The following is a 57,671-nucleotide window of genomic DNA, read 5'->3' as shown; positions in this document are numbered from 1 at the left end:
GGCTGTAATAGTAATGTCGCTTGATATGGTAAAAATCGGTCGTCTCTTTAATGCCTTCGATCTGGTAAAGCTCTTTTAAGTAGCCCTGAATATGGACGTAGTCTGAAATTCGCTGCTTGTTACACTTGAAGTGGCCAACATACACTGCATCGAATCTAACTAGAGTGGTAAACAACCTCCAATCCGCTTCTGTAATCTCGTTACCCGCTAAGTAACGATGTTCACTAAGATGAGCGTCTACTTTATCTAAGGCACCAAATAGAGAATCATACGCTTCTTCGTATGCTTCTTGCGTCGTCGCAAAACCCGTTCGATAAACACCGTTATTGATATTCGGATAGATATAGTCATTCCATTCATCAATCTTCTTGGCCAACTCCCACGGGTAGTAATCATCCGTGTTACCTGTTAACTCATTAAATTCGGAGTTAAACATGCGGATAATTTCAGAGGACTCGTTACTCACGATGGTGTTGGTTTTCTTGTCCCATAATACTGGAACCGTCACTCGACCTGAGTAATCAGGTTTGGCTTGAGTATAGATTTGGTGCATACGAGTGTGACCAAACAGAGGCTCAGGTAAACCCATTTGCCACCCTTCACTCATCATGTCTGGGCAGACTACCGTCACGTCAATATGATTGGCCAGACCTTTAAGCTCACGGAAGATCAAAGTTCGGTGCGCCCAAGGGCAAGCTAATGATACGTATAAATGATAACGGCCGCTTTCTGGCTGGAATTGTGCGCCCGACTTGTTCTCTACCCAGCTTCGAAAGCCAGCATCTTCACGAAAAAATTTGCCGCCACTTTCCTTAGTGTCGTACCAAACATCATGCCAAACACCTTCAACTAACTTACCCATATCCAAACCTCTGTCATCCAAACTTTTACTTAGTATAAAAAAAGCCCACTTTTTCAAAACTAGAAGAAGTTGGCTTAGTTGTTCGAATTATTTGATGAAGCTTGTTCGGCGTGAAAGTTTAGGTACAAAAAAAGCGCAACTCATAAAAAAGTTGCGCTTAAGCCTGTCACAGGCTGAACCGGTTTAAATAGGTTCTAGACTTGTACGTGCAAGCAAGATACTGCGTGTACGTCATTGCCTTGAATTGTGGGTTTCGTTTGAGCACAAGCCTCAGTTGCTTCAGGGCAACGAGTACGGAACACACAACCTGATGGTGGATTAATTGGCGATGGTAGATCACCCTCCAGCATCTGAATGGTTTTACTGCGCTCTAAGCGAGGGTCTGGAATAGGAACGGCTGACATCAATGCTTTGGTATATGGGTGCTTAGGATCCGAGAACAAGGCATCTGATTCGCCTAGTTCAACTGCATTACCTAAGTACATCACCAATACACGGTCAGAGATGTGTTTCACAACCGACAAATCGTGCGCGATGAATACCAAAGACAAACCTAACTCTTTCTGTAGTTCCATAAGAAGGTTTACTACTTGAGCTTGGATAGATACATCCAGAGCAGAAACCGGCTCATCACAGATGATCATCTTAGGCTTCAAGATAAGTGCACGTGCGATACCGATACGTTGACACTGACCACCAGAGAATTCATGTGGGTAACGGTTGATTACGTTTGGTAGTAAACCAACCTTTGCCATCATCTCTTTAACTCTGTCTTTCACTTCCTGTTTAGAAAGCTCAGGATAGAAAGTTTGTAGAGGCTCAGCAATGATGTCTCCAACTGACATACGCGGGTTAAGCGATGCAAGTGGGTCTTGGAAGATCATCTGAATCTCTTTACGAGTCTCACGACGCTTCACTTCCTGCATCTTAGTCAGGTCTTGACCTAACCACATAACCTCGCCTTCAGTTGCCTCAACTAAACCAATAATTGCGCGCGCAAATGTTGATTTACCACAGCCAGACTCACCTACTACACCCAGAGTCTCACCTTCGTAAAGGTGAACATCCACACCATCAACCGCTTTAAGGTTTGATGGTTTCGCCCAAGGCCAAGCTGACTTAGCCGCAATGCTAAAGTGAACTTTAAGGTTTTTAATATCTAATAGTAATTCTTTACTCATTTTGTCCAAGTCTCCCAATCAGAAAAACAAGCACGCTGACGATCTTTCGCAAATGGCTGCAAAATTGGTGCTTCTTGCTTACAACGGTCCATTACACGGTGACAACGGTCTTGATAAGGACAACCGGTTGGTAGGCGAAGTAAGTTAGGTGGGTTACCTGGAATCGTCGGTAGAATTTCACCTTCGGTATCCAAACGAGGAATTGCTTTAAGCAGGCCTTCCGCATAAGGGTGGCTAGGCTCATAGAAGATTTCGTCTACTGTGCCGTATTCCATGGTACGGCCAGCGTACATCACTAGAACTTTGTCACAAGAACCGGCAACTACACCCAAGTCATGGGTGATCATGATGATTGCTGTATTGAACTCATCTTTAAGCTCGTTCAGCAATTCCATGATTTGTGCTTGAATAGTTACATCCAACGCTGTTGTTGGTTCATCAGCGATAAGTAGTTTCGGGCGACATAGCAGAGCCATTGCAATCATCACACGTTGACGCATACCGCCAGAAAACTCGTGTGGATACATGGTAATACGTTTACGCGCTTCAGGGATTTTAACCGCTTCAAGCATGCGTACGGATTCTTCAAATGCTTCTGAACGACCCATACCTTTATGTAGCATGAGAACTTCCATCAACTGATCACACACTTTCATGTAAGGGTTCAGTGATGTCATTGGATCTTGGAAGATCATCGCGATCTGTTCAGCACGAACTTTGTTCAGTTCTTTCTCAGGTAGATTGAGAATTTCATTGCCTTCAAACTTTGCACTGCCTGAGATGATGCCGTTCTTAGCCAGCAGTCCCATCAGTGCAAATACCGTTTGAGATTTACCCGAACCTGACTCACCAACAATGCCCAGCGTTTCACCTTGGTTAAGTGAGAAGTTCAGGTCGTTTACTGCGGTTACGATACCATCTTGCGTGGTAAATTCGACGCGCAGATCTTTGACATCTAATAAGCTCATTATTGCTTCCTTAATCTTTTATAGCTTTTTTTGCTATTTAATTATCTGTCTTTTGGATCAAGCGCATCGCGCAGACCATCACCTACGTAGTTAAAGCAGAACAGCGTAACTACCATGAATGCGGCTGGGAATGCCAGTTGCCAAATAGCAACTTCCATTGTTTGCGAGCCTTCTTGTAGCAGCGCGCCCCAACTTGTCATAGGTTCTTGAACACCAAGACCAAGGAAAGATAAGAATGATTCTGTAAGGATCATGCTTGGAATAAGTAGCGTTGAGTAAACCGCAACAATACCCAATACGTTCGGTACGATATGACGTGTAATGATTTTCCATTTGCTGACACCACATACGTGAGCAGCTTCAATGAACTCTTTACTACGTAAACTCAACGTTTGACCACGAACAATACGCGCCATGTCGAGCCAAGCAATAGCACCGATAGCAACAAAGATAAGTACGATATTACGACCAAAGAACGTCACCAGTACGATCACTAGGAACATGAATGGTACTGCGTATAGGATCTCTAGGATACGCATCATCACTCGGTCAGTGCGACCGCCAATGAAGCCTGAAGCCGCACCGTAAAGCGTACCAATCAGTACCGCTACGAATGCGCCCATCACACCAACCATAAGAGAAATACGGCCACCAATCATCGTACGAACGTATAGGTCACGGCCTAAACTGTCAGTACCAAACCAGTGATCAGCATTTGGGCCTACGTGCATTGCGTACCAGTCAGTATCATCGTAAGCATGTTCTGCCAACATAGGTAAGAAGATTACCGATAACACCATGACAATTAGAATGAACAGGCTGATCATTGCCGCTTTGTTACGCATAAAACGAATACGCGCATCCTGCCACAAACTACGACCTTCAATTTCCAAACTCTCAGAGAATTTTTCGATCGCTTCTAAGTTTTCTTTTTTCTTCAACATAACCATGCGTCCCTGCTAGTAGCGAATTTTCGGGTCTATAAGCGCTAGTAAAATATCAACGATTGCGTTGAATAAGATGAATAGGAAACCAATCAAAATGGTTACTCCCATTACTAACGAATAGTCACGGTTAAACGCGGCGTTAACAAACAGCTTGCCGATACCCGGTAGGCCGAAGATAGTTTCAACGACAACAGAACCGGTAATGATACCTACGAAAGCAGGTCCCATATAAGAAACGACAGGAAGCATTGCTGGTTTAAGAGCATGTTTAAGAACGATATAACGGTAACTTAGACCTTTAGCACGAGCTGTACGGATAAAGTTACTGTTTAGGGTTTCAATCATGCTACCGCGAGTAATACGAGCAAAGGTTGCTACGTATAGAAGAGACATCGCGATAACGGGTAGGACGATGTACATATAAGTACCACCGTGCCAACCACCTGCAGGAAATATATGCCAGTGCAGTGAGAATAGGTAAATAAGCGCTGGTGCCAACACGAAGGATGGCATCACCACCCCGAGCATCGCGGTCGACATTATGGTGTAGTCGATCCAGGTATTGTGCTTCAAGGCGGCAATGGTTCCGACCGTTACCCCCATAATCAAGGTAAAGATAAAGGCAACAAAACCTACCTTCGCAGAAACTGGAAGCGCAACCGCGATCAACTCATTTACTGTGTAATCTTGATATTTGAAAGACGGACCAAAGTCTCCCTGAAGGATGTTGGTCAGGTACGTGGTGTACTGTTCAAATACAGGTTTGTCTAAGCCATATTTAGCTTCGATGTTAGCCATAACTTCTGGCGGTAATGGACGCTCGCTTGAAAACGGGTTACCCGGTGCGAAACGCATGAGAAAGAAAGATATAGTGATCAACACCAACATAGTTGGAATCGCTTCAAATATCCTTTTCATAATGAATTTAAGCATAAACTCACTCTTTCAGTCTGTGACAATTAAAATTAGAAAGACGCTACATGCGCGCTCTGCGCATGTAGTGTCGGTATCGTTATAGTTATATTAACTTTTTAGAATCGAAGCGTTTATTATTCAGCTTTGATGTATAAGTCTTTCGAGAAGATCTTATCTTCCGCGTTGTTTGTTGGGAAACCACCAACATGCGGATTAAGTAGACGTGATTTCACGTATTGGTAGATAGGAGCGATAGGCATATCGTTCGCCATTAGCGCTTCAGCTTCAAGGTAAAGTGCTTCACGCTCTTCTTCTGAAGTAGAGTTAAGTGCTTTATCAATGATTTGGTCGTAAGCAGCGCTGTCGTAGTGAACACCACCAGTCGTGTTGTTACTCTTCATTAGCGTTAGGAATGACGACGCTTCATTGTAGTCACCACACCAACCAGCACGTGCTACTTCAAAGTCACCAGAATCTTTAGAAGATAGGTAAGTTTTCCACTCTTGGTTTTCAAGCGTTACTTTAAGACCCAGTGTTTTCTTCCACATAGAGCCTAGCGCTACAGCAATCTTCTTGTGGTTTTCTGAAGTGTTGTAAAGCAGGTTGAAGCTTAGTGGGTTATCTCGGCCGTAACCCGCTTCTTCAAGAAGACGTGCCGCTTCAGCGTTACGTTCTTTCTGAGTCATTTTACCGTACGCAGGAAGCTCAGGATTGAATCCTGCTGTAATCTCAGGAGTCAAGAAGTACGCTGGTTTTTGACCTTGTGCAAGGATCGCGTCACTTACGATATTACGGTCAATTGCGTAAGAAATTGCTTTACGTACACGAACATCATCAAATGGTGCTTTCTTTGTGTTAAAGATGTAGTAGTAGGTACATAGGTTACCCGCTACAGATACATCTTCCGCATACTCTTTCTTAAGACGCTTGAAGTGCTCAGTTGGAAGTTCGTTTGTAAAGTCGATTTCACCAGATAGGAAACGGTTCATTTCCGCAACTTGGTTTTCGATTGGTAGGAACGTTACTTTATTAAGAACAGTCTTATCGTTGTTCCAGTATTGCTCGTTACGCTTTAGTACTAGGCGTTCGTTAACAACCCATTGATCAACAGAAAACGCACCGTTACCTACAAAGTTACCCGGCTTAGTCCACTGGTCACCAAATTTTTCAACAGTCGCCTGATGTACAGGCTTCATTGTTGTGTGGCCCATCATCATTACGAAATATGGTACCGCTGTATCTAGTTCAACAACAAGAGTGTTTGCATCTACAGCTTTAACACCTAGCTCACTCTTGTCTTTCTTACCCGCTACGATGTCTTTCGCGTTCACCATCTTGGTATATTCCATGTACCAAGCATATGGAGAAGCAGTGGCAGGATCGACTGCACGTTGCCAGCTGTAAACGAAATCTTCAGCTGTTACAGGATCGCCGTTAGACCATTTTGCGTCTTTACGCAGGTGGAAAGTGAATGTTTTGTTGTCTGTCGTTTCCCAGCTTTCGGCTACACCTGGGATTGTATTACCTTCGCCATCTTGGTTCACTAGACCTTCTAGAAGATCACGAATTACGTGAGATTCTGGTACACCTTGAGATTTGTGTGGGTCGATAGTCGCAACTTCAGTACCGTTACCGCGAACAAGCTCCTGAACTTTTGCAAGCTCGGTGCCTGCTGGAACTTCAGCAGCGATAGAAAGGGTAGAAGTGGCAGCCACTGCCAAACCAGCACCTAGAAGAAGGGCCTGAGTGATTTTATTCTTGTACATTCAATAAACTCCAAGTTTTTTGTATTGCATCCATGACTTCTTTGCTCAGCTCACTGAACGGCAGTGATTTAGATTTATTTAGCTCAAAGTTTAAGCATAAAAATCTAAAACCTTACAAAGATTGAGGCACACACTATCAACCATTGAAGTAATTTGCCATAAACAAGTCGCAAAAAATCGGATAATTCTCCGAATCATTCAAGGTATCAGTGTAAATCTCTAATAAAAACCTAATGAATAGTGAGTTATATATAGGGATTTATTAAAAAACAGCCTTTAGTGTTGATGTATCTGAATTGATACTTTTTTTTAGCATCTTATGCTAGAACACTGCCGGCAAATTAACATTAATGCCACATAAAATCTAATTGCACATCACATATCCCCTAAATAGACTGCACTATTTGTGAGGATTATCACTTTATACAAAACAGCATAATGCGCTGCACCAAAACAGATGTAGATGTGCACCAAGACAGACAAAATTATGTATCGAATTTATATGCAACCTGAGCGCTTAACCATTTATTAAAAAGCCTTCTATTTATAAATAGCTTTGTAGCATGCACAAAAAAGCCGACGTTCAACGTCGGCTTTCTTATTATTTGCGTCCCAACCTGTCATGTATTTTCACGTTAAGGAAGAAACACGATCTGGGATGGATTACTTTTCCCAACGATCCGCAGCTTTAGTATCTGAATCGCGAGAATCAACCCAGCGGGTTGTTTCTGTGGTACGTTCTTTTTTCCAAAACGGCGCTTTGGTTTTCAGGAAGTCCATAACAAACTCACAGGCTTCAAAAGCAGCACCACGGTGTGCACTTGACACACCAACGTAGACAATCTGGTCACCAATATCTAGGTCACCCACGCGGTGAATAACTCGCATCTTCTCAATCGGCCAGCGCGCTTCAGCTTGATCGCAGATCTCGCTCAGCGACTTCTCTGTCATGCCTGGATAATGCTCAAGAGACAAACCAATCACGTTGTCACCAAGGTTCATGTCGCGAACTTTACCAACAAACGTCACTACCGCTCCAGCGGCTGTACCTTGAGCCAAATAATCGTATTCGCCACCCACAGAAAAATCTTCAGCAGTCACTAATACTCTTGGATCAATAACTCGAGAGTCATTCATGGTTAACCTCCAGTAACTGGTGGGAAGAAAGCCACTTCGTCGCCGTCTTTCACTTCAGTCGTCAAAGGTACAATTGATTGGTTGAGTGCTGCCAGCAGCTTGCCCTCTTCCAATGCGATATCCCATTTGCCTTCTTGTGTTACAAGGTGGCTGCGAATCGCTTCAATAGTATTGTATTGCGCATCGATCTCTAGGCTATCAACACCGACAAGTTCACGAGTTTGTGCAAAGAACAGTACCGTAATCATGATTCCACCTTGAAGTGACCTGACTTACCACCGGTCTTCTCTAACAAGCGTACATTCTCGATAACAATGTCTTTCTGAACAGCTTTACACATATCGTAAATAGTTAGTGCAGCAACAGAAGCAGCCGTTAGCGCTTCCATTTCTACGCCGGTCTTACCAGCAAGCTTACATACAGATTCGATTCGAACCTTACTTTCAGACTCGATAGCCTCAAGCTGAACTTCAACCTTAGTCAGTAGCAAAGGGTGACACAGTGGAATCAAGTCCCACGTCTTCTTCGCTGCTTGGATACCAGCAATACGTGCCGTTGCGAAAACATCACCTTTATGGTGGCTGCCAGAAACAATCAGCTCTAGCGTTTCTGCTGACATTTGAACGAAAGCTTCTGCTCTCGCTTCACGTACTGTCTCTGCTTTAGCCGATACATCGACCATGTTTGCTTCGCCAGACGCGTTAATGTGTGTAAATTGGCTCATGCTCAAATCACCTTATACAGAAAGATGTGGCATGAAGTTACAAGGACGGTGACTTGCATCTATCTGCTGCTTGATGATCTTAGTCCAACCTGTACGGCATGCACCTGTAGAACCAGGCATAGCAAAGATAACCGTATGGTTAGCAAAACCCGCAATCGCACGAGATTGAATCGTAGAAGTACCAATTTCTTCGTAAGACACTTGACGGAATAGTTCGCCAAAGCCTTCGACTTCTTTATCGAATAGTGGCTTAAGTGCTTCAGGCGTGCTGTCACGAGATGTAAAACCCGTACCGCCAGTGATCATGATAGCTTGAACGCTTTCATCCGCGATCCACTTAGAGACAATCGCACGGATCTTGTACATGTCATCGATAACGATTTGCTTATCAACCACATTGTGGCCAGCTTCTTTAGCATGCTCCGCTAGGTAACCACCTGACGTATCGTTTTCTTCTGTACGAGTATCTGACACCGTTAATACTGCAATGTTTGCTGCTTGAAATTTGCTTTCTGCGTGACCCATTTGTTCACCTATTTAAAATTTTTCAATGATTAGACTTATTCGCCCAGCTTAAAGAAGCTGAGCGATAAAATGCTTTAGAGTATATAGCGAGTTAACCGCCGATTGACGCCAAGTTTGGAGTCATGCCGCTGTTGCCATCGTGTAAGAAGTGGCTAACGGACTTGGTTTGAAGCTGAGCCTGAATTCGATCAATGAGCTCTTGCTCTTGTTGATCTTCTTGAATTAGATCTCTCAGTTCAACACCATGGTCGCCAAACAGACATAAGTGAAGTTTACCGGTCGCAGAAACACGCAGTCGGTTACAACTCTCACAAAAGTCTTTCTCGTAAGGCATGATCAAACCAATTTCACCCTTGTAGTCTGGGTGGACAAACACTTGCGCTGGGCCATCGTTAACTGCTTTGACTTTTAATAGCCAACCATTAGCAATAAGCTGGTTACGAATCGCAACGCCAGACACATGGTGTTTATCGAACAACTCGTCCATCTCGCCAGTTTTCATTAGCTCGATAAAACGTAATTGAATAGGTTTGTCTTTGATCCAATTAAGGAAGGCTGGTAATTCCTGACTGTTGAGGTCTTTCATCAATACGACGTTGACTTTGACTTGTTCAAAGCCAACCTCAAACGCTTTATCAATGCCTCGCATAACCTCAGTAAACTTGTTCTCACCAGTGATCTGATGAAACATGCGCGAATCTAAGCTATCCACGCTCACGTTTATATGGGTTAAACCAGCATCACGCCATTGCCCTACTTGTTTCTCCATGCGGTAGCCGTTAGTTGTCGTGGCTACTTTTTCGATGCCTGGAGTAGAAGCAACGGTGTGTATGATTTCAGGAAAGTCTTTACGCAGGCTCGGCTCTCCGCCTGTAATGCGGATCTTTGAGGTACCACAATCTGCAAACGCTTTTACAATACGTTTGATCTCGGGAACACTTAAAAAAGACGAGTTTTTTTGCCCTGACGGTTTATAACCATCTGGCAAGCAGTAAGTACATTTAAAGTTACAGACGTCTGTAACCGACAAGCGCAAATAATAAAATTTGCGATGGAATCTATCTTCGAATTGTTGCGCCACGGAACACCTTTCCAAACACGGGAGGCATAATCATTTCCAATTAAGCCCTTGTGACAACATGTCACTGGCTCTTGATGCGTATCGGTACAGCAAATACCACTGTGCGACTTAGCATGCGAGAGCTCGGAGTTATGGCAACTGCACGTTATATTCACACGCGCAGTAGCTGAGTAATAAAATACTTAATATTTGTACGTGAATCTAGCTCTGATGACAAAAAACGGGTCACATCGGCAAAAAAAACGTATCAAACCCTCAAAATAACTCTTGTTGAGTATCTGATGAGAAGCATTTAACCTAAATTATAGTTGGTAATAATCTAACAAGAACAAAAAATGAATATTTACTCTTCAAAGAAAGTCGTAGCAATCGGTGGGGGCCATGGCTTAGGTCGCATGCTAGCTGCATTAAAAGACTTTGGTAACAACGCAACTGGCATTGTTGCGACCACAGATAACGGTGGCTCAACCGGAAGAATTCGAGACTGCCAAGGTGGTATTGCTTGGGGAGATACTCGTAACTGTATCAACCAATTAATCACAGAACCTTCAATTAGCTCGATGATGTTCGAATACCGCTTTCGCGGTCAAGGTGAACTCGATGGTCACAACTTAGGGAACCTAATGCTAACGGCGCTAGATAACCTTTCCGTTCGCCCATTGGAAGCAATTAACCTAATTCGAAATATGCTCAAGGTCGATGTCAATATCGTCCCGATGACCGAACACCCTTCAGACCTCACGGCCCTCTCAATGGATGGTCGTTGGGTAACCGGTGAAACCAACGTAGATGATATGACAGAAAAGCTGCGCATGATGGACTTATCACCGGAAGTACCCGCCACCAAAGAAGCCGTTCTAGCCGTTGAGCAAGCGGATTGTATTGTCCTGGGTCCAGGAAGCTTCCTAACCAGTGTTATGCCTCCGCTGCTACTTCCTGAAATAGGAAAAGCCATCGCTGACAACACCAAAGCTAAAGTAATTTTTGTTGAAAACCTGTCGCCGGAACACGGCCCAGCAGGAAAGATGACGCTTCAAGAACAATTAGAATGGTGTGAGCGCACCTGTAAAGCGAGAAAAATCGATGTCGTGCTGGGTAATGCGCCCCACCCTGAACTTGAAGGACTATGGAACTGTGTAACCACTGATCTTGCATCTCCTAATCGAGATTGGCGACATGACCGTTTAAAGCTCCAGCAAGCGATTAGATCCCAACTGGTCTAGTGCCAAATTTCTGATATAAAAAAGGAGCATCATGCTCCTTTTTTAATACCTGTCTCTGGTATATGTCGTCATCAACCGTTTTAGATGTCTGTCATCAACTGCTGATATTCTTGATACGTTGTTAACAAAAGTGCCTGCATACCTTGAAAGTCTACGTCTGTCACTGGCAAGGCTTGTTTTACTTTTGCGTCCAAGCTAATCGCGAAGCTACACAATGAGTCTGCGCCAAAACTCGCTGCACTACTTTTGAGTGCGTGGCTAATATCAGCCAAGTACTTGGAAGTATCATTAGCTTTATTGAGCTCTAGATGCTCATAGTAACCTTTCAATTCACCTAAAAATATATCCAATAAAACTGGAACATTCTCTTGCCCTATTTCACCGGCAAGCTCATCAACTTTTTGCTGATTTAATACTTTCATCATTGTTCTTTTCTTATTGTTTGGTGATTACTGCTTCGCATTCCACGTTTGCAATTTACGATATATCGTCGATGGACTGACATCCAAAAAACCGGCCGCACGGGGAATGTTACCATCACACGCTTTTATGGCCTGTTCGATAGCCGTTTTCTCAGTGATCCACAATGGGAAAATATCTTTCACGGTAATATCTTCGTTCTGCTTCTCTTTCAATCGCAGACTGTTTTCAATCGGCTGATTCAAAGGGGGTGGAAGCATGTTCAGAGTAATCTCTTTACCATTATTCAGTACCACCACATTTCGCAATACGTTTTGTAACTGACGAACGTTACCCGGCCACTCGTATTGATTGAAGCGATCAAGCACCTCTTGAGCAAAACGAACAAACGCTTTGCCCTCTTCAACTGACATGTAACCCAATAGCGAGTATGCAATCTCGATGACATCCTCGCCACGCTCACGCAATGGCGGTAAATGCAAAGGAATCACATATAAACGGTAGTACAAATCTTCTCTAAAGCGACCTTCTTGAACTTCTTTCCAAGGGTCACGGTTGGTTGCACAAACAAAACGCACATCCACACTCTTCATCTTCGAAGAGCCTACTTTTTGAAAAGTACCGGTTTGAATAAAGCGAAGAAGCTTGGTTTGCAGCTCAAGATCCATCTCGCACAACTCATCGAGAAACAGAGTTCCGCCGTCAGCCAATTCAGCAGCACCTTGGCGATCGGTGGCAGCGCCAGTAAAGGCGCCTTTAACGTGGCCAAACAGTTCACTTTCGATCAAATCTTTAGGAATAGCCGCACAGTTGATCGCGATGAATGGCTTATCGCCACGTTTACTCGCAGCATGGATAGCTTCTGCACACACCTCTTTACCGGTTCCACTTTCACCCGTGATGAAAATACTGGCTTTACTCGATGCAGCAGAGTCGATAGTTCGGTAAACCTGCTGCATGGTTTGGCTACTACCAATGAACCCTTGGTAGTTTTGATTTCCAGGATGTTCAGAGCTGTTCTTCAGCTTGGTCGCTTTGCGTATCGCGTTATTCACCGTAATACGGAGTCGATCGGCTTCACACGGTTTGATCAGGAAATCTTGAGAGCCATGACGCATTGCTTCTACGGCGGTGTCAATAGAGCCGTGAGCGGTCATGAAAATAACTGGAACTTCAGGGTATTTTTGTTTTACGGCAAATAGCACGTCCATACCCGTCATATCGGGTAAACGTAGATCTAATAAAATGAGATCTGGGATTCGATGATTCAAACTCTCAATTGCATCACGACCAGTGCCGACAATGTTGATATCAATTTCGAGCGGTGTAAGATACGAGCGATATAAAGCCGCTACCGAAGCCGTATCCTCTACCATCAACAAATACTTTGATTTGTTATCTAGCGTTTTTGATTGCATATCCTAGCCATTTATAATTTGCATTTCTTATTATAGTCGCATTCCGCTTTGCATTATGCAAATTGGCCACAATATTTGTATTGTATTCCTATACCAGCTTCAAATAATCAATGAATTAGCTACATGGCACGAACGATGCAGTGTTCTATTTGACCTTCGGGTCACCTAGCCAACTGACGTTGTTAGTGGACTCAGTGTTCACAAACGTAAGCCAGTAGAAAATTTACTACTGGCTGTTTTTTTGCCTAAATTTTCCCTCAAGTACGTTCCGTATCAGCTATTCGTAATAAACTGCTTTCTCAACTGTTCTATCTCATCACGTTTTTGCGCTGCCAACTCAAACTCCAAATTTTGAGCATGCTGATACATAGCACCTTCTAATTTACTGATCTCTTTATCAAGCTGCTGTGGAGTAAGCACTGTGTAATTTTCAGAATGCTCAGCAACTTTAGACAGTGGTACTTGCTTAGATTGTCGCTGTTGTTTTGACTTAGTTAGGTCGCCCAGCTCCATAATATCTTTGATACTACGTTTAAGCGCTTGAGGCGTAATACCCTGTTCTTCATTGTAAATCTGTTGTTTCTCTCTACGACGATCCGTTTCATCAATCGCTTTTCTCATCGACTTAGTAATTGAGTCTCCGTACAAAATCGCTCGACCTTCTAAGTTACGTGCCGCACGACCAATAGTTTGAATAAGAGAACGTTCAGAACGTAAGAAGCCCTCTTTGTCTGCATCAAGAATCGCCACCAGCGATACTTCAGGCATATCCAAACCCTCACGAAGTAAGTTAATGCCCACTAACACGTCAAACTCACCTAAACGTAGGTCCCGAATGATTTCTACACGTTCGACAGTATCGATATCTGAGTGCAAGTAACGCACTTTAACACCATGTTCACTTAGGTATTCGGTTAAGTCTTCCGCCATTCTTTTAGTCAATGTTGTAACCAACACTCGCTCTTCTTTGACTGAGCGAATTCTAATCTCAGACAATAAGTCATCAACCTGAGTCGCCACTGGCCTTACTTCAATAATAGGATCGAGCAAGCCAGTCGGACGCACTACTTGGTCAGCGATTTCGCCATCTGATTTTTCGATCTCATAATTTCCAGGCGTTGCTGACACAAAAATGGTTTGTGGAGAGATAGACTCAAACTCTTCAAACTTCATCGGTCGGTTATCCAACGCAGAAGGCAGCCTAAAGCCAAACTCCACTAAGGTTTCCTTACGAGAACGGTCACCTTTATACATAGCGCCGATTTGCGGCACAGTAACGTGCGATTCATCGATGATCAGAAGACCATCATTAGGTAAGTAGTCAAATAACGTAGGAGGCGCCTCTCCTTCCGCACGGCCACTCAAATATCGTGAATAGTTTTCAATACCCGAACAGAAACCAAGCTCAGTCATCATCTCGATATCAAACTGAGTTCTCTGAGAGATACGCTGTTCTTCTAACAGTTTGTTGTTGTCTTTTAGGTATTGAGCTCTATCCCGTAGTTCATCCTTAATTTTCTCAATCGCTTCAATGATTTTCTCTCTTGGCGTGACATAGTGAGTTTTTGGATAAACAGTAAATCGAGGTAAGTCTCTTTGCTTAATCGCGCCGGTAAGTGGGTCAAAGATGCTAATGCAATCCACTTCATCATCGAACATTTCAATTCGAACCGCATCTTGGTCAGATTCAGCGGGAAAGATATCAATCACCTCACCACGAACACGGAACTGCCCACGCTCAAACGCGACATCGTTTCTCGAATATTGCAGTTCAGCCAAACGGCGCAAAATATCTCGCTGGTCCATAACCTCACCACGACTCAAATGAAGCATCATTTTTAAATAGGACTTAGGATCACCAAGACCGTAGATAGCCGATACAGACGCAACAATAATGGCATCTTTTCTTTCTAACAAAGCTTTGGTGGCTGAAAGTCTCATTTGCTCAATATGAGCATTTATCGACGCATCTTTCTCGATGAAGGTATCCGTGGTTGGAACGTAGGCTTCCGGTTGGTAATAATCGTAGTAAGAAACAAAGTACTCAACGGAGTTATTCGGAAAGAAAGATTTCATCTCGCCATAAAGTTGAGCTGCCAACGTTTTGTTAGGGGCTAACAAAATTGCAGGTCTTTGAGACTGAGAAATGACGTTGGCTAACGTAAAGGTTTTACCAGAGCCCGTAACCCCCAATAGAGTTTGATGTGCTAAACCAGAATCCAATCCATCTAGTAATTTGGTTATCGCAGTCGGCTGATCTCCGGATGGGCTATAGTCCGATACCAAGTCAAAGAGTTTACTCATAGGTCGCCATTTCCATACTGTTTTTATAATCAGGTCATTGTCACTCTAGGAGGAGTGTTGTTGCAACTATTATCTAGAGAAATGCATCTTAAGATTAGAGATCAGTTATAGCTTTTAGTTTTAGAACTTGGTATTATCCGTGCCCCTGCAAAGTTTCCTCAGCTAAATTACTCAAATTTTAATCCACTACTTTTCCCCAAAAAATCTAAAAATACCGCTTGTTCTACTGTTCCCTTTATAATCTAAAAAAGTTATACAACCGTGATATTTTGATACAAATCCTTTAAATACATAATCTTAGTCGTATTTTTTGCATTTTCAGATTTATGCCAATTATTGTTGTTAAAGTTTCGCACACATACTTATCCACAATTTTGGTGGATAACTAAAGCAAAGCTAAATCCGGTAAGGCGTTCAAGAAAGTAAAGTTTTTTATCTTACTTTTTTCTTCTATTTTTTATTGACAGAAAATCGGACTATTATTAGAATTCGCGTCGCTAACAAGCAATTCCCCTTTAGTTCAGTTGGTAGAACGGCGGACTGTTAATCCGTATGTCGCAAGTTCAAGTCTTGCAAGGGGAGCCAAATTTAAAGAAGCCGCATCACTCGATGCGGCTTTTTGCGTTTTAGTGCTTTGGGAGCGTATTCGACTCGCCTCTTTCCTTCTCTTTTTGATAGTTCTGAGCACAAAATCCACAAATATGACCCTATTCGCAGGAAGCAGATCGAGTTCAATTCAAGAATGATCTTATGAAAGATCCAGAGCAACTCCCCCTATAAACTAGTCTCACGAAGTAAAAATTGGCCGTCTATACTTACCGTAACTTTAATAATCAAACGATTACCTGATGATTTTTTCACCAAGCACCTAAATCCCTAGTGATCCTTGGTTGTTATTAGGTGAGCAAAGCAGGATAATATCGGGATCGGAATCTCAAGAATTAATCCATTATGACCGAATACCTTTTGTTGTTGGTTGGCACAGTGCTGGTCAATAACTTTGTGCTAGTGAAGTTTTTAGGGCTATGTCCGTTTATGGGAGTCTCCAAGAAACTGGAGACCGCCATTGGCATGGGCCTCGCGACGACTTTCGTTCTGACGTTAGCGTCGGTATCAGCATACCTAGTAGAAACCTACATCCTTACCCCTCTGGGTATTGAATACCTGCGTACCATGAGTTTCATCTTGGTTATCGCGGTGGTCGTTCAATTTACGGAAATGGTTGTTCACAAAACAAGTCCTACTCTATATCGCCTATTGGGTATATTCCTGCCTCTTATCACCACCAACTGCGCGGTGTTAGGTGTGGCACTGTTGAACATTAATGAGAACCACAACTTCATTCAGTCGATCATCTATGGTTTTGGCGCAGCGGTTGGTTTCTCTCTCGTGTTGATCTTATTTGCTGCAATGCGTGAGCGTATTACGGTAGCTGATGTACCAATGCCATTTAAAGGCGCATCAATCGCAATGATTACAGCTGGCCTAATGTCTCTGGCATTTATGGGCTTTACTGGATTGGTGAAGTAGGCATGAGTACCATCTTAATTGCGATCATTGCACTCGCTGTTTTAGCGGCCGTTTTTGGTGCTATTTTGGGCTTTGCCTCTATCCGCTTTAAGGTAGAAGCCGATCCTATCGTTGATCAAATCGACACAATATTACCGCAAACTCAATGTGGCCAGTGTGGCTACCCAGGCTGTCGCCCATACGCAGAAGCGATTGCCAATGGAGACAAAATCAACAAATGTCCTCCTGGCGGCCAAGCAACCATTGAGAAACTAGCAGACTTGATGGGCGTAGAAGTTGAAGACTCCGCTCATGACTTAGATAACAAAGTAAAAACCGTTGCCTTCATTCATGAAGATATGTGTATTGGCTGTACCAAGTGTATTCAAGCCTGCCCTGTTGACGCCATTGTTGGTGGCACTAAAGCGCTACACACAGTAATCAAAGATGAATGTACAGGTTGTGACCTATGTGTTGCACCTTGTCCAACAGACTGTATCGAAATGATTCCAGTGGCAACAACGACTGAAAATTGGAAATGGCAGATGAACATCATTCCTGTTACTGATATCACTAACCAAGCGACTGATGCGACCGCGTCAGAGCCTAAAGCATAGGGTTAGTATGATCTCTTTAATTGAACAAATTCGCACGGGCTCTATTTGGAACTTTCCGGGCGGCGTGCACCCTGCTGAAAACAAGAAACAGTCGAATGCTACTGATATCGTTCATGCAAGGCTCCCTGAAGAAATAGTTCTTCCTGTGAAACAACACATCGGTAAGCCCGGTAACCTACTGGTTGCTATTGGTGACACAGTACTAAAAGGTCAGCAACTCACGGCTTTAGATACTGGTTTCACTTTGCCGGTACACGCACCAACATCGGGTGTAATTACCGAGATCGAGCCAAGAACCACCGCTCACCCTTCAGGCTTGAGCGAAGTTTGCGTGGTTATTAAACCTGATGGACTAGACACTTGGGTTGAAAAACACCCTGTTGAAGACTTTTCATCAAAAACATCTGATGAACTGCTTGATGTGATTCGCCAAGCTGGTATCTCAGGCATGGGCGGCGCAGGCTTCCCCACAGCTAAAAAGCTTCAATCAGGCTTAGGCCGTACCGACATTTTGATTGTCAACGCCGCTGAGTGTGAACCTTACATCACCTCTGATGACAAGTTGCTTCAAGAGCATGCCGACGAAGTATTAAAAGGCATCGAAGTAGTTGAACACATCCTTCAACCAAAGCTAACCGTGATCGGCATTGAAGACAACAAACCTGATGCGATAAAAGCACTTGAGATTGCAGCGAAAGACAAAGACATCGTCATTCGCGTTATCCCAACCAAATACCCTTCTGGTGGTGAGAAGCAGCTTATCAAGATCCTCACCAACAAAGAGGTTCCTGCTGGCGGCATTCCCGCGGATATTGGTGTTTTAGTTCAGAACGTCGGCTCTCTTTATTCTATTAAGCGAGCGGTAATTGACGGCGAACCGGTGGTTAACCGCGTTGTGACTTTAACCGGTAAAACCTTTAAGCAACCTCGTAACGTTTGGGCGCTACTAGGCACACCAGTACATGAATTGCTTGAAGAGTTTGGCTACAAAGCCGATAAAAAACTGCCACGTTTGATTTTGGGCGGCCCTATGATGGGCTTCACCTTGCCACATGCCAATGTGCCAATTACCAAAACATCGAACTGTATTTTAGCGCCAACACGCCGTGAGATTTCACCAAGCACTTACGAGATGGAATGTATTCGATGCAGTGCATGTGCCGAAGCTTGCCCCGCATCACTACTTCCTCAACAACTGCAATGGCATGCAAAAGCCAACGAGTTGGATAAGTGTGAAGAGCTAAATATTAAAGACTGTATTGAATGTGGTGCTTGTGCTTTTGTCTGCCCAAGTGAAATCCCGTTAGTTCAGTACTATCGCCAAGCAAAAGCAGAAATCAAAACAAGAAAAGATGAAGCGACAGCCGCAGAACGCGCCAAGATTCGTTTCGAAGAGAAAAACGCTCGTATGGAGCGTGATAAAGCCGAGCGTGAAAATCGCTTCAAAAAAGCCGCTGATAATCGTCGTAAAGACATGAAGTCCGCTGACGGTGACGATGCAATTGCTGCTGCTATCGCACGTGTTAAAGCGCAAAAATCAGCAGCAGACCAAACACCAAATGCAGAACCAGCCGTGAAACCTGCGGTTGCTGCTGCGATTGCCAAAGCAAAAGCGAAACAAGCTGCGGCTCAGAAAGCGAACGACGCCGGACCTGATAACTCTGAAATGTCTAAGTTACGAGAAGAGCGTAAGAGACAAGCTAGAGAGCGTAAGGCGCAACAGGCTGCAACTGATACTCCAGCAGAGAACTCTGGCGACGCTAAGAAAGATGCTGTCGCAGCAGCCATTGCTCGTGCTAAAGCCAAGAAAGCACAGCAAGCGGAATCAGCTTCTGACACTCCAGCTGAAAGTTCTGGCGAGACTAAGAAAGACGCCGTCGCTGCAGCTATAGCTCGCGCTAAAGCGAAAAAAGCACAGCAAGCAGAATCAGCTTCTGACACTCCAGCTGAAAGTTCTGGCGATACTAAGAAAGATGCCGTCGCTGCAGCTATCGCTCGCGCTAAAGCGAAAAAAGCACAGCAAGCGGAATCGGCTTCTGAGGCTCCAGTTGAAAGCTCTGGCGACGCTAAGAAAGATGCCGTCGCTGCAGCCATCGCTCGCGCTAAAGCAAAGAAAGCTCAACAAGCAGAATCGGTTGCTGAAGCTCCAGTTGAAAGCTCTGGCGACGCTAAGAAAGATGCCGTCGCTGCAGCCATAGCTCGTGCTAAAGCAAAGAAAGCACAGCAAGCTGAACTGGCTTCTGAAGCTCCAATTGAAAGCTCTGGCGACGCTAAGAAAGATGCCGTCGCTGCCGCCATTGCTCGTGCTAAAGCAAAGAAAGCTCAACAAGCGGAGTCGGTTGCTGAAGCTCCAGTTGAAAGCTCTGGCGACGCTAAGAAAGATGCTGTCGCTGCTGCGATTGCTCGTGCTAAAGCGAAGAAAGCTCAACAAGCTAAGCAGGCCGAGACTAAAGAAACCGCTTCTGAACCTGAGATTGAACCTTTAGTTGAAATAAAGGCTGAGACTCAACAAGAGTCCGTCGACCCGAAAAAAGCTGCCGTTGCCGCTGCAATAGCTCGCGCTAAAGCAAAGAAAGCACAGCAAGCGAAACAGGACGATACAACTGAAACACCAGAACCAGTACTTGAAGCTGAAGATCAACAAGAGCCCATCGATCCTAAAAAAGCTGCCGTTACCGCTGCAATAGCTCGCGCTAAAGCAAAGAAAGCACAACAAGCTAAGCAAGACGAGTCAGCTGAAACGCCTGAATCTGTAGTTGAAGTAAAGGCTGAAACTCGACAAGACCCCGTCGATCCTAAGAAAGCAGCGGTTGCTGCCGCGATTGCTCGTGCTAAAGCAAGAAAGGCGCAGCAAGAGCAAGACAAAAAGAATAATGAGGAGAAAGAGTAGTGGCCTTCTTTATCGCCAGCTCACCGCACGCGCACAATCGTAGAAGCACCCCAGATCTCATGAAATGGGTCGCTATTTGTGCATTGCCTGGTCTACTAGCTCAAGCCTACTTCTTTGGATGGGGTACGCTCATCCAGTTAGTATTTGCTATTGCACTTGCTGTTACTTTTGAAGCGGCAGTGATGCTGCTAAGAAAACGCCCGCCAGTAATGGCATTGCGCGATTACAGTGCTGTTGTGACCGCTTGGCTACTCAGCGTCGCGATTCCCCCACACTCTCCATGGTGGATTATCGTTATAGGTATGTTCTTCGCTATCATCATCGCAAAACACCTTTATGGTGGCCTTGGGCAAAACCCATTTAATCCTGCGATGGTGGCTTACGTTGTTTTGCTGATCTCATTTCCAGTTCAGATGACCAGCTGGAATGCACCTACTAGCTTAACGGCTGAAGCGACTAGCTTTGTTGACTCATTCTTGATGATCTTTACTGGTTTCAATAATGAAGGTTTGTCTCTACAACAAGCTCGCCTTGGTATTGATGGCACCACCATGGCAACCCCACTTGATGCATTCAAAACGGCATTAACGGCGGGCAACACCGCTTCTGAAGCACTGTCTCAACCTCAATTTAGTTGGTTAGCTGGTGTAGGCTGGGAATGGGTTAACCTAGCTTATCTAGTTGGTGGTTTGGTACTGATCAAACAACGTGTTATTCAATGGCATATCCCAGTAGCATTTCTGGGCAGTTTGACCCTATTTAGCTTAGTGTTCTTAATATTCACACCGGGTGAAACTGCTTCGCCAATCATTCATCTATTATCTGGCGCAACCATGCTTGGTGCATTCTTCATTGCAACCGATCCGGTTTCAGCCTCGACGACAGTGAAAGGTCGCTTGGTATTTGGTGCTCTGATCGGTGGCCTAGTATTTATCATCCGCAGTTGGGGTGGCTTCCCTGATGGTGTGGCATTTGCTGTATTATTAGCCAATATGTGTGTTCCACTGATTGACTACTACACCAAACCTCGTACATACGGTCACTAAGGAGCGGATACCATGCTAAATGCAATTAAGAAAAACGGCCTTGTACTCGCTATTTTTGCGTGCGCTTCGACAGGTTTGGTAGCGGTAACTCACTACCTGACCAAAGATCAGATCAAGCAGCAAGAACAGGCTCAGTTACTGTCTGTACTTAACCAAGTGATCCCGCATGATCTGCACGACAATGAGCTGTTTTCAGCCTGTACTCTGGTTCAAGCAGAAGAACTGGGGACTGAGCAAGCGATGCCAGCTTATATTGCTACACTCAACGGTGAACCTAGCGCGATTGCGATTGAAGCCATCGCACCTGATGGCTACAACGGTGCAATCAAAGTGATTGTAGGAATGGAAATTGACGGTACTATTTTGGGCACTCGTGTTCTTTCTCACCGCGAAACACCAGGGCTTGGCGATAAGATTGACCTTCGAGTTACGGATTGGATACTCTCATTTTCGGGTAAACAAGTAACCGAGTCGAATCTTGATCGTTGGAAAGTTCGTAAAGATGGTGGTGACTTCGACCAGTTTACCGGTGCAACCATTACGCCAAGAGCCGTCGTTAAATCAGTAAAACAAGCGGTTCAGTACGTTAACCAAAACAACCAAGCATTGCTTGCTCAACCTCTAAATTGTGGTGGTGAATAATGAGTGACCATAAAACACTAATTAAAAATGGCATGTGGGCCAACAACCCCGCCCTAGTGCAACTTCTTGGCTTATGTCCGCTGTTGGCTGTCTCTTCGACTGTGACTAACGCTCTTGGATTAGGTATCGCTACCTTGCTTGTGTTAGTCGGTTCGAACGTTTGTGTCTCTTTGGTGCGTAACCATGTACCAAAAGAAGTTCGAATCCCAGTATTCGTGATGATCATCGCTTCACTGGTAACCTGTGTTCAACTTCTGATGAATGCCTACGCGTACGGACTTTACCTATCTTTGGGTATCTTCATACCACTGATCGTAACCAACTGTATCATCATTGGCCGAGCGGAAGCCTTCGCTTCAAAAAATGCAGTGTTACCTGCTGCTCAAGATGGTTTCTGGATGGGCCTTGGCATGACATCAGTGCTGGTTGTATTAGGTGCGATGCGTGAGGTTATTGGTAACGGAACCTTGTTTGATGGTGCAGACCTGCTACTTGGTGACTGGGCTTCAGTGTTACGAATCCAGATATTCCAATTTGATAACAGCTTCTTGTTAGCTCTACTTCCACCAGGTGCCTTTATTGGTGTGGGTTTCTTGATTGCTTTGAAAAACATCATCGACAACCAAGTAAAATCTAGACAACCAAAGCAAGAAAAACCAGCCATTGAACGCGCTCGCGTTACCAATGCCTGATAAGTTACTGTAACTTAAAACCCTGCTGAGTAGCTCAACCGCTTAGCAGATATAGATTGACCAAGTACACATAATAATGACGCTCATAAGAGCGCGTAACCGATGATAAAGCCTGAGTTTTACCGAACTTGTTATATAGAAACTAGTTAATTCAAGTTAACGATACTCAAGCCCTAACTATTTGAAAGTAATGTCGCTATGAATAATGTAAAACGAGTAGAAATACTTGAGCGTTTAAGAGAAAACAACCCAAAGCCCGAGACTGAGCTTAACTGGAATAGCCCTTTCGAGTTGCTGATTGCCGTGCTCTTATCTGCACAAGCAACCGATGTCAGCGTCAACAAAGCCACTGATAAGCTTTACCCAGTCGCCAACACTCCACAGTCTATCTTCGACCTAGGCGTTGACGGCTTAAAAGAGTACATCAAGACTATCGGCCTGTTTAATTCGAAAGCTGAGAACACGATTAAAACGTGTCGTATGTTACTTGACCTACACAATGGTGAAGTTCCGGAAGATCGCGCGGCATTAGAAGCCCTTCCCGGTGTTGGACGAAAAACAGCAAACGTAGTATTGAACACAGCCTTTGGTTGGCCAACCATTGCCGTTGATACTCACATCTACCGTGTATCAAACCGCACTAAGTTAGCGATGGGTAAAACGGTCGACGATGTAGAACAAAAGCTATTAAAAGTCATCCCAAAAGAATTCAAACTAGACGTCCACCATTGGCTTATTCTTCATGGGCGTTACACCTGTGTGGCGCGTAAACCGCGTTGTGGCAGCTGTATCATTGAAGATTTGTGCGAGTTCAAGGAAAAAACAGACGTCTAAGCTCATAAACTCTAAACCTTAAGCTCTAAGCTCTAAGCTCTAAGCTCTAAGCTCTAAGCTAAGAAGCTAAGAAGCTAAGAAGCAAAAAATTTAAGAACTAAAAGCTAAACATCGCCGCGGTTTTTAAGCGGTATAAGACAAGAATTACAAAAACGTACACATAGTTAATGCTAGGAGCAAATCATGTCAAACGGTCGTCTTTTACACACCATGCTACGAGTTGGTGATCTAGATAAATCTATTGAGTTCTACACCAACGTAATGGGCATGCAACTGTTACGTAAGAACGAAAATAAAGAGTACGAATACACACTGGCTTTCGTTGGCTTTGGTGACGAATCTCAAGGTGCAGTTATTGAACTGACTTACAACTGGGGCACAACAGAATACGATCTTGGCTCAGCTTTTGGTCACGTGGCTATCGGCGTCGACGATATCTACACAACGTGTGACGCGATTAAAGCCGCTGGCGGTAACGTGACTCGTGAAGCTGGCCCAGTAAAAGGCGGTTCAACTCATATCGCATTCGTAAAAGACCCTGACGGCTACATGATTGAACTTATTCAGAACAAGCAAGCAAGTGCAGGACTAGAAGGTTAATTGCTAACCACTACAATTCTAGGCTTTTAAAGCAAAAGCCAAACCAATTAACAAAAGAAGCGAGCACTATGCTCGCTTCTTTTTTATGTTTCCACGCATGAACAATACTCCTCACCAATTATTATTAACAATCTCACCAATGAAACTTTACATGATAATGATTATCATTTAAATTAACCACCTATTGATTAGTGAGGTAATATAATGATTAGCGAATGGGAAAAACACACGTTACTTGCCGATACTGCATTGCAGCTCGACGATCCTGTACGAAGTATTCTTCACTATCAGCAAGCACTAAACTTAAGCGAAGAAATTACTGAACGCACCGATATTCAGGCCGATGAACGCTTACTGATTTCGGTTATCTCTTGCCACAATCTCGCACAGTTTTGGCGTTGGGCGGGCGATACTGACTATGAACTTAAGTACCTTCAGCTTGCTTCAGAAAAAGTACTGACACTGATTCCGCAGTGCCCGAATACACAATGCTCCAGCTTTATAGATTCTATTGGTTGTTGCAAGAAGGCCCTTATCGATTTCATGAAACGCCATCCAAACCCTAAAATTGCCTCTATGGTGGAAAAAATCGATACCGCGACTAACTGTGAAATGATTGCGCGTTTCCGCCTGAATTAATGGTTGTCTTGAATAACCACATCAGACCAAAATCGACATATTATCCAAAAAAAATGCCCGTCACGTAGATGGGCATTTTTATCTTTACCTTTATCTAGACAAGCTATTCAGCTCAAACCTGCGTGCGACCTAAAGAGATCACAACACGTCGGTTTTTGTCTTTACCAATTGGCGAGTTGTTGTCGGCAATTGGGCGACGCTTACCATAGCCTTGCACTTGAATGCGGTCTTCCGGCAAACCCAATGACTTAAAGTATTCTCTTAACGATTCCGCTCTTCGTTCTGACAGGTTCTGACTAATGCCTTTGCTGTCGGCAGAGTCGGTATACGTTGCCACTAACACAAGATCGATATCTTGGTTGTAGCGAACATAATCAGCAATCTGGCTTAGCCTGTTACGCGACGACTTGTTCAACTGATCGCTGTTACGATCGTAGTGCAAAATAGTAAAAGAGATATCTTCAAAGCTGTAAGGCAACAAATTGGCGATACAGTCACTAAACACATTGTACTTCTCTTGGAATAGCACCGACGACAACGACACTGCAATGCGCTGATCTCGGCTCTGCCACTCTTGGTAACTGAATGTCGGGTAGCGCCCTTTCTCCAGTTCGCTCAAGATCCCCCAAGCTGTTTGACCACCTACATAGCCGTCAAATTGTTGGAAGAATTTGATGGTTGTCATACGATCAGCACTTTCGCCCGGGCGCCAGGGTGGCGGCATAGAGATCAAGCTTACATTACGTGTCGCCCCCATTGGGCGACGCATTTTGAGCTCAAAGTCCAAAATGATTTTTTTGCTCGCACGAGATGAGAACTCAGCATCACCGAAATTTGGGATCGGATGAACTAAACGACATTCGAGTGGTGTATTGGCCACCATCTCCCATGTCGACTGTTGAGGAGATGCTCCGTAACGCTTTTCTTGTGCCAATACCGATGACGACATAAGTAGCGAAAATAGCATTGAACCTGTTATGAGTTGTTTCTTCATAAAGTGGAGTATCTCTTAAGCAATTCGTTTAACAATGCAGCCAATTGCCGCATATTTCTATCGAGTTTAAATATGCAAATATCAAGCCGCAATAGGATAGCTAATTTACTAATTATTGCCGTTCCCTAGTTTTTATCACTGCTATTATCTGCAATAATGCAGCCCTAATCACACTTATTTGGGCTAACATGACTGTAGAAAACGAAGCTCTGACCCTAAAAAAACGCTTTCGCGGCTATTTTCCAGTGGTCATCGACGTGGAAACCGCAGGGTTTAACGCAGAAACCGATGCATTATTAGAGATCTGTGCCATTACATTAAAAATGGATGAGAACGGAGATCTGCACCCTGCATCAACGCTTCATTTTCACATTGAACCTTTTGAAGGCGCAAATATAGAGCAGGCAGCATTAGACTTTAACGGAATTAAAGACCCATTTAGCCCATTACGTGGTGCTGTGTCGGAACAAGAAGCCCTTAAAGAAATCTACAAGCTAGTGAGAAAAGAACAAAAAGCTTCAGATTGCAGTCGTGCAATCATGGTCGCTCACAATGCTACATTCGATTTAAACTTCGTAAATGCAGCAAGTGAGCGTTGTAAGCTTAAACGCGTCCCTTTCCATCCATTTGCAACTTTTGACACTGCAGCTCTTAGTGGTCTTGCCTACGGTCAAACCGTTTTGGCTAAAGCTTGCCGCACTGCAGGGATGGAATTTGACAACAAAGAAGCACACTCTGCTTTGTATGATACGCAAAAAACCACAGAGTTATTTTGCGGCATAGTAAACAAATGGAAAGCCCTTGGTGGTTGGCCTCTTGTTGACGAAGAATAAAAATAGAGTCGGTAAACGTTCGCTCGTATTGCCTTCATAAAAAACACAACATCTCGAGAATAATATGAATCCTGTTGTAATTTCAGTTTGCATCATGCTTGTTTTAGCATTGATGCGCGTAAACGTTGTCGTGGCTCTCACGTTCAGTGCAATTATCGGTGGCGTAGCCTCTGGTATGAGTGTGAACGACGCAGTAGCGGCTTTCGAAAGTGGATTAGGTGGCGGTGCAACTATCGCTCTTAGTTATGCAATGCTTGGTACTTTTGCTGTTGCTATCTCTCGATCTGGTATTACAGATCTGCTTGCTCAAAGCGTTATTAAGCGTATTCATGGCAAAGAGAACAGTGCGGCATCAAATGGTCTTAAATACGGCATCCTAGCGTCTTTGATCTTAGTGACCATGTCTTCACAAAACGTGATTCCTGTACATATCGCCTTCATCCCAATCTTAATCCCACCTCTACTTGGCGTATTCGCAAAAATGAACTTAGACCGCCGTCTAGTTGCGTGTGTACTGACTTTTGGTTTGATTACCCCTTACATGGTATTACCGATCGGTTTTGGCGGTATCTTCTTAAACAACATCCTGCTTAAAAATCTTCATGACAACGGTCTTGAAAATGTTGTAGCAAGCCAAGTACCAATGGCGATGTTATTACCTGCAGCAGGTATGATCTTCGGCCTTCTTACGGCGGTGTTCTTTACTTATCGTAAACCGCGCCAATACAAAGAAACGTCACATACTGTTGTTTCTACAGAACTCAAAGAAATCAACAAGAAGCACATCCTAGTGGCTGGTGTTGGTATTGTTGCAGCACTTACGGTTCAACTATCGACGGGCTCGATGATCATCGGCGCACTCGCTGGCTTCATGGTATTTACCTTCGGTGGTGTGATTGCTTGGAAAGAGACACACGATGTCTTCACTAAGGGCGTTCACATGATGGCAATGATCGGCTTCATCATGATTGCAGCAGCAGGTTTTGCAGCAGTAATGAAGCAAACGGGTGGCGTTGAGTCTCTAGTTGAAGCACTTTCAACAAGCATCGGCGACAATAAACCTCTAGCGGCTCTGCTTATGCTAATCGTTGGTCTGTTGGTAACAATGGGTATTGGTTCTTCGTTCTCGACGATTCCAATCCTTGCGACTATCTACGTTCCACTAGCCGCAGCGTTTGGTTTCTCACCAATGGCGACTATCGCACTAGTTGGTACAGCAGCAGCGTTAGGTGACGCGGGTTCTCCGGCTTCTGACTCAACATTAGGTCCAACATCGGGTCTTAATGCTGATGGTCAACACGAGCACGTATGGGAAACCGTAGTACCAACGTTCTTGCACTACAACATTCCACTGATTGTATTCGGTTGGATTGCTGCAATGACGCTGTAGTCAAAGACTTAAAGAATCTGTTCGCTAGTAAGTGCTAGCTTTCAATTGGATAGATATTCAATTAAAAAATTAGCACTTACAAAAAAGGCCGTTATCTCTCGGTTACTACTAAGAATTAGTTGATGACTAAGTACTTAGAGTAAGACACGGAGATAACGGCCTTTTCGATCGTATTAAGGCGGCAATTAACCTTGCGTTAAGCTCGCCTCTAAGACATTTCGAACTGAGTGTAATGTCGCTTCAGTCGACTGGTAATCGAGCTCGACTTCAGTGAAGATGCCATTGACCTCAAGCATTAAAGTCGGGTAAGAGTGCACACCAATTGCTTCTTTAAAGCCTAACTGGTCATCTAATTCACTTTCCAATAATTTGCTAGAAAGGTCATTTTCAAATTGTTGTACGTTCATACCTAACTCTTCAGCTAACTGCAAATGAGTCTCTTGGCTATGTGGCAACATCGCACGAAGGTAATATGCATGTTGAATCGCTTCAAGCATCGCTTCATAGTGATCTTGAAAACCAGCGGCTATCACAGCGCGACATGCAGGATAAGTACTGCGAACAGGCTGACACTCGGTCCAAAATTCATGGTTGAACTCAGTACCTAGCTTTGCTTCGATCTGCTTCCAGATAGCTTGAAGCTTACCTTTCATTTCTTCAGACATCGGCTCGTCTGAATCTGGAGCTAAACCACCAACAACATAGTTAAACTCAATACTTGCTGGTAATTGTTGTTTTAACAACTCTAGCGTTGGCTTGTATCCCCAACACCAGCTGCACATTGGGTCATGTACATAATGAAGTTTTACGTTCATTGTTCATTCCTTATCGAGTCAATTGTTCAAACAAAAAAGGAGCCTAATTAAGGCCCCTCATTTTATCTATTCAAGCGTAAAAGCTAGAACTTATTCAGCGTCATCGCCAGCAACTTTAGCCGCTGCTTCTTTAACGATTGGCTGAAGTTCGCCTTTTTGGAACATCTCAAGAATGATGTCACAACCACCGATTAGCTCACCGTCAACCCAAAGTTGTGGGAACGTTGGCCATTGTGCGTAAGCTGGAAGCTCTGCACGGATGTCAGGGTTTTGTAGGATATCTACGTAAGCAAATTTTTCGCCACACGCCATTAGTGCTTGAGATGCTTGAGAAGAAAAACCACAGCTTGGCAGCTTAGGAGAACCTTTCATGTAAAGTAGAATGGTGTTTTCTTCAATTTGCTGTTTGATTTTATCGATAGTTTCCATTGCTTCCTCGTTAATGGATTACGGCTTTTATTGCCTTTATTCTACCCCAAACCAAAAGAATAAAAACCATATAAAAAAAGCGGTTTACGAGCTAAGCTAACAATTCACACAAAAGTGATGAAATAAGCTTTTAATAAAGTAAAAACTTGCTAAACTATATCGCAAGTCAGCAAATTGACCGTGGTTGGCCGCATAGCGAACCATGAATAATAATATCACTGGAAGCAATCGAAAGAGTTAACTCTTTCATATCAATGGAGAATTGAGCAATGGCATTTGAACTACCGGCTCTTCCTTACGCGAAAGACGCGCTGGAACCACACATCTCAGCTGAAACGCTAGATTTCCACCACGGTAAGCACCACAACACTTACGTTGTTAAGCTAAACGGTCTTATCCCAGGTACTGAGTTTGAAGGCAAAACACTAGAAGAAATCGTTAAGACTTCTACTGGTGGTGTTTTCAATAACGCTGCTCAAATCTGGAACCACACGTTCTACTGGCACTGTCTTGCTCCTAAAGCAGGCGGCGAACCAACGGGCGCTGTTGCAGAAGCTATCAACGCTGCATTCGGTTCTTTCGAAGAGTTCAAAGCGAAATTCACTGATTCAGCAATCAACAACTTCGGTTCTTCTTGGACTTGGTTAGTGAAGAAAGCTGACGGTTCTCTAGACATCGTTAACACTTCTAACGCTGCTACTCCTCTAACAGAAGAAGGTGTTACTCCACTTCTAACTGTTGACCTATGGGAACACGCTTACTACATCGATTTCCGCAATGTTCGCCCTGACTACATGGCTGCATTCTGGAACTTAGTAAACTGGTCTTTCGTAGAAGAGAACCTAGCTAAGTAATCATTTACTTATGCTGCGCTATTTATAGCGAGTGACTTATTGAAAGCTCATGCCTCGGCGTGAGCTTTTTTGTATCTACCATATTTAGTCTTTAGTCTTTAGTCTTTAGTCTTTAGTCTTTAGTCTTGCAACATTGAAAATCAAGCCGGTTAATAAAGCGTGCTTTTCAACCGATATCACCGTTTTTCCCTAGTCTAAAAAAATCCCCATATCAGCGCCGCGTAAATTCTCTACTTGCCTGTAATTAAACACTAAAGTTTGCCGACTCCATGCCGTTAAAGGTGTATCAAATGAGAGGCGACATGCAAATACACACTTTAGACAAAGCAGGAATCATCAACGAACTTAAGTTCGGCATCGGGATCAGCCAAGCGGTTGAGCAAGGTCGCCGTGCAGATTTCGCGTTGCTGTTATCTATGTTTTCTAATGATGTTCGCGATTGTACTCCTATAGACACTATCGAAGTCACTGAAACGACTGAAGATCGTCTACGCGAGCAATTCGGTGTAGCTGAACCTCAACCTCTACGTTCAGATCAATCCTCTTACGAGATTTCTGCGCAGCAGTCGAATTACTTTCATCAAGCCAGTCTTGCTAGCGCAAAGCTAAGCCATTACTTAAAACCAGAAGCACTGGCTTTTATGCCTGAAGATACGGCCGATTTCCCTGAAGAAGTTTATCAAAACCTATCTGGTCACGACCGACGTAAACTGGCAAATAAACATTTACCTGATTTGCCTCATGCCACCCTCTATAACGAGCTCTCTACAGCCCAACGTCAGTATCAGATTCAAGCTCAAGTATAGTCGTCACCTGTCTTCTCTCACATTTGCTACCCTCTCTCACTTATATGGCCAGAATCATTGATCTGAATTATATGAACCACCAGCCTTAGGCATGCTTGAAATACGAGTTGTCGATTACTACTTGAAGTTACTACAAAATGTGAGCTGCCACTAAGTTCATAAAAACTTATTAATTGGCACGCCTTAGTTTGAACCAATTCACACCGACTGTATAAAATTTAACCCATCCTTAAGCGACATTGACTCTTTTCTTAGGTGCATGGATGGAAATTAAAAGCTCAATCATATTGGTGACATCAGCAGGCTCGCGCTTGGGAGGAACGATTGCGAACCACTTTGTTAACCTTGGAGCTACCGTTGTCCTTTGTGATAAAGACTCTACTGCACTTCAAGAAACTTATACCCAATGTTCTCGATTCTCTGATTCCGTCTACCGTTACACGCTCGAAGGTAATCATAATCAAGCCATATTAGCGGTCTTCGATTTTATCCAGCACACCTTCAACACTACGCCGGATGTATTGGTGAATAACTGGATCAGCGCTCCAATGCCTAGTCTGATTGGCGACCAACCCGTCAGCAGTTTTATTGATGACCTCTCTTCTAAGGCCTCTACCCTTTTCGCTTTCGGCCAGATAAGTGCTGAGCGATTAAGAGAAGAAGATAAAGAAGGAGTGATCGTCAATGTGATCTCTCACGAAGACTTTAATGATGTGTCAGGTTTGGAGAGTGCCAACTCAATGATTACCGGTTTTACCCATAGTTGGGCTAAGGAACTCACTCCATTCGGGATACGAGTTGGTGGAGTTGTTCCTGCCGTTCATAATGCAGACGGTAAACTCAACCGATGTCACTGGGCTCAACTACAAGACGAACTGACCAGAACAACCGAATACATCATTTCTAATGATTACTTTAGTGGGCGGGTCGTGGCGGCTGAAGTATAGATCCTTTTTACTTTATTACTTTTTAATTCCTTAGCTTGTTAGACCTAGCCTAACCGCAAAAACAAAAAAAGCCCCAGTCTCTCGACTGGGGCTTTGTTCTTTTCCCGATTAGATAAGGTTCGTGCTAGCGAAAACTTATCTCAAAAACTGAATCTTACTTATGCTTCAGATTTTTCTTTTTTAGCTTTTGGTGCTTTTACTTCAGCAGGCTTTTGGTCCGCTTTCTTAAGGATAACTGTAGTACCTTCGAAAGTTTCGCCTTCAACGTAAGGAGTACCGAAGTAAGAAGTTGTTAGTACTTCTTTAAGCTCAGTGATTAGAGGGTAACGTGGGTTAGCACCTGTACACTGGTCATCGAACGCTTCAACAGCTAACTCGTCTAGTTTCGCGATGAAATCAGATTCGTTAACACCCGCAGCTTGGATAGACAGTGGGATGTCTAGGTCAAGTTTAAGCTCTTCTAACCAAGTCAGTAGACGTTCAATCTTCTGAGCAGTACGGTCACCAGCTTGGCTTAGGCCTAGGTGGTCAGCAACTTCAGCGTAACGACGACGTGCTTGTGGACGGTCGTACTGAGAGAATGCAGTTTGCTTAGTTGGGTTGTCGTTCGCGTTGTAACGTACAGTGTTAGAAATCAACAATGCGTTCGCAAGGCCGTGTGGTAGGTGGAACTCAGCACCAAGTTTGTGAGCCATTGAGTGACACACACCTAGGAATGCGTTCGCAAATGCTACACCAGCGATAGTTGCTGCGTTGTGTACTTTTTCACGAGCGATTGGGTCAGCTGCACCATTTTTGTAGCTTGATGGCAGGTATTCTTTAAGCATCTTAAGAGCTTGAAGCGCTTGACCGTCTGAGTACTCGTTCGCAAGAACCGATACGTAAGCTTCAAGAGCGTGAGTTACTGCATCGTAACCACCGAACGCTGTTAGAGACTTAGGCATGTTCATTACTAAGTTCGCATCAACGATAGCCATGTTTGGCGTGATTTCGTAATCAGCTAGTGGGTACTTAGCACCAGTCTTGTCGTCTGTAACAACAGCGAATGGAGTAACTTCTGAACCAGTACCTGAAGTTGTAGTGATACATACAAGCTCAGCTTTTTGACCCATTTTAGGGAACTTGTAGATACGTTTACGGATGTCCATAAAGCGCATTGCTAGTTCTTCGAAGTGAGTTTCTGGGTGCTCGTACATAACCCACATGATCTTAGCAGCATCCATTGGAGAACCGCCACCTAGAGCAAGGATTACGTCAGGTTGGAAGCTCTTCATTGCTTCAGCGCCTTTCTCAACAACAGATAGTGTTGGATCCGCTTCTACGTCGAAGAAAGTTTGAACTTCGATGCCTTGTGCTTTAAGCAGGCTAACTACGTCATCTGCGTAACCGTTGTTGAATAGGAAACGGTCAGTTACTAGGAATGCGCGTTTCTTACCTTCTAGGTCGCCAAGAGCGATTGGAAGGCTACCACGACGGAAGTAGATAGACTTAGGTAGTTTGTGCCACAACATATTTTCAGCTCGCTTCGCTACAGTTTTCTTGTTGATAAGGTGCTTAGGACCTACGTTCTCAGAGATAGAGTTACCACCCCAAGAGCCACAACCAAGAGTTAGAGACGGTGCAACGTTGAAGTTGTACAGGTCACCGATACCACCGTGAGTAGTAGGGATGTTGATTAGGATACGTGCAGTTTTCATCTTGTCACCGAAGTAACGGATGCGGTCTGCATTAATATCTTGGTTAGTGTAAAGACCAGACGTGTGACCGATACCACCAATTTCAACCATTGTTACTGCTTGAGCAACTGCGTTCTCGAAAGAAGACGCGCGGAACATACCTAGAGTTGGAGACAGTTTCTCATGAGCGAATTCGTCGTCGTAAGATACTTCGCCAAGGCCTTCACCAACAAGAATCTTAGTATCAGCAGGAACTTTAACACCCGCCATTTCAGCGATTGCAGTTGCAGGTTGACCAACGATTTTCGCGTTTAGGTTGCCATCGATAAGAAGCACTTTACGAACTTTATCAGCGTCAGATTTGCTTAGTACGTGACCTTTGTGAGATGCGAAACGCTCTTTCACTTCGTCGTATACTTCATCCATTACGATTACAGCTTGCTCAGAGGCACATACTACGCCGTTATCGAATGTTTTAGACATAAGGATAGATGCTACAGCACGTTTAACGTCTGCTGTGTCATCGATAACTACAGGAACGTTACCAGCACCAACGCCGATAGCAGGCTTACCTGAAGAGTATGCTGCTTTAACCATGCCTGGACCACCAGTAGCAAGGATAAGCGCGATACCATCGTGCTTCATAAGCGCGTTAGAAAGCTCTACAGATGGTTGGTCGATCCAACCGATGATGTCTTTTGGAGCGCCCGCTTTTACTGCTGCTTCTAGAACGAGTTTCGCTGCATCGTTTGTAGAATTCTTTGCACGTGGGTGTGGCGAGAAGATGATGCCGTTACGTGTTTTAAGAGAGATTAGAGATTTGAAGATTGCTGTTGAAGTTGGGTTCGTTGTTGGAACGATACCACAGATGATACCTACAGGCTCAGCGATAGTCATTGTGCCTAGGTTGTCATCTTCTTCTAAGATGCCACATGTTTTTTCGTCTTTGTATTTGTTGTAGATAAATTCAGATGCAAAGTGGTTTTTGATAACCTTATCTTCAACAATACCCATTCCAGATTCAGCAACTGCTTGTTGTGCAAGTGGAATACGAGCATGGTTAGCTGCAAGAGAAGCTGCACGGAAGATTGCGTCTACTTTCTCTTGAGAGAATGTAGAGAATTCTTCTTGTGCTGCTTTAACACGTGCTACTAGAGCATCAAGTTCAGCTAAGTTAGTTACAGGCATGGTGGATCTCCTAAAATAATAAATATTAAAAACTTTTTATTAAATGCGCTGCTTGTTTCTAACCTAAATTAACAGCGTTCTTAGTAAATCGCTTTCAGGACTGAGTATATTATTTCACGGTGTGAAAAAAATTGACCCAGATCAGTTACCCAAAAAGAATTAACCAAAAAGTAGTAATGCAATCACAAAATTAACCTTAACATCATGATTTACATAGATTAAAATCACATTTTTCGATAGCGCAAAAAACAAACAAATAGACAAACTTTTTCTACAAAGCGTCACAACTTGTAAAAAAGTTTCATTTTTAGTCCGTTAAATTACATGTATACGGCTGTATTCGTGCTACTGAGAGTATATCCATAGTGTTGCACGGGCTAGATTCTGACATAATTTTTATTAATTTCGTGCGATGGTTAACACTTACTAAATAAGAAATTACAAAATGAAACACTAACAACTAGCTTGCAACAAGGCTTTTTAGAAAGTGAGGTTCAATTAGTTTTTCTAAAAAAAAGCCCCTATTTCACGTTAGTTTTTTTCATTCGTGCAATTTGGAATTGTCACTTACATTACGCATTCTGACTATTAACAGATCAGCACCTCACCCCTAAGAACGCTAACTGGAGACCGCTCTCATGCAAGGCTTAGAACTCGCAATTTTTATGCAATTCTTCCTTGGGCTTGTTGCCGCCGTAAACCCTATCGGCATCATGCCTGTTTTTGTATCTCTTACTGCTCATATGCCACCAGAAGAGAGGAACAGGACAGCCTTACAAGCCAACATTGCTGTTACCGTTATATTAATTGTGTCGCTTATTGCAGGACAAATGCTTCTGGACATGTTCAGCATCTCTCTCGATTCATTCCGTGTTGCAGGTGGACTGCTATTACTGAGCATCGCATTTTCGATGATGAGCGGTAAACTCGGTGAAGATAAGCAGAACAAACAAGAGAAATCTGAATACATTAGCAAAGAGCAAATTGGCGTAGTTCCACTAGCAATGCCTTTAATGGCAGGTCCTGGTGCAATCAGTTCGACCATTGTTTATGGTTCTCGCTACCCAGCCGCCATTGATACCGTAGGAATAGGCCTTAGTATTGTCGCGTTCGCAACGTGCTCTTGGCTTCTGTTTCGCTCTGCGCCCGTCATCGTTCGCTTTCTTGGCCAAACAGGAATTAACGTGATCACGCGTATCATGGGTTTGATTCTTGGCGCGCTAGGTATAGAGTTCATTGCTAACGGACTGCGTAACTTATTCCCTGGGTTAGCATAACGTTTAACTGTATTCTGCCTTTTTGAGATGGCAGTCGGCACAGAATATAATGAGGCGAGTGAAGCGAAATAGGCTTTAACTCGCCTCGTTATTATGAAGCTTGTATAATGACTGTTAAGAACTTTAACAGAAGATGAACCTCTCCTTATGTCACGTCAGCCTCTAAAGCATCATTTATACGTCATTATTTTTGGTACTCACACTCCAGCTGGACGTGCATTCGATATATCACTAATCGTTGCGATTGTGGTTTCACTTATTGTGCTTATCTTAGAGTCAATCCCTAGCGTGATGATCGAATGGTCACAGCAGCTACGTTACATCGAGTACAGCTTCACAGCACTATTCACACTAGAGTACTTATTAAGGCTTTATTGCTCTCCAAAACCGAAGTCTTACGCCACCAGCTTCTATGGTGTTGTTGACCTATTGGCGATTCTTCCGACCTACCTAGCGATCATCTTCCCTGGTGCTTCGTTTATGGGCGTTGTTAGGCTATTACGAGTCATGCGTATCTTCCGAATCCTAAAACTGGTTCGTTACCTACAAGATTCCAATATTTTGTTGCGCTCATTATTAATGGCAAGACGAAAGATACTCATATTCTTTAGCACAGTCGGTATCTTGGTGGTTATCTTCGGCGCTCTGATCTTTGTCATTGAAGGGCCAGAAAATGGCTTCACCAGTATTCCCCACAGTATTTATTGGGCAATCGTAACCATCACGACGGTTGGTTACGGTGACATGATCCCTCAAACCGCACTTGGTAAAGCGATCGCTTCGCTTACTATGCTGTTGGGTTACTCTATCTTAGCGGTACCGACAGGGATTATTACCGCAGAACTAAGCAATGAAATGAACTCACATAAAGAGCTGGTGAAGTGCCCCAACTGTAATCGAGCGGGCCATGATTCTGATGCTATGTATTGCAAACACTGTGCAAGTGAGCTGGCTGATCCTGACAAGCGCGTCGTAGCCAAAGACCCGGACTAAGCATCAAAGCAACTAATGCTCAAAAGTAAATGGCATCAAAAACAAAAAGCGTCCGATCATCAGACGCAAAAAAAGCGCCCTAGGGCGCTTCTTCATTAAATGTTATCAAAGACGAGGCGGTTACGCTTTCTCAGCTAGGATAATGCGTAAAGTACGACGTAATGGCTCTGCTGCGCCCCAAAGCAACTGGTCACCAACCGTAAACGCGTTTAGGAAGTCGTTACCCATAGACATCTTACGCAGACGACCGACTGGTACAGACATCGTGCCGGTTACTTTAGCTGGTGTGAGTTCTTGCGCAGTAATATCACGGTCATTAGGAACCACTTTAACCCAATCATTATGAGTCGCGATGATCTCTTCGATTTCGTCCATTGGAACGTCTTGCTTAAGCTTAATCGTTAATGCTTGAGCGTGACAACGCATTGCACCGATTCGAACACAAGTACCATCAATAGGGATTGGTTGACCATCTAGGCCAAGGATCTTGTTCGCTTCAACGCCTGCTTTCCACTCTTCTTTGCTTTGACCATTTTCGCGTTTCACATCGATCCAAGGAATCAACGAGCCCGCAAGAGGTGCTCCAAATTGATCAGTTGGAAATGAAGATGAACGAATGGTGTCTGCCACTTTTTTATCAATATCAAGAATTGAGCTTGAAGGGTTCGCTAACTCAGAGCTAACGCTATCGTTGATAACACCCATTTGTGAAATCAGTTCACGCATGTTCTTAGCACCAGCACCAGATGCTGCTTGATAAGTCATGGCGCTCATCCACTCAATCATGCCTTTCTCATATAGGCCACCCAGAGCCATAAGCATTAAGCTCACAGTACAGTTGCCGCCAACGAAAGTGTTAGTGCCACCGTGGATACCTTGCTGAATCTGAGCCAAGTTAACAGGATCAAGAGTGATGATTGAATCAGCGTCCATACGTAAGGTAGAAGCTGCATCAATCCAGTAACCTTTCCAACCTGCTTGACGCAGTGCTGGGTATACTTTTGATGTGTAGTCGCCACCTTGACAGGTAATCACGGCATCAAGCTGTTTTAGGCTATCAATATCAAAAGCGTCTTGAAGTAAACCCGCATCTTTACCACCTAAAACAGGGGCCGGAATACCAATCTGAGATGTGCTGTAATAAACAGGCTCAATTAGGTCGAAATCTTTCTCTTCAACCATACGTTGCATCAGTACAGAACCAACCATACCGCGCCAACCAACTAGACCTACTCTCATCGCTCACTCTCCATGTATAAATTAAAAATTGCTCTCCCCCATCTATAAGTTTTTCAGAAACAGAACTCAAGTGCTTTTTGTCAAAAAGTGTAACTTTTTCGTTTCTTTTAAGTGAACGCGATGAATCACGCAGTTATCTCTGTTGTTCATTCCGCCGCTTAGTCACTGATAAAACACCGACTATCGCCACATTCACACATTTACGGAGATGAACTGTTTGTTTTTCGTACAATTAAAACCTCGCCATAACAGTAATTACCACTATTTAACAAAGGTTAATCAGAATAATATTTTACACAACGAAAACAACGTGCGACAGAATTCAACATGTAACAATCATGAATTTAACAAATTTTCAGATTATGAAACCACGATTGATTGATTTAACAGTCAAATATCACAACTTAGACGTATTTTTTCGATATAATAAACTAATTACTGTAGTGTCCGTTTCGTACCACACACTATAACGAAGCACTATAAATGCTCGAAATAACAAGAGGCTTTTATGAAGCAGAGTAAAACTCGTCTACCGAACCTATTGCAGGTATTTATCGCGTTAGGACTATTTCTATCCCTTGCTTTTTCCTTTACTGCAAAGCTTGATCTTCCAATCCAACTTGCCTTGTACATTGGTTGGTTCATTATCATCGCTCTGGGTGTTCGTCTTGGTCACCAATACAAAGACTTAGAAAAAGCAGCACTCAACGGAATATCTAACGGTTTAGGCGCAGTTTTAATACTTTTAGCCGTTGGCGCTCTTGTTGGTACATGGATTTCTGGCGGGATCGTACCTACCATCATTTACTATGGTCTGAAAGCTATCCATCCTTCTATCTTCCTTTTAGCGACGATGATCATCTGTTCTTTAACAGCATTAGCGACTGGTACTTCTTGGGGTGCAGCGGGTACGGCTGGTATTGCAATGATGGGTATCGGCCAAGGTCTAGGTGTTCCAGCACCGATTACTGCAGGTGCAGTACTGTCAGGTTGTTACTTCGGTGACAAGATGTCCCCTCTTTCTGATTCTGTAATCCTTGCTTCATCCATGTCAGGTGTAGAAGTTGTTGAGCACATCAAAGGGATGCTGCCTGTTGCGCTAATCAGCTACGTTATTACTGGCATTATGTTTACCGCGTTCGGTTTCCACTACGCGGGCAACGTTGACATGAGCCAAGTAGACTCTGTAATCAAAGCAATGGAAGTTCAGTTCTACATCACGCCTTACTCTTTTGTTCCGGTACTGATCGTGCTTGGCTTATTAGCTTTCCGCATGCCTTCATTCCCTGTGATTAGCTTTGGTTCTCTGCTAGGTATTATCTGGGCAGTCATGATTCAAGAGATCGATTTCCTGACTGCATTCAACACCGCTTGGGCACCGTTCTCGATTTCATCGGGCGTAGAGTTCATCGATTCAATTCTTAACCGTGGCGGCATGTCTTCAATGCTTGGTTCGGTTGCGGTTATCGTGTTTGGTTTAGGTTTTGGTGGCTTGTTGGATAAAGTCGGCGTACTCGAGACTATCGCTAAAGTGTTCGAACGCCGTGTAAACAGCGCAGGCTCACTAGCAACTAGCACAATTGGTACGGCTTTCATGGGTAACGTATTCGGTTCAGCGATGTACGTATCGTTAATCCTTACGCCAAAAATCTGTGCGAAAAACTACGATCGCTTAGGCTACAAGCGTAAGAACCTTTCTCGTAACGCCGAGTTTGGTGGAACGTTGACTTCAGGTATGGTGCCTTGGAGTGATAACGGGATCTACATGGCAAGCATTCTGGGTGTTGCGACACTGTCTTACGCCCCGTTCATGTGGTTGAGCTTTATCTGTATCATCGTGACCATCGTAACCTCTTATATGGGTTGGTTCGTTGATAAGTGTGAGCCAACAGCACCAGCGCTTCAAACTGAAGATGCGACAGAGTTTACTAAGCAACAAGCGTAAACATAACGTGTAACGAAACAAAAAAGTTAACGATATAAATGCAAAAAAAGAGCGCCCTAGAGCGCTCTTTTTTTATTTATTGGCGGTTCGTTTACCCAACCAATACCCAATTCCTAGCGGTGCAAAGAACACCACTAAGATAAACAAGATGAAGTAGATAATCAGACCTTTGATTAACTCCATCAGCTTATCTATCGCGAGAACAACCACTTCTTGAGAAACGCGGTCGAGGTCTTGAGTGAATAATTCTCTTTCTGATGAAACAATACCTGCAATTTCGATGCGTTCTTTTTCAATCATTTGTACTAGAGCTTCTCTCTCTCGAGTGACCATTTTTTCCAATGCCACACGTTCTTCACTGAGTATCTCCAACTTCTGGTCTGTTTTATCGCTAAGATCATTCAGTAGCGGCTGCATTTCTGTTGACATAATAGAAGCCAGCGTTTGCATGTACTCTGGGTTATTTTCAATAAAGTCCTGCATGCTTGCTGATGTTTGACGAAGACTTTCCAGCGTCATAGACAAGTCTTCACCCGATAGTGAGCTATTTAAGGCCACGAGCTCCGCTTTCCACGACATAAGTTTTGGTGTTTGATCCGCCATTAAGCTTAAACGATCCGATGCATCGCTCATCGCTTCCGGCATAGTTCCTAAGCTCTGAACGACTTGCAATTCATCTTTACCTAGATAAGTTAACCATTCGCGGTAAGCCGGTGTGCTTCTGAACGTGAGATCTTTAAATGGATGGCTCATTGCAAACTGCGTAACGAATTCTTTGCTCTTGCTGAAATCACTGGAGCTCAGTACGCCCTTTGCTAGCTTCTCTGCTTCTTGATCAAGAAAAAGAGCCGTTTCTGCAGCATGATCTGTCGTGAATAGTTCAGCGCCATCACCTAACGTGTAAAACTGATGCATTTGAGCGCTAAACACCCACGAGTCGATTAACGCTGACATAGGTGAAGTTTGGTAAGCGGCTTGCTGTAAGCCCTGTTCTGCATGGATCTTCCAAAGCAGAACATAAGATTGATGTGAAGTATCATCAGCAGGGTAAGATTGCGCGATCAAATCCGCCGAGTCTTCTACTCTCGTAAAAAACATCTTGGCGTATTCACGCGTCATAATTCGAGCGTTCAGCTCTTGTTGAGTGAGAGGTGTAGACTGACTATCTAACTTAACTTCTAATAGAGAACAACCACTTAGCACAACGCTAAGCAACAACACCATCCAACTTCGACTCGAAACCCGTAACATATGAACCCCTGACAAAAACTAAGGGCGCGGATTGTATGAGTACTTCGTCAGAGTAGTGTCAAAATTCCCATTAAAGTTAGTGTCGACTAGCTAAATATTCGTAAGCAGCATCAACAGAAGCTTTTATTGCTAACTCTAATTCTTCTAAATCGTGTTCACTAATGGCTTTAGACTGTTTCATGGTCATTTCTATGCTCGCAGCAATAATGGCCAATCTAGATGCTTTAATACTACCAGCAACACCTTTTAAGCTATGTACGATACGAGCGGCTGAGATTTCATCTTTGACCAACAAAGACTTAAACTTAGTGTAATCATCGGCATGATCTTGTACAAAGACTCCAAGCAATAGCTCCACAGAATCAGCATCACCATCGAGCGTTTCTAACATATCTTCGATATCAATAGCAGGCTTTGAATCCGTCACACTGATGATGTGTTTCTCAGACACTGGTAACTCTTCAAAATTTGTCTGACTTGTGGCACTCATTGCTAAGACATTTGTTTCTAAATTAGCGTTTGGAGTTGTTAAATTAGCGCTTTGATTTGTTGGATTAGAGCTCTGTTGCGATTGTATATCGGGGTGTTGATTGAATGACGTTTTTTCCTGTACGAAAGAATCGTGAGCAGATTGTTTGGTGGCCGAAGAAGTGGCGTTCTTACTAGACTCTCTAAGTGACTGTCCCTCTGTACCCGAAACTGGTGTGACATCTTCCTTATTGGAATCGGTCTCAGGGTTCCGACCTGGACTTTCATCTGCTTCTTGCACCACTTTTTTAGCGCTAGCGCCCCACACAACCAAGGTTATCATTGCCACCAAGCTTAAACCTAGCATTACAACTAAAAGGTTAAATTGACGGTCATGAAATTCAGCTTCGAGTTTAATGATTTGTTCGTTAACCGAGTTTTTCTTAATCTTATCGACCAAATAATTGAGCTGAGCGTAATCACCAAACAAAGCTGAAGCATCCGCCAACAGTTGTTGGATTGCATCTTGCTCTTCAGCTTTTAATGAATAAGATTGATCAAGAATAGAATCAAAGGCTCTATAAGTGGCTGATGAGCTTTGACTGTCGGAATACATTGCTTCAAAAACCACAACTCCGAATTCGTTTAGCAGCGGTTTTAGCTTGGGAGAAAGGCTACTGTCTGCGCGTAATATTTTGATGTTATCGACAATGTCTTGAACCTGGCTTTCTATCGGAATGAACTCGTCAAATTTCTCTAGAAATTGATCGGCGACATAAAGTAATTGGTTCACATCGGGGCGAAACAAGGCATGTTGAAAATCAGACTCAATCTGCAATCTGATTGAGTAAACCAGTTGAGCATCAAGTGCTAAGTCATTGATTCGAGAAACTCGTAGTGGCTCAGAAAAATAAAGCGATTGCCTCAATTCATTAACGCGAATACCAAGTTCTTCAATTTGAGCAAGAGAATTAGTGTAGGAACGGCTTAGATTCAGAAGCGCCAATGAAGGAAGTAACCATAGAGCCAGGAGCACAACCAAGAAAGTTGCTGGTTTTTTAAAGCGATTGGGCTTTGCTACTGATTGTTCCATCTATATTCCTTGTGCGTATCGGCTTTAAGCCATTATCTTTGGCTAAGCACAAATCAAGCGACAACATCCTGCTGCCGCTCTTCGCCATTAACTCAGGACTATGACTTATTACGAGTCAGTTGGTCACGTAAGTTAGGTGGTGTGCCTTTAATAGTTAGTGTGTCTGTCTCCGGATCGTAAAAGATACGTTCACCAAGAAGCAGACTATCAAAACTAACATTCAAACCGCCACCAGCACCAACAAATTTTGTTAGTTTACGCATAGTTGCGCGATCTGCTGGGAAACTTTCTTCTAACTCGTAGCCTTGCTCACTAGTATAGTCAAGGAAGCTAGTGCCATCAGTGCTTGCTGGTAATTCTCCAGAAAGTTCACGAACTTGAACCTCATCACCTGCTTTTAGCTGTTCGTTGCAGTAATCTGCAACCTGCTTTTTATAGCTAATCGCTTCTTCTTTCTCTAACTTAGAATCAGAAACAAAATCTTCTACCGCTTGCATCAACACTTGGTTCTGTTGCTTAGCATCTAGACCGACTTCTGCTTGAAGAAAATCTAAGAAGAAATCCGCGACTTTACGGCCAACACGTCCTTTAATATAAGTAAGGTAACGATTCGACTCTTTGTCTGTATCGTATGTTGAAAGGTCAAGGCGCGCTACGATGTCCATCTTTGAAATATCAAGGTAGTCAGTCGCACTAATGTCTAGACCTTCTGTTACTTTCAAACTTTGGTTCGAAGGCAACAAGCCAATGAAAAGGTAATCTGTTGCCAGTGATTGGTATTCAGCTAGCACCAACGTGCCTTCATCAGCAAAAGGATACTTTGAAAGCTCATCTTTTAGACGTAGCGCACTTTTTTGAGAGAAATCATAAAAACTTTGCTCTCCCGCTCGAAATTCATGCAACGACTGCTGGAATTCGCTGTCGGATTTGAAAGAACCAAACCCTTTGCCTGCTTTTGAGTTGAATACTCGGTGAAGCTCAGCCACTAGGCTTTCAGACGAAGCATCGTTAGCTAGAGATTCAGCACGATAGTTAACAATCAGTTCTTCCTGATCGTTCTTGCTTAACTGGTGTAAAATTACGTTGGAAAGGTGAAGGCTCATAGTGAAAATATTACCGTTCAGGTTTCAGTTGTCATGCATAGTAGGTTATCATAAGCCGCTTTTACTATCATTATTAGAGTCCTTATGCCGATTATATCTAAATACACAGATACACAAGTTGAAAAAATCCTAGCTGAAGTGGGTGCAGTACTATCTAAGCACAAAGCTTCACCAGAACTTTCACTGATGATCGCTGGAAATATCGCAACCAATGTCTTAAATCAGAACGTTGCTGCTTCACAACGCAAAGGAATTGCTGAAAAATTTGCAGAGGCTTTAATTTCTTCTCTTGAAGATAAAAAGTCTCACTAAATTTGATTGACGGATAAAAGAATTATAAATGGTAGACAGCGCAAACTCATATAGCGATCGTGTATCTCGACTGGTTGGTTGGGGTCATTGGTTTGCATTTTTCAACATCATTGCGGCGATGTTGATCGGTACTCGTTATATTACTCAATCGGCTTGGCCAGAAACCCTGCTGGGTCAATTCTATTTGGCCGCATCATGGGTTGGTCATTTTGGCTTTTTAGTCTTCGCTCTCTATCTATTAGTGCTGTTCCCACTCACTTTTGTTCTTCCGTCGAGGAAGTTATTACGCTTGGTTGCCGTTTGCTTTGCGACCATAGGTTTAACTGTCCTATTGATTGATACCCAAACGTATCAAAATATAAACCTCCACCTAACGCCTGTCGTATGGGAGGTTTTATTCAGTGGGGAGGAATCTGCATTTACTTCTGATTTGCAGCACCTCTTCATTGTTATGCCGCTAATCTTCTTATTACAGTTAGGCCTATCTGAATGGGTCTGGCGTAAACAACGTAAACTGTCTCATAAACACATCGGCCGACCAATTACGGCAGTCTTCTTTTTGTGTTTCATCAGTAGCCACCTTACTTATATGTGGGCTGATGCGTTTTTCTATAATCCAATTACAAGCCAAAAAGCCAACTTCCCACTGTCTTACCCAATGACAGCGAAAAGCTTTATGGAAAAACATGGCCTATTAGACCGTGAAGAGTATCTGCAGCGCTTAGAAGCCAACAAAGAAAACGTAAACTTAGTTAGCTATCCGCTCGAAAAAATTCAATACAATCGACGCAGTGATGATCTAAACATCTTGATGGTGAGCGTAAATAACCTGCGTTCTGATGCATTAAACGCGACAGCAATGCCTAATAGCTATGCTTTCTCGCAACAAGCGATCAACTTTACCAATCACTACAGCTCTAGTAACGATATGTTTGGTATTTTTGGCTTGTTCTATGGGCTACCAAGCAGCTACTCAAGCAGCATCAGAGAACAAGGCTCAAGCGCCGTTTTATTCGATGTATTGGACAATCATAATTATAAGTTTGCGGCGTTCAGCGGTGATAACTTCGACGATCCACTGTACTCGGAAATCATTTTCCGTGGCCGTGATATGATGACAGAGCATGCCACTTACGATGACCAAAGTGCTATTCAAGCTTGGTCTGATTGGGTGCAATTACCAACAACTAAAGGCCCTTGGTTCAATTTTATCGAGCTTACTACGCTGGATAACTTCTCGAATTACGATTCAAGTTCTGCTACTGAGTTGAGTACTGAAGAGCGCTTTGCTGCTGATTACGAAAAATCAGCACAAGCGGCTGACAACCAACTGGCTACTATTTATGCTGAGTTAGAACGTTTAAAACTTAGCGATAATACCGTCGTCATCATTACTTCGAATCACGGCACTGAATTTAACGAAACCAAGACCAACAGCTGGGGCGCAAACTCTAACTACAGTCGCTACCAGTTGCAGGTTCCTTTGTTTATTAGCTGGCCTGGTAAATCTGCCTCGGAATACACACATCGTTCAAGCCACTTGGATGTATCTGTTACACTAATGCAAGAACTGCTGGGTGTATCTTCGAACCCAACGGATTTCAGTAGTGGCCGCAGTCTGTTTGATGAGCGCAAGAGAAAGTGGATACTAGCGGGCGATTCTCGTGAACTAGCTCTTGTTACCAGCAAGCAAACAACAGTGCTCGATAAGTTTGGCAACTACAAACTGTACGACGAGAATTATAAGCGTCTAAAAGATGTAAGCCCTCGCTTACCAGTATTAATGCAAGGCCTAACTGAGCTGCAGCGTTTTTACACAAAAAATGACTAAATGATCATCTATTAGAAAAGGGAAGCAAAATGCTTCTCTTTTTTATTGCCACTAATGACTAGAAAACAAGCAACCAAACAAGATTATGATAATTAAGGGTTTACAAGCCACTCTCCCCCTTATATTATTCACGCCACTGGAGGGATGGCTGAGTGGTCGAAAGCACCGGTCTTGAAAACCGGCAACCGTTAATAGCGGTTCTAGGGTTCAAATCCCTATCCCTCCACCACATTAAAGAAAGCCGCTGAGAAATCAGCGGCTTTTTTGTATCTAGCGTACAATCAATCGCGTCTAAGATCTGATCATTCACAATCCCTAGGTCGTTGTTGCGTTATCTAGTTTAAAGGCATAGTGGACAGGCTCTCATATCATAAGCACCATTGCCACACACCCAATCATACTTCGGAGAGTTTGTTTCAGTAAGTTTGGGAGCACTGACCCGTACCATCAATTCAGAACATCGAGTTAAACGACGTTCATCTAGGATCGAAATGGCGAGTCCATTGCAGACTCATTCCTAAGCCTTTTGACTTTAACAAACTCGATTTTTGCTCAAATCCAACCTATTCGAACCTAACGACCTAACGACCTAGCGCTCTGACTTTAACTCTAACTCTAACTCTAACTCGATATGTACCTATTTTATAGGATGGTTACCAACACTCTAGGATTCAGGCTACACCTTGATTTCGCTGCACCTTTATACGATTTACACGTTCGAGTATTGTTGACTCCAGTTATTTGAAGTGGGGAGTTCCTGTATCTTCAAAGACAAACGTTTAAAGTGTTGCTTTGAACTGCTCTAAAAGTTCTTTTTGTTGATCCGTTAATTGGGTCGGTGTATCTACGTGAATGCTGACCAATAAATCGCCGGTGACACCTTTACGGTCGGTAACACCTCTACCTGAAATTTTAAATTTGCGTCCGCTCTGTGTGCCTGCGGGCATTTTAAGTTTAAATTTATTGTCGAATACATTGACTTCAACTTCGCCACCGAGTGCCGCAGTTACCATATCAATATGGCTAGTACAGATTAGATTGTTTTCTTCTCTTTTTAATACTGGGTGGGGGCGCGTTTTTATGACGATTAACAAATCACCCGCGGGTCCACCGTTAGCACTAAGTCCGCCTTTTCCAGAAAATCGGATTTTTTCTCCGTCTTTTATCCCAGCAGGAATCTTAACGTTAATCTTCTTTTGCTGCCCATTCATTGGCAGTTCAACGATTTTGTCAGTCCCTTTTACCGCGTCAACAAAATCAACGGTCAGATTGAACTCAAGATCTTGCCCTTTTCTAGGACGCGCGCGACCACCGCCTCTTGCTTGTGAAAAGATATCTTCAAAACCACCGAAGCCACCACCGCTAAAACCTTGATTTTGTTGTCTGAACCCACCACCAAACATATCTTCAAAGCCACCCTGGGCAGAGTGTTGTTGGCGCTGACCAGAACCGCTGTTGTCAAACGCAGCATGACCAAATCTATCGTACTCTTGACGTTTTTCTACGTTGGTTAAAATCTCGTATGCTTCTTTAACTTCTTTAAAGCTCTCTTCTGCGCGCGCATCATCTGGATTTTTATCCGGATGATATTTCATGGCGAGTTTCTTATAAGCTTTCTTGATTTCTTTTTTCGAGGAAGACTTAGAGACACCTAACACTTCATAATAATCTCTTTTGGACATGCTCTTTTTCTCACTAAATAGACGAAAAAAGGGCGCTCGAGTGACCTCTAACGCGCTAAATAATACTGCAATGGTATTCTTCCAAAATGAAGAGCTCAACTGTTTCTTAAAGTAAGTTCACAGTTGAGCTCTTTGTTATTTCATTTCTTCAAAGTCAGCTTCAACTACACCATCATCTACGTTTGACTGTGCGTCGTTCGCATTTGATTGTGCTTGTTGTTGAGTATGTTCTGTTAATTTTTTCACTGCAGCAGTAAGAGCTTGCGTTTTGCTATCAATAGCTTCTTTGTCATCCAAAGTACATGCATTTTCAAGTTCTGATATCGCTGTTTCGATCTGTTGTTTATCATCAGCAGCCAGGCTTGAGCCTACTTCTTCTAATTGCTTGCGAGTAGCATGAATTAATTGGTCCGCTTGGTTTCGAGCAACAACTAAATCTTCGAATTTTTTATCCGCTTCTTTATTTGCTTCTGCTTCTTGAACCATTTTCTCAATCTCAGCATCACTCAAACCACCAGAAGCTTGAATAGTGATTTTTTGCTCTTGACCCGTTAGCTTGTCTGTCGCAGACACATTTAAAATGCCATCAGCATTCAAATCAAAGGTCACTTCAATTTGAGGTAAACCACGAGGTGCAGATTGAATACCTTCTAGGTTAAATTGTCCTAAAGATTGATTTAATCCAGCTTGTTTACGCTCGCCTTGTAAGACATGAATCGTCACTGCGCTTTGGTTATCTTCCGCTGTAGAGAATATTTGATTCGCTTTTGTTGGAATTGTTGTGTTTTTCTCTACTAGTTTGGTCATCACTCCGCCCATGGTTTCTATACCAAGAGATAGCGGCGTAACGTCCAGTAACAATACATCTTTAACATCACCTACAAGTATGCCACCTTGTACAGCTGCACCCATAGCAACGGCTTCATCAGGGTTAACATCTTTGCGTGGCTCTTTGCCGAAGAATTCTGTTACCTTTTTTTGCACCATCGGCATGCGTGTTTGACCGCCCACCAAAATGACATCATCAATATCAGATATAGAAAGTTCAGCATCTGCCAAAGCAACCTTCAATGGTTCTAAAGAACGTTGCACAAGGTCATCAACAAGTGATTCCAACTTAGAACGTGTTACTTTTACGTTCATATGTTTAGGCCCTGAAGCATCAGCAGTAACATAAGGAAGATTCACATCTGTTTGCTGAGTTGAAGACAGTTCAATCTTTGCTTTTTCAGCCGCTTCTTTGACACGCTGCATGGCTAGAGGATCATTCTTAAGATCAATACCCTGTTCTTTTTTGAATTCATTAACCAAGTAATTAATCATTCTGTTATCGAAGTCTTCACCACCTAGATGAGTGTCACCATTTGTCGCAAGCACTTCGAAGGTTTTTTCGCCATCAGCTTCATCAATCTCAATGATTGAAATATCAAATGTACCACCGCCCAAGTCATAAACTGCAACGGTGCGGTCACCTTCGTTTTTATCAAGACCGTATGCTAGTGCAGCTGCTGTTGGCTCGTTAATAATACGTTTAACTTCTAAACCAGCGATACGACCTGCATCTTTTGTTGCTTGACGCTGTGCATCGTTAAAATAGGCAGGGACTGTGATAACCGCGCCAGTAACCTTCTCACCTAGGAAGTCTTCCGCTGATTTCTTCATTTTCTTTAGAATTTCAGCTGAAACTTGAGATGCAGACATTGATTGACCTTTTGCTTCAACCCACGCGTCACCATTCTCCGCTTCTACGATTTTATAAGGCATGATTTCAATATCACGCTGCACTTCTTTATCTTTGAAGCGACGTCCAATCAGACGCTTAATTGCAAACAATGTGTTTTCAGGGTTGGTTACAGCTTGACGCTTTGCTGGTTGACCAACCAATGTCTCACCATCGGTATACCCTACAACAGATGCTGTTGTACGTTCGCCCTCTGCATTTTCGATAATACGAGGTGTCTCTCCATCTAATACAGAAACACAAGAGTTAGTTGTACCTAAATCGATGCCAATAATTTTACTCATAATAATACCCTTATTAATTTGCATAAGATTTCTTGTGCAAATTTTAAAACTTTGAGTTTGATTTCGGAAAATCAAAATTCATTCTGCTTATTTCTAATTAATATATTGAGTAATGACGATCGAGAACCAATGAGTAAAGCCTCATTGAATGTTCATCATTCTTCTCATCGCAAAACACGAACTACAAAAGAGGCAGTACCTCTACGTAATTAAGCGAGCAAGGTTACCTAAATCAGCCTATCGCCCTGTGTTGATGAGAAGAAGTTTAAGTAAGCAGGAAAGGAAAATCATAATGTAACCGTAAAGTATCAATAACCCCTGAAAAACCCCTTATAAACAGGTGCTTAATCAGGATTGTTTATAATTATTTTATGCCGTTTTAGCATTGTTTTATGAGTTCTTAATAACAGAAGAGGTGAAGTTATCAAGTTTGATTGAGTATCAAGAAGGGGAATCAAATGAAAAAAATCCAGAGGCTTCATCGAAGTCTCTGGATTTTTAAATTTGGCTTGAGCGCTGCTTGAATTAAGCGTTTTCTTGCTTAGTCTCTTGCTGCTCTGCTTGTTTCTTTTGTTCAGCTTCATTTGCTTTTTCTTCGTGGTTTGAACCACCACATCCGCCACAACAGCTCATAATCATGTTCTCTTTGGTTGTATTTAAGTAACTCAGTAAGGTCATAATATTAAAGATGCATTTTAAATGCAACTTTAATATTGATCGAATTTCCCACTTGTTATCTTGGAGTATTTAAGCTTTTGGTTTTATTAGAATTGGTAAGTACAACACAACGAAACAACTGTATGCAGCGACCCACAGAGCGCTGGATAAGGTGATGATAGAGACAATATCATGGGTAAAGTATCCACCAAACACTCGAACAATAAAGGCAAAAACAATGGCGATTAATGCCGCAGTCATTATTTTACCAATCGCAATAGTTCGACCTGTATGTCCTAGAGAGACACGTGAGATCATAGATAAGATCATCACTCCCATTCCACCAACGGTTAAGGCATGAATCGCTTGTGATTGCGTGACCAATGGTGAAATGATCGAAACGCCATACAAGACCAATCCTAACGAAATGGCCCAGTAGCTTAAGTGTAAAGACCACACAAGAGGAGTCTTAAAAGCGACCCATATTTTCCACCTTACTGCCCTAAGCGCGTTTGCCAAGCCACTGACAATAAACACGAAAGCAATGAGATCTTGTGGAACTGGAAGTATCTGAAAGCTCAACACAACAGCGAAAATCGTGCTCACGATGCTCAGCTTTTCAAGCCATGGTAATGCAGGGGTTCGTGGTGTCTGTGTGCCATTAGCGGTAAACATAGGAAAAACTCGTCCACCCATAATGCACATAACTAGGGTCACCAACAGCACCATGCTTGTGCTAGCTTGTGAAATTAAGAGTGGTTGCTGAAATAGAACACCATAATGCATCGCTGCATTGGCAAAGGTCATAAGCAGCAGAATAGGAATGAACAACAGATTTCGCCAAAGCTTCACACTGACAATATTGTGAGCAAGATAAATTACAGCTATAGGTAAAAACAGTAAATCGAGTCCAGCCACCAGCCAAAGGCTTAGAACCTCAGGCAGGAACATGGCTATTCTTGCACACAACCAGATAGCCAGAAGTATCATTAACCCGCGTCCGTTAATACTGCGGACACCCGTCCAATTTTGTACGGCCGTCAGTAAAAAACCAACCACGACAGTGGCTGCAAAGCCAAACAACATTTCATGAATATGCCACCACATTGCGCCACCATAAACATTTAAGGTTGCGCTGCCATTCCAAAACGCGGCCCACCCGACTAACGCTGCAATACTAAAAAGTGATGCAAACAAAAAAAATGGTCGAAACGCGAGTTCAAAAAATGCCGTCATTGAAACGCCATTGTTGGGGTTTTGATTTAAATCTTTCATCATCGTAAACCTAGTGAGTAAACAAAACTTGCTTACTTTTAAATAACTTCAACCGCCAAGAGTTGCCCTAGCTTGTAGCTGTGCCCTTCGCCAAGGAGATCTTGCAAGCTATAAGCATCTAAGCTTTTGTAAAAACACTCTTGAGCTTCAGCAAAGATAGTTTTCAATTGGCAATTTGGTGTAATGACACAGCTATTATCCTCGCCAAAACATTCAACCAAGTTACGTTTGTCTTCTAACTCTCGAACTAGCGTACCTATGTTGATCTGACTTGGATGGCAACTGAGTTTCAAACCACCATTTTTTCCTCTTGTGGCGATCAGATGTCCTTTGAGGTTGAGTTGCTGAACGATCTTCATTAAGTGGTTTTTAGAAATACCATAACTGTTAGCAATGTCGCCGATGGTGCTAAGAGATTGGTTGTTGATCGCTAAATAGATCAGCACTCGTAGGGAGTAATCAGTGTAACGTGTGATATGCATGGTGGGATATTTCACTCTATAAGATGCATTCATTATGAATCTTATAAGCAGCAAAGGCAAGTTAACCCTAATGAGGAATGGTGGCTACACACCAAAAGCTAAGGCTTCGGTCCTAATTACGTTCCTCACATCAGTTGTATTCTATCATTTCTCCATTTTCCTTCCTCAAACGATACCTAATCCCTTAAGTCGAAACGATCAGGAACATTTTTCGATGTATTTTCACTCTAACCATATAAAAATGCACAAACTTGTTCATAAAAAAAGCAGTCAGTTGATAAGGGTATTTACAAGCGAATCACACCCCTATATTATTCGCGCCATTGGAGGGATGGCTGAGTGGTCGAAAGCACCGGTCTTGAAAACCGGCAACCGTTAATAGCGGTTCTAGGGTTCAAATCCCTATCCCTCCACCACATTAAAGAAAGCCGCTGAGAAATCAGCGGCTTTTTTGTATCTGGAGATCACACAAGCTCACCGCTCAACTGCTAACAGCAAATGCCGCCTTCAATAACTGCATGTGAATTGGAACCAGATCTTGGTGCTGAGTTCGATATCCGCCACCGACTACGCATGCCATCGGAATAGACTCTGATTTCGCTAATTCAATCATGAAACAGTCGCGTTCAAATATCCCTTTTGTCGAAACATTCAAGTAACCCAATTCATCGTCTTGATGGATATCGATCCCCGCATCATAAATAATCAGATCAGGTTGATGGTGAGCAATCGCTAACTTAGTGACTTGTTCAAAACAACGCAGAAACTCTTTATCTTCTGTTTCACGACTTAACGGCACATCTAAATCAGATAGCGGTTTTCGTGCAGGGAAGTTTTTGTCGCAGTGGAACGACAAAGTAATGATGTCGTCATTCTCTTGGCAAAGAGTTGCTGTGCCATCGCCATGATGAACATCGCTGTCGACGATAAGCACTTTATCGATATGTTCAAAGGTCAGCGCATGTTTTGCCGCTAACACCAGATCGTTCAACAAACAAAAGCCACTACCAAAATCATGATGCGCGTGATGATAACCACCACTCAAATGAATCGCTAAACCACTCTCTATTGCCATTTCAGCGGCCAAGCAGGTTCCACCACTTGAGTAGAGCGTTCTCTCAATAAGTTGTTCACTCCACGGGAAACCGATGCGTCTCATTTTGGCCGCGGGCAAATTACCAGAAACAAGCAAATCCACATACTCACTATCGTGAACCTGTTTTACCTGTTCAACCGAAACCGGCGTAGGCTGGAAGATTTCAAACTGGCTCTTCCATAGAGGATCGCTATCCATTAACGCTTCAACAGCACTGTGTAACAACTGATATTTGTTGATTGGGTAACGATGACCTTCTGGTAAAGGTAACTGCGAATAGATTGGGTGGTAAATTAAAGGAATCATAATCAGGTTAATTGCGTATCTTTCTCAAAATCATAACAGTCTCAGCCTAGGCGACAACCTTAATTAATGATAATAGTTATCATTAATTTAATTTTCAAAAAGAGACACCAATGAAAAGCCTAATACTCATCTTTGGGGTGATCTGCGGCTCAATGGCAGCAGTAATGATTTTTGTAGGAATGCTAATGGCCAGTTGGTGGAGCGTTGATTTTCTCGTGTTAAGCCATCAAACTTAACTAATTGAACTAAAAAGGAATCACCATGAGCGTTATTTTCATTACTGGAGCAAATCGCGGCATTGGCTTGAGCCTAACCCAGCAGTACTTAAAAGGTAACCACAAAGTGTACGCGACTTATCGTGATGCCAATTCAGCAAAAGAACTGCTCTCTCTCGCAGACCACAACAGCAACCTGACCTGTATTCAATTAGAGATAACCGATTATCAAGCAGTAGGCCAACTCCCTTCGCAAATGGAACCGATTGATATCTTGATCAACAACGCTGGCTACTATGGTCCTAAAGGTTATGGGCTGGGTAATACCGATGTCGAAGAGTGGCGCCGTGTATTCGAAGTCAACACTATTGCTCCGCTGAAACTTGTCGAAACGCTATTACCTCTGCTCAAAAGTGGTAATGTGAAGAAGATCGCTTGTCTGTCTTCAAAAGTCGGCAGTATGACAGAGAACACATCAGGCGGTGGTTACATCTACCGTTCGTCTAAAGCTGCTCTCAATTCAGTTGTGAAGAGTTTAAGTAACGACCTAACCCAAGACGGCTTTACTGTGTTGGCACTACACCCAGGCTGGGTACAGACCGAAATGGGCGGGCCTAACGCTTTGATAGACACCGACACCTCTGCTTCAGGCCTTATCAACGTTATAAAATCATCGAACACCGAAGTGAGTGGTCACTTCTTTAATTTCGATGGCACTGAAATCGATTGGTAGTCATTTTATGAATGTTCGCCCTCTCTCAAACTTACCAAGACGTCTAATACTATTTTTTCTTACTATGGCGCTTTCTGGATGTTTTAATGATAGTCCCGGCGACATCTTCGATGACTATCAGACCAAGATAGCCAGAGTACAAGATGCCGATGAATTGGAAGACAGTTGGGAATTTGAAAGCTTACCGAGAAAGCGAGAACTGTTTATCGAAGTTCCTTCGCTCTCTATCGGGCTTATCGACAGCTATCAACTTCGTCAGTGTGGGTTGTTCAATCTGATTGCGGAAAGAAACTCCGTACTTGGAAAAGTTGCGGACGAGTTTCGTAACTACGATTATCAAGTCGCCCTCATTAAAGGTATCGGTAAATGTCTATCAGTTAGTGAGTTAGACATCAATATCGTTGAACTACTGAAAGATATCGAGCAACAGAAACTCACGCAGCTCCCCTTGCACAAATGGAACCTCATCTATACCAGTGAGGCAATGCAATCCCAAATGCGCAGTAGTCAGTGGTTACGTGCTGATATTGGTGATCAGGTACGGCAAACCAGCGATGCCCTAAAACATATCAACAAAGCGTTAGACGCGCCGCTCGTTTCCGGCGAGACCACTGAGGTTCAAGAAGTATTAGAGAAGAGTTCGACCCTTGGGGATTTGTATTATTCGCTAGCTCGTGCTTCGGTTGAACTTGATACTATCACTAAACAGCTGACAACTTTTGATGGCAACATCATCTGCGGTAAGCAACGAGACACAACGAAATTTCGCTACCTTAACAATGTGTTCGAGCAACAATATATTGGTCAGGTTCAACCTTACATGGCGCAACTGGATGGCTATTATCAGCAGTTAGCCCCGCAACTTGCCCTGTTTGACGCTCAGTCTGAACTGCACAGTTATTACTTTCCTATCCAAGATGCACATCAAGCCTTTCGAACATCAACTCGCCGCCATGTAGACTACTGGCAGAAGTTATTTGAGCGCTGCGGGCGCAAAGTCGGTCGTTAATCCCGGCTACAAATATCAAATAATGGACAGTTGTTGATCTCAGTTCCTAACAATTAATTCTTAGCTTTTAGTACCTTTCTTAGCGTAAGTCTTCTTCCTTGTCCCACCAGCTTTACGGCGCTTAAAGGCCGGTCTTTCCACTTTAGGAAGATGACGCAGTGACTCAGGGACTTCTCCCGTTTTCACTTTACCCATCAAACCATCAATCTTACTTTCTAATGCTTGCATGAAAGGTTGATACGCTTGGTTTCGTTCAGCCATTCCTTGCAACTGATGCTCCCAGTGAGCCGTCATGTCGGGAAAGGTCGAGTCCTCAGGTAAAGCATTAATCAAGCCTCTTCCCGCCGGGCTACTGTGGATGCTTTTACCTTGTCGCGTTAACAGTTGTCTCTTGAATAAAGTATCTAGAATACCCGCTCGGGTTGCTTCTGTGCCAAGGCCATCGGTCTCTTTCAAAATGGCTTTAAGGTCTTTGTTCGCGACAAAACGCGCAATACCTGTCATCGCTTGTAGCAAGGTCGCTTCCGTGAAGTGTTTTGGTGGCTCAGTCTTTTTGTCTCCAATAATTCCTTCACGGCAATTGAGTACCGTTCCTTTATCTAATGGAGGCACCGTATCCGTACCATCACCTTTCTCTTCAGTATCCGTTTTGCCCATTAACACTTTCCAACCTGGATTGATAAGCTGACGTCCTTTGGCAATGAACACGCCACCAGCGATATCAAAAACTAACTTGGCATCGGCAAAAATGGCAGACGGGTAGAATTGCATTAGATACTGACGAGCAATTTGCTGATAGATTTTCATCTCATTGGCAGACAGGCCATTCACCGATGATTTCTTCGGTGTTGGGATTATCGCGTGGTGAGCATCAACCTTGCTGTCGTTCCATGCTTTTGATTTAAGAGAAAGATCCGCACCTTGAACACCACTTTGTAGCTCTTTCGCATTGTTAGCGATAGCATCCACGACCGACTCTCTTTGCGAGTAGTGATCTTTAGGTAGATAGCGGCTGTCAGAACGTGGGTAAGTGATGAGTTTGTGCTTCTCGTACAACGACTGACAAGTGTCGAGTACCTGTTGAGCACTCATACCAAAACGCTTAGACGCATCAATTTGCAAAGCTGACAACGAATAAGGCAACGGCGCAGCTTGTTTACTTTGCTTTTGCTCTGATTCCGTCACCGTCGCGGGTTGGTTCGTAATTCGGTTAGCAACGTTCTCAACCAGCTTTCGATTGAGCACGCGGCCTTCTTCATCTTGCCATGGTTTACATGCTTCGCTTGGTTTCCAACGCGCTCGAATATCAAAGCTCTGGCCGTTATTTTGATAAGGGATCAAAGCATGCAGAGTAAAGTAATCTTTCGGAATGAAGTTTTCGATTTCTTCATCACGTCTCACCACCAAACCAAGTACAGGGGTTTGCACTCGCCCTACTGACAACACGCCTTGGTAACCGGCTTTTTGACCAAGCAAGGTGTAAGCACGAGTCATGTTCATACCATACAGCCAATCAGCTCTAGAGCGTGCTAAAGCGGAAATAGACAGTGGGATAAAATCGCGATTGCTGCGCATTTGAGAGAGCGCACGCTTCACGGCTGGTAAGTTCAAATCGCTGATCAGCAGCCTGTCCATCGACTCTTTCTTGGCCTTGGACACCTTGCAGTAGTCGATCACTTCATCGACTAGCAGTTGCCCTTCTCTATCCGGGTCACCCGCATGGACAATTTGTGTCGCGTCCTTCAATAGCTTTCGGATCACCGTGAGCTGTTTGCTTGACGTCTTACGAGGCCTCAACTGCCATTGT

At 43.4% G+C, this 57,671-nt stretch carries 50 protein-coding genes, 3 tRNA genes, 2 pseudogenes and 1 riboswitch (2 of these 56 running past the window's edge); of the genes and pseudogenes, 26 read left to right on the top strand and 29 right to left on the bottom strand.

The window, feature by feature from the left end:
* The 11 genes from AACW75_RS18840 to moaA all read right to left on the bottom strand — a co-directional run.
* Window positions 1–862 carry the 5' portion of a glutathione S-transferase family protein gene (locus AACW75_RS18840; protein WP_135454506.1) on the bottom strand. 83 nt of this gene lie to the left of the window's left edge, so 862 of the gene's 945 nt are visible here — the first part of the coding sequence; it begins with the start codon at window positions 860–862; its stop codon lies beyond the left edge, outside the window.
* Window positions 863–1,056: 194 nt separating this feature from the next.
* The gene (gene oppF, locus AACW75_RS18835) at window positions 1,057–2,043 is read right to left on the bottom strand and encodes a murein tripeptide/oligopeptide ABC transporter ATP binding protein OppF (protein ID WP_029225281.1); all 987 of its coding nucleotides are present in this window, start codon (window positions 2,041–2,043) and stop codon (window positions 1,057–1,059) included.
* Window positions 2,040–3,011, bottom strand: coding sequence for an ABC transporter ATP-binding protein (locus AACW75_RS18830; RefSeq protein ID WP_017076660.1), 972 nt, complete (start codon window positions 3,009–3,011; stop codon window positions 2,040–2,042). Before AACW75_RS18830 ends, oppF begins: the two co-directional genes overlap by 4 nt.
* A gap of 41 nt (window positions 3,012–3,052) precedes the next feature.
* A complete protein-coding gene (gene oppC / locus AACW75_RS18825) occupies window positions 3,053–3,955 on the bottom strand; it encodes an oligopeptide ABC transporter permease OppC (RefSeq protein ID WP_017076659.1) in 903 nt (300 codons plus the stop codon).
* Between the two features lie 15 nt (window positions 3,956–3,970).
* On the bottom strand, window positions 3,971–4,891 hold the full coding sequence (gene oppB / locus AACW75_RS18820; RefSeq protein WP_017076658.1) for an oligopeptide ABC transporter permease OppB: 921 nt from the start codon (window positions 4,889–4,891) through the stop codon (window positions 3,971–3,973).
* 116 nt (window positions 4,892–5,007) lie between these two features.
* Window positions 5,008–6,639 (bottom strand): ABC transporter substrate-binding protein, encoded by a 1,632-nt coding sequence (locus tag AACW75_RS18815; protein WP_017076657.1) that lies wholly within the window; start codon window positions 6,637–6,639, stop codon window positions 5,008–5,010.
* A 663-nt stretch (window positions 6,640–7,302) separates the two neighbouring features.
* Complete coding sequence (gene moaE / locus AACW75_RS18810) at window positions 7,303–7,776, bottom strand: molybdopterin synthase catalytic subunit MoaE (protein ID WP_135454503.1); 474 nt, start codon at window positions 7,774–7,776, stop codon at window positions 7,303–7,305.
* A 2-nt stretch (window positions 7,777–7,778) separates the two neighbouring features.
* Window positions 7,779–8,024 (bottom strand): molybdopterin synthase sulfur carrier subunit, encoded by a 246-nt coding sequence (moaD, locus tag AACW75_RS18805; protein WP_004734025.1) that lies wholly within the window; start codon window positions 8,022–8,024, stop codon window positions 7,779–7,781.
* A complete protein-coding gene (gene moaC, locus AACW75_RS18800; protein ID WP_017076655.1) occupies window positions 8,021–8,500 on the bottom strand; it encodes a cyclic pyranopterin monophosphate synthase MoaC in 480 nt (159 codons plus the stop codon). The genes moaD and moaC overlap by 4 nt, the downstream gene beginning before the upstream one ends.
* A 12-nt stretch (window positions 8,501–8,512) precedes the next feature.
* Window positions 8,513–9,025, bottom strand: coding sequence for a molybdenum cofactor biosynthesis protein B (gene moaB / locus AACW75_RS18795; RefSeq protein ID WP_135454501.1), 513 nt, complete (start codon window positions 9,023–9,025; stop codon window positions 8,513–8,515).
* A gap of 91 nt (window positions 9,026–9,116) precedes the next feature.
* Window positions 9,117–10,106, bottom strand: a complete 990-nt coding sequence (moaA, locus tag AACW75_RS18790) for a GTP 3',8-cyclase MoaA (protein WP_026012219.1) — start codon at window positions 10,104–10,106, stop codon at window positions 9,117–9,119.
* Window positions 10,095–10,247: riboswitch (molybdenum cofactor riboswitch) on the bottom strand. Its footprint overlaps the gene before it by 12 nt.
* Window positions 10,248–10,441: 194 nt before the next feature.
* On the opposite strand from moaA, the gene AACW75_RS18785 reads away from it, so the two are divergent.
* Window positions 10,442–11,329, top strand: a complete 888-nt coding sequence (locus AACW75_RS18785) for a YvcK family protein (protein ID WP_102554373.1) — start codon at window positions 10,442–10,444, stop codon at window positions 11,327–11,329.
* 80 nt (window positions 11,330–11,409) lie between these two features.
* On the opposite strand, the gene luxU is transcribed toward AACW75_RS18785, so the two are convergent.
* From luxU to uvrB, 3 genes are all read right to left on the bottom strand, one after another.
* Window positions 11,410–11,754 (bottom strand): quorum-sensing phosphorelay protein LuxU, encoded by a 345-nt coding sequence (gene luxU / locus AACW75_RS18780; protein ID WP_017076652.1) that lies wholly within the window; start codon window positions 11,752–11,754, stop codon window positions 11,410–11,412.
* A 24-nt stretch (window positions 11,755–11,778) separates the two neighbouring features.
* Complete coding sequence (gene luxO, locus AACW75_RS18775; RefSeq protein ID WP_004734031.1) at window positions 11,779–13,167, bottom strand: quorum-sensing sigma-54 dependent transcriptional regulator LuxO; 1,389 nt, start codon at window positions 13,165–13,167, stop codon at window positions 11,779–11,781.
* Window positions 13,168–13,440: 273 nt separating this feature from the next.
* Window positions 13,441–15,471, bottom strand: a complete 2,031-nt coding sequence (gene uvrB / locus AACW75_RS18770; protein ID WP_135454499.1) for an excinuclease ABC subunit UvrB — start codon at window positions 15,469–15,471, stop codon at window positions 13,441–13,443.
* Between the two features lie 509 nt (window positions 15,472–15,980).
* Here uvrB and AACW75_RS18765 point away from each other — a divergent pair.
* From AACW75_RS18765 to AACW75_RS18720, 10 genes are all read left to right on the top strand, one after another.
* Window positions 15,981–16,056: transfer RNA gene (locus tag AACW75_RS18765), tRNA-Asn, on the top strand.
* Between the two features lie 366 nt (window positions 16,057–16,422).
* The gene (rsxA, locus tag AACW75_RS18760; protein ID WP_046222689.1) at window positions 16,423–17,001 is read left to right on the top strand and encodes an electron transport complex subunit RsxA; all 579 of its coding nucleotides are present in this window, start codon (window positions 16,423–16,425) and stop codon (window positions 16,999–17,001) included.
* Window positions 17,002–17,003: 2 nt separating this feature from the next.
* Complete coding sequence (rsxB, locus tag AACW75_RS18755; RefSeq protein ID WP_004734040.1) at window positions 17,004–17,597, top strand: electron transport complex subunit RsxB; 594 nt, start codon at window positions 17,004–17,006, stop codon at window positions 17,595–17,597.
* 7 nt (window positions 17,598–17,604) lie between these two features.
* Window positions 17,605–20,487, top strand: coding sequence for an electron transport complex subunit RsxC (gene rsxC, locus AACW75_RS18750; RefSeq protein WP_145570920.1), 2,883 nt, complete (start codon window positions 17,605–17,607; stop codon window positions 20,485–20,487).
* Entirely contained in the window at window positions 20,487–21,533 is a 1,047-nt protein-coding gene (rsxD, locus tag AACW75_RS18745; RefSeq protein WP_145570918.1) for an electron transport complex subunit RsxD, read from the top strand. Before rsxC ends, rsxD begins: the two co-directional genes overlap by 1 nt.
* Before the next feature lie 12 nt (window positions 21,534–21,545).
* Complete coding sequence (gene rsxG / locus AACW75_RS18740; protein ID WP_102552765.1) at window positions 21,546–22,175, top strand: electron transport complex subunit RsxG; 630 nt, start codon at window positions 21,546–21,548, stop codon at window positions 22,173–22,175.
* Window positions 22,175–22,867, top strand: coding sequence for an electron transport complex subunit E (locus tag AACW75_RS18735; RefSeq protein ID WP_017076180.1), 693 nt, complete (start codon window positions 22,175–22,177; stop codon window positions 22,865–22,867). The genes rsxG and AACW75_RS18735 overlap by 1 nt, the downstream gene beginning before the upstream one ends.
* 198 nt (window positions 22,868–23,065) lie before the next feature.
* The gene (gene nth, locus AACW75_RS18730) at window positions 23,066–23,701 is read left to right on the top strand and encodes an endonuclease III (protein ID WP_017076181.1); all 636 of its coding nucleotides are present in this window, start codon (window positions 23,066–23,068) and stop codon (window positions 23,699–23,701) included.
* Window positions 23,702–23,884: 183 nt separating this feature from the next.
* Window positions 23,885–24,301 (top strand): lactoylglutathione lyase, encoded by a 417-nt coding sequence (gloA, locus tag AACW75_RS18725; protein ID WP_017076182.1) that lies wholly within the window; start codon window positions 23,885–23,887, stop codon window positions 24,299–24,301.
* Window positions 24,302–24,505: 204 nt separating this feature from the next.
* Window positions 24,506–24,940, top strand: coding sequence for a DUF2753 domain-containing protein (locus AACW75_RS18720; protein ID WP_017076183.1), 435 nt, complete (start codon window positions 24,506–24,508; stop codon window positions 24,938–24,940).
* A gap of 112 nt (window positions 24,941–25,052) precedes the next feature.
* Here AACW75_RS18720 and motY read toward each other — a convergent pair whose 3' ends face one another.
* A complete protein-coding gene (motY, locus tag AACW75_RS18715) occupies window positions 25,053–25,934 on the bottom strand; it encodes a flagellar protein MotY (RefSeq protein WP_017076184.1) in 882 nt (293 codons plus the stop codon).
* A 188-nt stretch (window positions 25,935–26,122) separates the two neighbouring features.
* Here motY and rnt point away from each other — a divergent pair, with 188 nt between their 5' ends.
* Complete coding sequence (gene rnt, locus AACW75_RS18710) at window positions 26,123–26,767, top strand: ribonuclease T (protein WP_017061178.1); 645 nt, start codon at window positions 26,123–26,125, stop codon at window positions 26,765–26,767.
* Between the two features lie 64 nt (window positions 26,768–26,831).
* Complete coding sequence (locus AACW75_RS18705) at window positions 26,832–28,157, top strand: Na+/H+ antiporter family protein (RefSeq protein ID WP_017076185.1); 1,326 nt, start codon at window positions 26,832–26,834, stop codon at window positions 28,155–28,157.
* A 185-nt stretch (window positions 28,158–28,342) separates the two neighbouring features.
* On the opposite strand, the gene AACW75_RS18700 is transcribed toward AACW75_RS18705, so the two are convergent.
* Entirely contained in the window at window positions 28,343–28,972 is a 630-nt protein-coding gene (locus AACW75_RS18700; protein ID WP_102551930.1) for a DsbA family protein, read from the bottom strand.
* 90 nt (window positions 28,973–29,062) lie between these two features.
* Window positions 29,063–29,401 (bottom strand): Grx4 family monothiol glutaredoxin, encoded by a 339-nt coding sequence (locus AACW75_RS18695; protein ID WP_017076187.1) that lies wholly within the window; start codon window positions 29,399–29,401, stop codon window positions 29,063–29,065.
* Between the two features lie 269 nt (window positions 29,402–29,670).
* Between AACW75_RS18695 and sodB the strand changes: the two genes are divergently transcribed.
* From sodB to AACW75_RS18680, 3 genes are all read left to right on the top strand, one after another.
* Window positions 29,671–30,255, top strand: a complete 585-nt coding sequence (gene sodB, locus AACW75_RS18690) for a superoxide dismutase [Fe] (protein WP_004734050.1) — start codon at window positions 29,671–29,673, stop codon at window positions 30,253–30,255.
* 302 nt (window positions 30,256–30,557) lie between these two features.
* A complete protein-coding gene (locus AACW75_RS18685; RefSeq protein WP_261377666.1) occupies window positions 30,558–31,061 on the top strand; it encodes a VC2046/SO_2500 family protein in 504 nt (167 codons plus the stop codon).
* 263 nt (window positions 31,062–31,324) lie between these two features.
* Window positions 31,325–32,008: an SDR family oxidoreductase gene (locus AACW75_RS18680; RefSeq protein WP_102551924.1), complete on the top strand. Its 684-nt coding sequence runs from the start codon at window positions 31,325–31,327 to the stop codon at window positions 32,006–32,008.
* Between the two features lie 158 nt (window positions 32,009–32,166).
* Here AACW75_RS18680 and adhE read toward each other — a convergent pair whose 3' ends face one another.
* The gene (gene adhE, locus AACW75_RS18675; RefSeq protein WP_017076190.1) at window positions 32,167–34,872 is read right to left on the bottom strand and encodes a bifunctional acetaldehyde-CoA/alcohol dehydrogenase; all 2,706 of its coding nucleotides are present in this window, start codon (window positions 34,870–34,872) and stop codon (window positions 32,167–32,169) included.
* Window positions 34,873–35,510: 638 nt separating this feature from the next.
* Between adhE and AACW75_RS18670 the strand changes: the two genes are divergently transcribed.
* Entirely contained in the window at window positions 35,511–36,149 is a 639-nt protein-coding gene (locus AACW75_RS18670; RefSeq protein ID WP_017076191.1) for a YchE family NAAT transporter, read from the top strand.
* Between the two features lie 147 nt (window positions 36,150–36,296).
* The gene (locus AACW75_RS18665) at window positions 36,297–37,142 is read left to right on the top strand and encodes an ion transporter (protein ID WP_017076192.1); all 846 of its coding nucleotides are present in this window, start codon (window positions 36,297–36,299) and stop codon (window positions 37,140–37,142) included.
* Window positions 37,143–37,262: 120 nt separating this feature from the next.
* Here the strand turns inward: AACW75_RS18665 and asd are convergent, their stop codons facing one another.
* A complete protein-coding gene (asd, locus tag AACW75_RS18660; protein ID WP_017076193.1) occupies window positions 37,263–38,381 on the bottom strand; it encodes an aspartate-semialdehyde dehydrogenase in 1,119 nt (372 codons plus the stop codon).
* 508 nt (window positions 38,382–38,889) lie between these two features.
* Between asd and nhaC the strand changes: the two genes are divergently transcribed.
* Window positions 38,890–40,326 (top strand): Na+/H+ antiporter NhaC, encoded by a 1,437-nt coding sequence (gene nhaC, locus AACW75_RS18655; protein WP_102551917.1) that lies wholly within the window; start codon window positions 38,890–38,892, stop codon window positions 40,324–40,326.
* Window positions 40,327–40,398: 72 nt separating this feature from the next.
* Here the strand turns inward: nhaC and AACW75_RS18650 are convergent, their stop codons facing one another.
* From AACW75_RS18650 to yejK, 4 genes and pseudogenes are all read right to left on the bottom strand, one after another.
* The gene (locus tag AACW75_RS18650) at window positions 40,399–41,577 is read right to left on the bottom strand and encodes a chemotaxis protein (protein WP_145566177.1); all 1,179 of its coding nucleotides are present in this window, start codon (window positions 41,575–41,577) and stop codon (window positions 40,399–40,401) included.
* A gap of 76 nt (window positions 41,578–41,653) precedes the next feature.
* Window positions 41,654–42,052 (bottom strand): annotated as a pseudogene (locus AACW75_RS26590) (Hpt domain-containing protein); the annotation flags it as partial.
* Between the two features lie 275 nt (window positions 42,053–42,327).
* A pseudogene (locus tag AACW75_RS26585) lies at window positions 42,328–43,138 on the bottom strand (Hpt domain-containing protein); the annotation flags it as partial.
* A gap of 98 nt (window positions 43,139–43,236) precedes the next feature.
* Entirely contained in the window at window positions 43,237–44,241 is a 1,005-nt protein-coding gene (gene yejK, locus AACW75_RS18640) for a nucleoid-associated protein YejK (RefSeq protein WP_017076197.1), read from the bottom strand.
* A gap of 84 nt (window positions 44,242–44,325) precedes the next feature.
* Between yejK and AACW75_RS18635 the strand changes: the two genes are divergently transcribed.
* From AACW75_RS18635 to AACW75_RS18625, 3 genes are all read left to right on the top strand, one after another.
* The gene (locus tag AACW75_RS18635; RefSeq protein WP_017076198.1) at window positions 44,326–44,553 is read left to right on the top strand and encodes a YejL family protein; all 228 of its coding nucleotides are present in this window, start codon (window positions 44,326–44,328) and stop codon (window positions 44,551–44,553) included.
* A 28-nt stretch (window positions 44,554–44,581) separates the two neighbouring features.
* Window positions 44,582–46,384 carry a DUF3413 domain-containing protein gene (locus AACW75_RS18630; RefSeq protein WP_145570894.1) on the top strand — a complete coding sequence of 601 codons (1,803 nt, stop codon included), beginning with the start codon at window positions 44,582–44,584 and terminating at the stop codon, window positions 46,382–46,384.
* Between the two features lie 138 nt (window positions 46,385–46,522).
* Window positions 46,523–46,613, top strand: a tRNA-Ser gene (locus tag AACW75_RS18625).
* A gap of 550 nt (window positions 46,614–47,163) precedes the next feature.
* Here AACW75_RS18625 and AACW75_RS18620 read toward each other — a convergent pair.
* From AACW75_RS18620 to AACW75_RS18605, 4 genes are all read right to left on the bottom strand, one after another.
* Window positions 47,164–48,066: a DnaJ C-terminal domain-containing protein gene (locus tag AACW75_RS18620; RefSeq protein WP_145570926.1), complete on the bottom strand. Its 903-nt coding sequence runs from the start codon at window positions 48,064–48,066 to the stop codon at window positions 47,164–47,166.
* 135 nt (window positions 48,067–48,201) lie between these two features.
* Window positions 48,202–50,091 carry a molecular chaperone DnaK gene (dnaK, locus tag AACW75_RS18615; protein WP_145570892.1) on the bottom strand — a complete coding sequence of 630 codons (1,890 nt, stop codon included), beginning with the start codon at window positions 50,089–50,091 and terminating at the stop codon, window positions 48,202–48,204.
* Window positions 50,092–50,838: 747 nt separating this feature from the next.
* Entirely contained in the window at window positions 50,839–52,023 is a 1,185-nt protein-coding gene (locus AACW75_RS18610; protein ID WP_145570924.1) for an NnrS family protein, read from the bottom strand.
* A 38-nt stretch (window positions 52,024–52,061) separates the two neighbouring features.
* Entirely contained in the window at window positions 52,062–52,505 is a 444-nt protein-coding gene (locus AACW75_RS18605; RefSeq protein ID WP_004734067.1) for an RrF2 family transcriptional regulator, read from the bottom strand.
* A gap of 325 nt (window positions 52,506–52,830) precedes the next feature.
* On the opposite strand from AACW75_RS18605, the gene AACW75_RS18600 reads away from it, so the two are divergent.
* Window positions 52,831–52,921, top strand: a tRNA-Ser gene (locus AACW75_RS18600).
* 65 nt (window positions 52,922–52,986) lie between these two features.
* Here AACW75_RS18600 and AACW75_RS18595 read toward each other — a convergent pair.
* Window positions 52,987–53,907, bottom strand: coding sequence for a histone deacetylase family protein (locus AACW75_RS18595; protein WP_145570890.1), 921 nt, complete (start codon window positions 53,905–53,907; stop codon window positions 52,987–52,989).
* Window positions 53,908–54,017: 110 nt separating this feature from the next.
* Here AACW75_RS18595 and AACW75_RS18590 point away from each other — a divergent pair, with 110 nt between their 5' ends.
* The 3 genes from AACW75_RS18590 to AACW75_RS18580 are packed head-to-tail and all read left to right on the top strand — an operon-like array spanning window position 54,018 to window position 55,864.
* Entirely contained in the window at window positions 54,018–54,143 is a 126-nt protein-coding gene (locus tag AACW75_RS18590; protein WP_261887529.1) for a hypothetical protein, read from the top strand.
* Between the two features lie 25 nt (window positions 54,144–54,168).
* The gene (locus AACW75_RS18585) at window positions 54,169–54,855 is read left to right on the top strand and encodes an SDR family oxidoreductase (RefSeq protein WP_135458121.1); all 687 of its coding nucleotides are present in this window, start codon (window positions 54,169–54,171) and stop codon (window positions 54,853–54,855) included.
* 7 nt (window positions 54,856–54,862) lie between these two features.
* Window positions 54,863–55,864, top strand: a complete 1,002-nt coding sequence (locus AACW75_RS18580) for a DUF3080 domain-containing protein (RefSeq protein WP_390903439.1) — start codon at window positions 54,863–54,865, stop codon at window positions 55,862–55,864.
* Between the two features lie 60 nt (window positions 55,865–55,924).
* Here the strand turns inward: AACW75_RS18580 and AACW75_RS18575 are convergent, their stop codons facing one another.
* Window positions 55,925–57,671 carry the 3' portion of a DNA topoisomerase III gene (locus AACW75_RS18575; RefSeq protein WP_135458119.1) on the bottom strand. It continues 215 nt past the right edge of the window, so the window shows 1,747 of its 1,962 coding nt (coding positions 216–1,962); the start codon falls outside the window, past its right edge; the stop codon is at window positions 55,925–55,927.

Origin of the sequence: Vibrio sp. L3-7 (assembly GCF_963898195.1) — a bacterium.
Taxonomy (GTDB): Bacteria; Pseudomonadota; Gammaproteobacteria; order Enterobacterales; family Vibrionaceae; genus Vibrio; species Vibrio echinoideorum.
The sequence above is the reverse complement of the archived record's forward strand: the minus strand, read 5'-3'. Positions and strand labels throughout refer to the sequence as shown.

Bases quoted from the DNA above. Each gene is read 5' to 3' on its own strand.
- oppF (WP_029225281.1), bottom strand. From the start codon at position 2,043: ATGAGTAAAGAATTACTATTAGATATTAAAAACCTTAAAGTTCACTTT.
- AACW75_RS18830 (WP_017076660.1), bottom strand. From the start codon at position 3,011: ATGAGCTTATTAGATGTCAAAGATCTGCGCGTCGAATTTACCACGCAA.
- oppC (WP_017076659.1), bottom strand. From the start codon at position 3,955: ATGTTGAAGAAAAAAGAAAACTTAGAAGCGATCGAAAAATTCTCTGAG.
- oppB (WP_017076658.1), bottom strand. From the start codon at position 4,891: ATGCTTAAATTCATTATGAAAAGGATATTTGAAGCGATTCCAACTATG.
- AACW75_RS18815 (WP_017076657.1), bottom strand. From the start codon at position 6,639: ATGTACAAGAATAAAATCACTCAGGCCCTTCTTCTAGGTGCTGGTTTG.
- moaE (WP_135454503.1), bottom strand. From the start codon at position 7,776: ATGAATGACTCTCGAGTTATTGATCCAAGAGTATTAGTGACTGCTGAA.
- moaD (WP_004734025.1), bottom strand. From the start codon at position 8,024: ATGATTACGGTACTGTTCTTTGCACAAACTCGTGAACTTGTCGGTGTT.
- moaC (WP_017076655.1), bottom strand. From the start codon at position 8,500: ATGAGCCAATTTACACACATTAACGCGTCTGGCGAAGCAAACATGGTC.
- moaB (WP_135454501.1), bottom strand. From the start codon at position 9,025: ATGGGTCACGCAGAAAGCAAATTTCAAGCAGCAAACATTGCAGTATTA.
- AACW75_RS18785 (WP_102554373.1), top strand. From the start codon at position 10,442: ATGAATATTTACTCTTCAAAGAAAGTCGTAGCAATCGGTGGGGGCCAT.
- luxU (WP_017076652.1), bottom strand. From the start codon at position 11,754: ATGATGAAAGTATTAAATCAGCAAAAAGTTGATGAGCTTGCCGGTGAA.
- luxO (WP_004734031.1), bottom strand. From the start codon at position 13,167: ATGCAATCAAAAACGCTAGATAACAAATCAAAGTATTTGTTGATGGTA.
- uvrB (WP_135454499.1), bottom strand. From the start codon at position 15,471: ATGAGTAAACTCTTTGACTTGGTATCGGACTATAGCCCATCCGGAGAT.
- rsxA (WP_046222689.1), top strand. From the start codon at position 16,423: ATGACCGAATACCTTTTGTTGTTGGTTGGCACAGTGCTGGTCAATAAC.
- rsxB (WP_004734040.1), top strand. From the start codon at position 17,004: ATGAGTACCATCTTAATTGCGATCATTGCACTCGCTGTTTTAGCGGCC.
- rsxC (WP_145570920.1), top strand. From the start codon at position 17,605: ATGATCTCTTTAATTGAACAAATTCGCACGGGCTCTATTTGGAACTTT.
- rsxG (WP_102552765.1), top strand. From the start codon at position 21,546: ATGCTAAATGCAATTAAGAAAAACGGCCTTGTACTCGCTATTTTTGCG.
- AACW75_RS18735 (WP_017076180.1), top strand. From the start codon at position 22,175: ATGAGTGACCATAAAACACTAATTAAAAATGGCATGTGGGCCAACAAC.
- nth (WP_017076181.1), top strand. From the start codon at position 23,066: ATGAATAATGTAAAACGAGTAGAAATACTTGAGCGTTTAAGAGAAAAC.
- gloA (WP_017076182.1), top strand. From the start codon at position 23,885: ATGTCAAACGGTCGTCTTTTACACACCATGCTACGAGTTGGTGATCTA.
- AACW75_RS18720 (WP_017076183.1), top strand. From the start codon at position 24,506: ATGATTAGCGAATGGGAAAAACACACGTTACTTGCCGATACTGCATTG.
- motY (WP_017076184.1), bottom strand. From the start codon at position 25,934: ATGAAGAAACAACTCATAACAGGTTCAATGCTATTTTCGCTACTTATG.
- rnt (WP_017061178.1), top strand. From the start codon at position 26,123: ATGACTGTAGAAAACGAAGCTCTGACCCTAAAAAAACGCTTTCGCGGC.
- AACW75_RS18705 (WP_017076185.1), top strand. From the start codon at position 26,832: ATGAATCCTGTTGTAATTTCAGTTTGCATCATGCTTGTTTTAGCATTG.
- AACW75_RS18700 (WP_102551930.1), bottom strand. From the start codon at position 28,972: ATGAACGTAAAACTTCATTATGTACATGACCCAATGTGCAGCTGGTGT.
- AACW75_RS18695 (WP_017076187.1), bottom strand. From the start codon at position 29,401: ATGGAAACTATCGATAAAATCAAACAGCAAATTGAAGAAAACACCATT.
- sodB (WP_004734050.1), top strand. From the start codon at position 29,671: ATGGCATTTGAACTACCGGCTCTTCCTTACGCGAAAGACGCGCTGGAA.
- AACW75_RS18685 (WP_261377666.1), top strand. From the start codon at position 30,558: ATGCAAATACACACTTTAGACAAAGCAGGAATCATCAACGAACTTAAG.
- AACW75_RS18680 (WP_102551924.1), top strand. From the start codon at position 31,325: ATGGAAATTAAAAGCTCAATCATATTGGTGACATCAGCAGGCTCGCGC.
- adhE (WP_017076190.1), bottom strand. From the start codon at position 34,872: ATGCCTGTAACTAACTTAGCTGAACTTGATGCTCTAGTAGCACGTGTT.
- AACW75_RS18670 (WP_017076191.1), top strand. From the start codon at position 35,511: ATGCAAGGCTTAGAACTCGCAATTTTTATGCAATTCTTCCTTGGGCTT.
- AACW75_RS18665 (WP_017076192.1), top strand. From the start codon at position 36,297: ATGTCACGTCAGCCTCTAAAGCATCATTTATACGTCATTATTTTTGGT.
- asd (WP_017076193.1), bottom strand. From the start codon at position 38,381: ATGAGAGTAGGTCTAGTTGGTTGGCGCGGTATGGTTGGTTCTGTACTG.
- nhaC (WP_102551917.1), top strand. From the start codon at position 38,890: ATGAAGCAGAGTAAAACTCGTCTACCGAACCTATTGCAGGTATTTATC.
- AACW75_RS18650 (WP_145566177.1), bottom strand. From the start codon at position 41,577: ATGTTACGGGTTTCGAGTCGAAGTTGGATGGTGTTGTTGCTTAGCGTT.
- yejK (WP_017076197.1), bottom strand. From the start codon at position 44,241: ATGAGCCTTCACCTTTCCAACGTAATTTTACACCAGTTAAGCAAGAAC.
- AACW75_RS18635 (WP_017076198.1), top strand. From the start codon at position 44,326: ATGCCGATTATATCTAAATACACAGATACACAAGTTGAAAAAATCCTA.
- AACW75_RS18630 (WP_145570894.1), top strand. From the start codon at position 44,582: ATGGTAGACAGCGCAAACTCATATAGCGATCGTGTATCTCGACTGGTT.
- AACW75_RS18620 (WP_145570926.1), bottom strand. From the start codon at position 48,066: ATGTCCAAAAGAGATTATTATGAAGTGTTAGGTGTCTCTAAGTCTTCC.
- dnaK (WP_145570892.1), bottom strand. From the start codon at position 50,091: ATGAGTAAAATTATTGGCATCGATTTAGGTACAACTAACTCTTGTGTT.
- AACW75_RS18610 (WP_145570924.1), bottom strand. From the start codon at position 52,023: ATGAAAGATTTAAATCAAAACCCCAACAATGGCGTTTCAATGACGGCA.
- AACW75_RS18605 (WP_004734067.1), bottom strand. From the start codon at position 52,505: ATGCATATCACACGTTACACTGATTACTCCCTACGAGTGCTGATCTAT.
- AACW75_RS18595 (WP_145570890.1), bottom strand. From the start codon at position 53,907: ATGATTCCTTTAATTTACCACCCAATCTATTCGCAGTTACCTTTACCA.
- AACW75_RS18590 (WP_261887529.1), top strand. From the start codon at position 54,018: ATGAAAAGCCTAATACTCATCTTTGGGGTGATCTGCGGCTCAATGGCA.
- AACW75_RS18585 (WP_135458121.1), top strand. From the start codon at position 54,169: ATGAGCGTTATTTTCATTACTGGAGCAAATCGCGGCATTGGCTTGAGC.
- AACW75_RS18580 (WP_390903439.1), top strand. From the start codon at position 54,863: ATGAATGTTCGCCCTCTCTCAAACTTACCAAGACGTCTAATACTATTT.